Below are 54878 nucleotides of genomic sequence, written 5' to 3' on the forward strand. Positions count from 1 at the left end.
TCCTCTTTCACTTGGAGATAGATCATACATAGCATCAGAATGAAAATGATACTGAAGAAGCCGAATAGTAAAAGAAAGGTGAGCATATAAAGGAGAAACCACTATAAGTCAGTTACTTATAGCATAATTGTTTAATTTTAAATCATAAAAAAGCCCACCGAAGTGAGCTTTTAGATTCATAACTGAATAATAAATTAAAGTTTAGGATCGCGCATCTGAACCAGATTTGAATTGGCTTTGGTTAGCGTATCTACCACTTTATTCATCACCGCAGGGATAAAAGAATCTGCAATTTGTGCTGCTTGCAAACCTAGTTTTTCACCCAGCGTTGGTTTTTTACGGGTCTGGATTAAATACACATCATGTTGTGGTAATAGGCCTAGCAGATATTCATCGGAAGTTTGCAGTTTATCTACCAGATTCAGGTCTAGGGCATCCTGACCATACCAGTGTTCACCCGTTGCCACTTTTTCAACATTTAACTGTGGACGATATTTTTCCACGAAGTGTTTAAACAAGGCATGTGTCTGTTGCAATTCTTCTTCAAACTTGGCTTTGCCTTCTTCGGTATTTTCACCAAACATGGTCACCGTACGTTTGTATTGACCCGCAGTATAAAGTTCAAAATCGATCTTGTTTTCTTTCAGCAGACGGTTAAAGTTCGGCACCTGTGCCACTACCCCAATTGAACCCACAATCGCAAACGGCGCAGAAATCACTTCATTTGCAATACACGCCATCATATAACCGCCACTGGCTGCCACTTTATCGACACAGATGGTCACATGGAAACCCGCTTCACGTAAGCGCACCAGTTGCGCAGCTGCAAGACCATAACCATGTACCATACCACCCGGACTTTCTAAACGTACAATGATACGATCACGACCAGCTTTTGCTGTAGATAGAATCAGGGTAATTTCTTCACGCAGGCTTTCTACTGCAGACGCAGCCATATCACCTTTAAAATCGAGCACATAGATTTTCTGGTTAGTTTTCTTACGCGCACGCGCTTCTTTTGACAATTGCTGGCTCAATTGCAAAAGTTCCAGTTTAGATGAAGTTGTTTGCGCTATTTTTTTTCGTTGCTCATTAATGCGCGCATTCAAATGACTAATACGGATTTCAGCGGGTAATTTGGGGGTATGAAATAACATAAAAATCGGGTCTCAATTATTTATATAGGTTTTATTTTAAGATAAGGTCAAATGAATTTTTTTCAATAGAATATTGTTGTTTAATTGCTGAAACGGAGCAGTATCCATATGGTCTTAGTAAGGCAAAAATAATTCGCACTATAGAAAATTGATGCCATGCTGATAAGATGCCCAGACAATAACACCGAACAATACAGCAGAATTCGCATATAAGGCTTTTTCCTGCTTTTTGAGATAGAAATTCAAACTGAGTCCATACAGCAATCCGATCAGTGTGTAAAACATGCTGCCGCCTTGTAATTGATGCCACAAACCACCAATGCTTAAAATTAAGGCAATCAGCAGCATCAGAAAAACTGACATCTTTTTGAGTATTTCCATAGCGGGTGCAACCTTTTCTTAGCATCTATCTTTTGACAGCTCTGCCATGTCAAAGACGGCATATTCTATAAGAATTTAGGGTACAATAGGATTCAGTTTATTCTTCCACATTTCACTGATTCAATTGATATATCTCCTATTCTTTGATTATTTTTAGATATAAAAAAAGAGCTTTTTAGCCCTTCTTTCATTAGATCAAACTTCTTAACCAAAACGCCCGGTAATATAGGCTTCAGTAAGCTGATGGTCAGGCTGGGTAAAGACTTTCTCGGTTGAGTTGACTTCGATCAGATCACCTAAATGGAAATAAGCAGTCCGATCAGAGACTCGTGCCGCCTGCTGCATGGAGTGAGTCACAATAGCAATGGTGTATTGGGTAGAAAGCTCAGAGATCAGTTCTTCAACTTTGGCTGTTGCAATTGGATCGAGTGCTGAACAGGGTTCATCCATCAGAATCACTTCAGGCGATACAGCAATGGTACGTGCGATACACAGACGCTGTTGCTGACCACCAGACAGACCTGTACCCGGCTGATTCAGACGATCTTTCACTTCTTCCCAAAGTCCTGCTTTACGCAAACTATTCTCAACAATTTCTTCCAGATCATATTTGTCCCGGGCCAGTCCATGGAGTTTTGGACCATAGGCCACGTTATCAAAAATAGATTTCGGGAATGGATTTGGTTTCTGGAAGACCATGCCAACTTGGGCACGCAGTAAAACCACGTCCAGGTTAGGGTCATAAATATCCTGATGGTCCAGCATTACTTTACCCGTCACCCGGCAGCTATCAATAGTGTCATTCATGCGGTTTAAGGTCCGCAGGAAAGTTGATTTACCACAACCTGATGGCCCAATAAAAGCGATCACTTCATTTTCATAGATGTTCAGGTCAATGCCTTTAATCGCCTCTGATTCACCATAATACACATGGACATCGGAGGTGCTGAGTTTGACATTGCTAGACTTGGGTGCCTGTGCTGCTTCTGCCTGCTGACCCAATTGAGAGATAAATGAAGTCGCTGGTTTCTGTGCAGCATCATCGGCTGTAAATTGTATTTGCTGTGGATTCACTGATGGATCCTTTTCTAAGGAATTTAAAATTTCAGTTGTATTCATGATTTTGCCCCTCTTACCAACGGACTTCAAATTTCTTACGTAACCAGATAGCCAGACTGTTCAGGCTCAGCATCATCGCAAGAAGAACAATAATGGCTGCAGCAGTACGCCCTTCAAAGAAGTTACGCAGTTCATTGCCCTGCCACAGGAAGATTTGCACTGGCAATGCAGTTGATTGATCAAACGGCGTTGCAGGCACGCTGGCAACAAAGGCACTCATACCAATTAACAGCAGCGGTGCTGTTTCACCCAAGGCTTGGGCAACACCAATAATGGCACCGGTGAGAATCCCCGGTAATGCGAGTGGTAATACATGATGGAATACAGTCTGGATACGCGAAGCACCTAAGCCCAAAGCTGCCTGACGAATCGACGGCGGAACCGCTTTCAGCGAGGCTCGAGTGGTAATGATGACGGTAGGTAAAGTCATTAAGCTCAGTACCAGCCCCCCCACCAACGGTGCAGAAAGAGGTAAATGCATCCAGCCAATAAAGATCGCTGCACCTAGCAAACCAAACACAATCGAAGGAACTGCAGCCAGGTTATTGATGTTGACTTCTACAATATCGGTAATCCAGTTTTTTGGTGCAAACTCTTCCAGATAAATGGCTGAGGCTACGCCAATCGGGATCGAGATAAAGATCACAATTAGCATCATGAACAGCGAGCCCATAAATGCACCTGCCAGACCAGAGGTGGCTGGGGAGCTACGTGAGTCCGGACTGACAAATATGTTGGTATTAAAGCTATTTTCAATCACGCCAGAAGCTTTCATTTTATCTGCCAGTTGGCGGACTTCAGGACTGAGCTGCTGTTGTTCTGCGGGTAAATCACGGTCGATGTTTCCTGCCAGCCAGACATCGACATTGGCATCAGCCAGAATTTTAACTTGCTTTGTCTGTCCAACCAAAGCCGGATCATTCAGGACCATATCACGAAGGCGATAAGCTTCTGAACTGGTGTATAACGTACTAAGCTCATCACGCTGTGCTGCCAGTTTTGCATCACGGGCTATCATGCCATTCACGATCAGCGCTTCCCAGTCCACCATGCCGACATCCATTTGCCAGCTGATCATACGCTCTTCAAACTGCGCCGGAGATTCGCTTTCTCTTTGTACCGGTTTTGCTCCGATATCAACAATGGCCGGATCAAAATGAATCGGCAGGCTCATGCTGCTTTGCCAGAATGCCGGTAGACCTTTGGCCAGAATGCTGCCAAACAGCAAAACGACAAAGAATAAACCAGCCAGTACCGCTGAAAAACCAAACCACTTAAAAACCTTTTCCCGGCGATGGCGTTTTGCCAGCGAGTTCTGAATGGTCTGTTTGCGCTGCTCACGTTGTTCAGCTGCCACAGCAGGATCAATGGACTGATCTAGGGGTGTGGTGTTTGAAGTCGTCATTAGTCGTATTGCTCACGATATTTACGCACAATTATCAGTGCAATAATGTTCAGTCCCAGCGTAATTACAAACAGGGTTAAACCTAAGGCAAATGCCACCAGAGCTTGCGGGCTGGCAAAGTCAGTATCACCCGTTAGCTGATTGACAATGGTAATGGTAACGGTAGACACAGCTTCGAGTGGATTACCATGTAGCTGCGGGCTGTTTCCTGCCGCAAGTACCACAATCATGGTTTCGCCAATAGCTCGGGAGGCTGCTAGCAGGAAGGCGCCAATGATGCCCGGTAAAGCTGCAGGAATAACGACCTGGCGAATGGTTTCTGATTTGGTTGCGCCCAGACCGAGTGATCCGTCACGCAGGGCACGCGGCACCTGGGTAATAATGTCATCAGACAATGAAGACACAAAAGGAATGATCATGATGCCCATCACAAAGCCCGCAGTCAGTGCACTGGTGGCATTAATATGAATACCGACCATTGCGCCCAGTGACTTGATAAATGGGCCAATGATCATCAGGGCAAAAACCCCATAAACAATGGTCGGAATACCGGCCAGAACCTCAATGGTCGGTTTGGCCCAGGAACGGAATTTTGGCGAGGCATATTCAGCCAGATAAATTGCAATCATCAGGCCGACCGGAACTGCAACCAGCAAGGCAATACCACTGACCATCAGTGTGCCCCAGAGCAGTGGCAGCAAACCATAACTGCCCTCCGCATTACCCGAAGTACTAAAACCCGGGTCCCATACTGTGCCAAAGAAAAAGTCGATTGGACTGACAAAGCTAAAGAAACGCATGGCTTCGCCAAACATTGACATCACGATGCCGAGCGTAGTCAGAATCGCGACACCCGAGCAAAGTGCCAGGCCAATATTAATGGTTTTCTCAACCTGATTACGTGCTCTTAACTGGGAACTGATGCGCTGCTTGGCCCAGACCAGTCCTGCCAATGCAGCTGAAATGACCACGGCCAATTTGGCATAGGTGCCAATAACAGCAACTCGCGCCAACTGCTCTGCCGCTGCCAGTTCATACGGCTGTGGGGTATCACTGACACCAAAACCTGATGCAATAGCCTGCACCCGATCTACCACTACACCCAGGCTGGCCGGATCAAGTCCTGCAGAGATTTGCTCAGGTAAATGATTGAGTACCACCTGTTCCAAAATACTGGGTTCCACCAGATTCCAAACCATCAAAATTAAAAATGCAGGGATGCCACACCAGAGTGCTACCATCGCCCCGTAGTAGCCTGGACGTGAATGCAGTGCTGCGGAATTATTGCCCTTACCTGCTAGATGACGACTTTTAGTCAGTCCGATTTGATAGGCGATGGCAATAATCGCCAGAAGTACGCCTATGAGTAGCAGATTCATGTATTCTCCACTGGTTTCTCAATTTTCATGGTTCGAAAAAACCTGTTTATCACGAAACGCCGATGACAGGTCACCCCATCATCAGCGATTGAAGCAAGGTGAATTACTTCACCACTACCGCTTTACCTGCTTTAAAGTTAGCCAGTACTGCTGCGCGCTCTTTGTCTGACATTGAAATCAGGCCAGCTCTCTCAAGCTTGGAACCTTTACCAGAAACTTTCTTGTTCAGGAAATATTCAGTAAATTGTTGCAGGCCTTTGATTGATTTCAGGTGCTCGCCTTTCACATAGAAGAACAATGGACGAGATACCGGATAAGAACCATTCAGAATCGTATTTTCAGAAGGAGCAACGTTGTTGACGGTTGCTACACGTAGCTTATCGCGGTTTTGATCGTAAAAGCCCAAGCCGAATACGCCAACAGCGCTCGGTGAGGTTTTTAAGCGTGCCAAGGTTTCAGTATAGTCACCTGAAATTTCAACAACACGGCCATCTTTACGGAAGCTGGTACATGCTTTTTTCTGTGCATCTTTCGCTAGAGCCTTAATAGCAGCATACGATTTACAACCTGCATCCACCATCTTCTCCTGGAAGACTTCGCGCGTTCCATGATTCGAAGCCGGAATTACCAGCGTGATCGGCTCATTCGGTAATGATGAATCGATTTGGTTCCAGCGAGTATATGGGTTAGGTACCATTTTACCCTTAGCCGGCAACTCTGCCGCTAATGCAGCATAAACATGCTGTGGACGTAATTTGTATGCCGCTTTTTTGGCATTTGAAGCAAAGACGATGCCGTCATAACCAATCTTGATTTCGAGAACCTGGTTCACACCATTTTTCTTACATTCTGCCAATTCAGAGCTTTTGATCTGACGTGAAGCATTGGCGATATCAATGGTGTTATCCCCTACACCATTACAAAACTGTTTTAAACCACCTGAAGAACCGCCAGAACCGACAACCGGAGTTTTGAACTGCGGAAAGGTATTGCCAAACTCTTCAGCCACAATACTGGCATAAGGCAGAACGGTTGAAGACCCTGCAATCTGAATTGTATCTCGTGCAGCATTTGCTGTAGTTGCTGCAGCCCCGGTTAAAGCTAAAGCTAAGGCAATATTGGTAAAGCGCATTCTGTATCTCTCTCATTTATACAACTTGGGAGTACGCCACTTTTTATTCAGTTTTGTACTTGTTTCGATACATGCATTGTGGTTTTAGAATATGACAGACAGGTTACAGCTTTATGACGTTTTAATGATAATTAAATAGACAGTTTGCACCTTATGGACATAAAAAAAGACCCTGTTCAGGGTCTTTAAGTTTAGTGACTTGATTCGGGCAATAATACTGGTTTTCGACGATATTTCATCACATAGAGCACACTGAGAAACAGCAACCAGACCGGCACCAGCGCAACAGCAATCTGCATTTCTTTGGTAAAGCTCATGATCATTAAAATCATGATGATAAATGAAATCGTCAGGTAATTACTCCAGCGGCCAAACAGACTTGGGAATGCGGTCGTCTGCTGCTGTTCCTGCATGGCTTTTCTGAATTTCAGATGGGTCAGTGAAATCATCAGCCAGTTAATCACCAGAGCTGAAACCACCAGTAGCATCAGAATACCGAAAGCTTCACCCGGCATGAGGTAATTCATTAATACACAGATACCGGAGACTGCTGCCGAGAATAGAACAGCATTTACCGGGATACCACGGCGGTTAATTTTCTTTAAAAATGCGGGTGCATTACCTTGCTGGGCCAGACCCAATAACATACGGGTATTACAGTAGATACAACTGTTATAGACCGAAAGTGCAGCGACCAGAACTACAAAATTAAGAACATTCGCCACACCATGGCTGTTCAATGACTGGAAAATCATTACGAACGGGCTACCGCCCTGCGCCACCAGATTCCATGGATAGAGACATAGCAACACTCCAATGGCACCAATATAGAAAATCAGTACACGGTAGACAATCTGATTGACTGCTTTTGGAATGGTCTTTTCTGGATTTTTGGTTTCACTGGCGGCAATACCAATCAGCTCCAGCCCGCCAAATGCAAACATAATCACGGCAAGTGCCATCATAAAGCCCGACCAGCCCTCAGGGAAAAATCCGCCATGCTGCCACAAGTTGGTCACACTGGCCTGACTGCCAGCAGAACCGCTAAACAGCAGATAGATCCCGAATCCGATCATGCTTAAAATGGCAATGATCTTGACCATAGAAAATATAAATTCGCTCTCACCGAAGAATTTGACATTGACCAGATTGATGCCGTTCATGAGCAGGAAGAATGCCAGTGCCGTGAGCCAGGTCGGAATCTCCGGCCACCAGAACTGAACAAAAGTACCAATTGCACTCAACTCAGCCATACTGACTAATACATAGAGAACCCAATAGTTCCAGCCTGAAATAAAGCCTGCTTTTTTCCCCAGTATTTATTGGCAAAATAACTGAATGAACCACTGACCGGTTCATGCACTACCATTTCACCCAATTGGCGCATGATCAGAAATGCAATGATGCCAGCGATGGCATAGCCCAAAAGCACTGATGGGCCTGCCAGCTGAATCGTATGTGATAAACCTAAAAATAATCCTGTACCGATCGCTCCGCCTAAGGCGATTAACTGGATATGCCGGTTGGAAAGCTGTTTTTTTAATTGATGATCTTCAACATCCATATTGTCACTCCTTGTGAACAATTTTTTTTAATTTCTACATTTTGCTAGATTGCCTTTTTGTAGGGAGGTGTATTCTGCTCGACTAGCTGCTTATAACCATATTCACCATAGTCATAGCGTGCCACGACTTCAGCAAACTGTTTTAAGCGTTGTGGAGCATCCATACGTGGAAGTTGCAGTTCAATCAGACATAATTCCTCAACCTGATGAACTTGTGCGAGTGTACGCTTTAATTCTGCCGGGGTTTTCACTATATGAGCCTGATGCGGAGTATCAGCAGAAAAGACTTGAGCAAACTGGCTGTATTTCCAGTTCTGAATATCGTTGTACTTGGCATTTTCACCCATGATCAAACGTTCAATGGTATAGCCGCCATTATTCAAAATAAAAATTACAGGTTTTAAGCCTTCTCTTAATAAGGTAGAAAGCTCCTGAATGGTCAGCTGAATCGAACCATCTCCAATAAAGAGCAGATGACGGCGCTGAGGTGCAGCAAGCATACTGCCAAGCAAGGCAGGCAAGGTATAGCCGATTGAACCCCAGATCGGTTGAACCAGATACTTGGCGGTCACCGGCAAGGTCAATCCTGATAAACCTGCATTTGCAGTGCCCACTTCTGCCACAATCACATCATCTTCCTGCAAGAATTCAGAAATCTGCTGCCAGAGTGCAGTTTGGCTCAGCGCAGTATTTTCTTCGAGCTGTTGAGTTTGTAACAATGGTTTCGGTGCAGGATTAAAAGTACGTGGTTGATCATCTAAAGTCTGTTTTGAGATGGCTTGGATCAACTGAGCTAAATCCAGTCCACTGATCATCTGTCCATCTAGACAAAGACAGGAATCCGCCAGATACAGCATATTTTGTGCGGATACACGATGTGAGAAAAATGCGGTGGCCACATCGGTAAAACGTGGTCCAATAGCGATCAGGCAGTCCGACTGTTCCACCAACTGACAAGTCGATGCTGCGCTTGCTGCACCTGCATAAACGCCCGCATATAAGGGGTGACTTTCATTCATGATATTTTTGGCAGTAGACAGGCAGGTATAGGGAATCTGCATGCGCTCAGCCCAATTTTGCAGCATATCGGTGAGCTGGAAAATTTCTGCTTCATTGTCAATGAGCAGGACTGGCTGACGTGCCTGTTTGATGCGTTTGGCTATTCGTGCCGCAGTGTCTTGCAGAAGTTTTGGATCACTCTGTGGACGGCTCAGATCCAGAGGCTGCTTGGGCACTTTAATCTGAAGATGGGTAATATCCGATGGAAGCTGAATATGAACCGGTCGACGCATCAATATACATTGCTTCAATACCCGGTCAATTTCACTCACTGCATTGGCTGGAGTCAAACGTGTCTGTGCCACGGTAAATTCGCGCATGCAGTTCATGATATTGTCATAATCGCCATCAATCAGGGTATGGTGTAACAAAGCACCCTGTTCTACGGCATGCAAAGGCGGAATACCGGAAATATGCACCATGGCAACCTGCTCGGCATATGCACCTGCAATGCCGTTAATCGCGCTCAGGTCACCCACACCATAAGTGGTGAGTAAAGCACCGACACCATGCAGACGTGCATAGCCATCTGCTGCATACGCCGCATTGAGCTCATTACAGTTACCGATAAATTCCAGTTTTGGATCAATTTCGATCTGTTCTAAATAGGAGAGATTAAAGTCACCTGGTACACCAAAAATATGCTGAATTCCTAGCTCTTGCAGGCGCTGATTAAGGTACTGACCAATTTCCATAAACATTATTATTTTCCCTATCACTTATCATGCTTCAATTACAGAATATTGCATTTCATTTTCTGATTTCGTGCATAATGCAAGTCACAATGATTCAAAAACACATAAAACGTGTATCGGATAAGGATTCAATGCAATGGATGCAATGGATAAATTTGACTGGAAAATCATCCAGGCTTTGCAAAAAAATGGGCGCCTGACGAATCAGGAAATCGGAGATTTAATCGGTTTGTCAGCCTCTCAATGTTCTAGACGGCGTCAGCTGCTAGAGCAAAAAGGAATTATTTTGGGTTATAGCGCCTGCATTCATCCTGAAGCTTTGGGAATTGCAGTTTTGGCTATGGTTCAGGTCAATCTCAAAACACATGACGCAGCAGCGAAGATCGCTTTTCAACAATTGATTGAAGAAGAAGAAGCTATTCAGGAAGCTTTTTCTTTAAGTGGTGATGCAGATTTCATGTTAAAAGTAGGCGCTAAAAATCTGGAAATGCTGGCAAATTTTGTGACTGAAAAATTACTAAGCTGTAATTTTATCGGCCATATCAAATCTTATATTGTCTTAAATAAATTCAAGCAATTACATTTTGATTTTCAGGCTGCCCGCCCTTTATTACGTTAATATGTCTTAAGGTAAAAGAAAAAAGCTCAAGTACAACTTGAGCTTTTTTTTGATTTAATTTTTATTGATATGAACAACCTGCTGAATCGTATTTTCGAGCAGACCACTCAGTCCGAACTGGGCACCAATGCCTGAATGCTTCCATCCCCCAAAAGGTACATGCGGGAAAATCTCACCATGCGTATTGATCCACGCCGTACCACAACTCAGTCGCTGTGCAAACTGCTGCGCCTGCTCTAGATTGGATGACCAGATCGAACCACCTAAACCAAAATCCGTATTGTTGGCTTCAGTCAGTACTTCTTCAATATCATGATAACGGATCAAAGGTAATACCGGACCAAACTGCTCTTCCTGAACCAGACGGCTATCTGGGCTCACATTGGTCACGATCGTCGGCGCAATAAAATAACCTGCATCCGGTAGATTTTGCTCAGATGTCATGACTATTGCCCCTTCATCCTGAGCTTCCTGAATCATGGCCTGAACTTTTTGGTATTGTTTAATATTTTGTACCGGACCAAAAGTAGTCGTTTCAGCTAAACCATAGCCCAGAGACTGTTGCTGTGCGACTTTCACTAATTCCTGTGCCAGTGCATCATACTGGCTGTCATGCACATAAAGACGCTTCAACGCTGCACAGGTCTGGCCCATGTTGATAAAAGCTCCATCAAAGATTCGGACTGCCATTGCCTGAATGTCGGTATCTGGCAAAACAATACCTGCATCATTGCCACCAAGTTCCAGTGTCAGATGTTTGAAAGTCGCGGCTGCATTTTGCATGATTCTTTGCCCAGTCGCAGTTGAACCGGTAAATACCACTTTGGCAATTGCAGGGTGACTGGTCAGCTTGGCACCAACTTCGCCGCCACCTGTAAGTATAGATACGACTCCAGGTGCAACTTCTTGCTGAATCAGCTCACCGAGTCGAAGGGTCGACAATGGGGTAAATTCTGAAGGCTTATTGATCACCACGTTGCCAGCGCGAATTGCCGGCATGATATGCCAGACAGCAATCATCAAAGGCCAGTTCCATGGAGTGACCGATGCCACAATCCCTAAAGGCCGATGATGCAGTTCGATCCGTTTATTGGCATCATCCTGTAAGATTTCAGTTTCAATCTTGAGTTCTGCCTGATAGCGGGTCCAGGCAATGGCCCCACCGACTTCAAATTCAGCCAGCGCATAAGGTTTGCCCTGCTCCTGCACCACTAAACGCGCTAATTCTTCCCGGTGTTCTTCAATACGATCCGCAATACGATGCAGAATTGACTGTCGCGTTGCATCATCCGTATTTTTCCATTGGTGAAAAGCCTGCTCGGCACTACGGATGATGTCTTCAACTTGTGCTTCTGAGGGAGAGGAACACAGTGCCAATACCTGCTCATCAGCAGGATTGATCACCACAAAACTTTCGCCACCGCCTTGTACCATTTTTCCTTGAATAATACAGCCAACGGGTTGGGATACATGCAAATTAGTCATCTCTTCATCCTGAATCAGATATTTTTGTTGTTCCCTGACATTAGCTGATTTTATCTGAACGGAGCTTGCATATCACATTAGGCATAAAGCCCTAAATACACATTTTGTGCATGAAAAATAAAAGAAGCATTTTTCGGAACTTTAAATATTGCTTCCTTTAATTTTTTTGCCTATAGCTCATTCCTCCTTACATCCTGTTCGAATTTATGCAACAGGATGTCCTGATCTTTGAAATTTCGTAGAACATCACATTGGCCTATATTGAAATAAAGAATCACAGTGATAGCGCCATGAACAGCACAACCATTCCAGTTTTCAATCCCGATTTACCCATTCACATGACATTTGAAGAACATGACTGGCATCTCCTAGCTCAATATTGGTATCCAGTGGCCTTAGCCCGTGATATTTCCGAACAGCCGTTAGGGACAATGTTGCTAGATATGCCACTGGTCATTTACAAGATGCAGGATGAACTAGTTGTGGCCAAAGATGCCTGTCCGCATCGTGGTGTGCCTTTAAGTCTGGGGAAAAATGATGGTCAAGGCATCGTCTGTCCTTATCATGGCTTACGTTTTGGTACACAAGGTAAATGCAACCGTATCCCTGCCCATCCACAGCATAAAATTTCAGATCGGTTTCATTTACGGACCTATGCGGCTGTAGAACGCTATGGTCTGATCTGGTGTTCACTGACAGCTGACAAAGATGCTGAACCGAATATTCCAGTGATGCCTTATTGGAATGATGCAGATTATCAGCAACTGATTTGCCCACAAGTCGACATCAAATGTTTTGCTGGCAGACAGCTAGAAGGCTTTATTGATGTCGCCCATTTTGCCTGGGTACATCCGGATACCTTTGGTGATCCAGATGATGTCGAAGTCCCGAATTACATCACAACAGAAACTGAATATGGTTTCAGTGCCGACTATATCAGCAGTGTCGGCCGTTATCCGATTGGGTTAGATCAGCGTGGTCAGGAAGATTTTAAATGGTTGAGACATTTTGAAATTAGCCTACCCTTTACCGCGACCCTGACCATCCATTTCCCTAATGATGCTAAACAGGTGATTATGAATGCTGCTTCACCGATGACCGCCCGTCAGACCCGACTGTTTGCTCCTATCTGTCGTAACTATGATAAAGACTTACCCGTCGAAGAAGCCTATGATTTTAATCTGAAGATTTTTGAAGAAGATCGCCTGATTGTCGAAAACCAGAAGCCCGAATTTCTACCGCTTGACCTATCTCTGGAAGCACATTTCCCGGCAGATCGCAGCTCCAGCATGTACCGTAAACTATTAAGAAAAAAAGGCTTTAGTCCTTTATTTGCAGCTTAATTTTATTTGAAGCTGATAATGATCTATTTACATATCGAAACCCAATAAAAAAGGAGATCTTAACGATCTCCTTTTTTCCACCTGCAACCGCTTATGCGATTGGCGGCGTATAAGTACCATCAGCAATTGAATCCTTGATACGGTCCGCTTCTGCAAGCACAAGTGCCAACAGGTTCTTCACATTTTCAAGCGTTGCAACCGGGCTTAAAGTCGTCATTTTCAGAGATTGCACCTGACCAACTTTAGTGACGCCAATATTCGCTTCACCACGTGCAAACAGTTCATCTGCCACGTTCTGGTTCAACGTATCGATAAACTCAGCCGGATAGCCTTCTGGTACCACACGGAACAGTACGGATGCAAACTGAGGTTCAACCAGCAGCTCCAGCCCTGACGTTGCCTTGATGTAATCTGCCACCTCACGGGTCAGATCCACACCGTGGTCGATCATCGAACCATACAGTTCTTCACCGAGTGCTTCTACGGTCATCCACAATTTCAACGCGTCAAAACGACGGGTCGTTTGCAGAGATTTCGATACCAGGTTCGGTACGCCATGTTCTTCGTCATACGCAGAGTTTAGGTATTCCGCTTCGTAGTGCATGAAACGATAGTTCGCTTCATCTTTCAGCAAGAACGCACCACATGAAATGGTTTGGAAGTAATGTTTATGGAAGTCCAAAGTCACTGAATCAGACAGTTCGATACCATCCAGCATAGAACGGTATTTATTCGACAGAATCAGTGCACCACCCCATGCAGCGTCGATGTGCATCCACGCGCCATATTTATTGGTGATTTTACGAATCTGTTTGAGTGGATCAATCGCACCCGCATCTGTAGTACCTGCAGTCGCAACTACACATGCTACAATTTTACCTTCAACTTGAAGATGCGCCATGGTTTTTTCCAGCGCATCCACATCCATCTGTGCATTTTCATTGACAGGAACAGTCACCACAGACTGGAAACCCATGCCCATCATGGCCATGTTCTTTTGCACAGAGAAGTGTGCATTTTCAGAACAGATCACTTTGACATTACGCATTGCATCCGCAGGGATACCATCGCGCTGAACCGACCATGGATTGCCGTTTTCATCTTTCCAGTTTTTCGCAATGCAGGCATCACGAGCCAGCAGTACGCCCATCAAGTTTGATTGCGTGCCACCTGAAGTGAACACACCCGCCTGACCTGAGCCATAGCCGACTTTTTGGCGTAACCAGTCAATCAGCTGCACTTCCATCAAAGAACCTGCCGGGCTTTGATCCCAAGAGTCCATTGACTGGTTAGTTGCATTGATTAACACTTCCGCGATCTGGCTAGTGACCATTGTCGGGCAATGCAAATGCGCAAGCGAATGCGGGTGATGTACTTTCAAGCTCTTGTTGAGGAATAACTCAACCATACGCTCTAAAGATTTCTGTACGCCCAAGCCTTCTTTAGAAGGATTGAACGCAATTGCGCTACGCAATTCCTTGATGCTACCGCCGGTATACATCTTGTCGTTTTGCAACCATGCTGCAACCGCTTTGGTCGCCTGATCCATCGCTGACTCATAGTCAGCGATAGATGCAGCATCATTGCAGAGTAACGCTTTACGGTGTTCTGCAAAATCTACCATGAATTATGCGCCTCGAACTGCGATTAGAGCTTCAGCAACCGCTTTCTTGAAGCGAACCAGAACTTCTTCACACTCAGCCTGAGTGATGATCAATGGGCAAAGTAAACGGATCACTGTACCGTTACGACCACCTTTTTCCAGCAACAGTTTGTTGTTGAAACAAGCGGTTTGAATTGCTGCAGCCAATTGGCCATCAGCAGGGAAAGAACCCATATGATCCGCTGGTTTACGCTCGTCGACGATTTCAACACCGATCATCAGACCGCGACCACGTACGTTACCGATACATGGGAATTCAGCCGCCAGCTTTTTCAGTTCAGCTTGCAGGAAATCACCACGTTCTTGTGCATTTTGCGCAAGATTTTGTTCTTTAATGGTTTGTAGAGTCGCAAGACCTGTACCCATTGCCAACTGGTTACCACGGAAAGTACCGGTGTGGCCAGCAGGCTGCCATGCATCGAACTTACGTTTGATACCCAGTACTGCAAGTGGCAAGCTACCGCCAACAGCTTTAGACATGACAACCACATCAGGTTCGATCCCTGCGTGTTCGAATGCAAACATTTTGCCTGAACGCGCAAAGCCCGCTTGAACTTCGTCAAGAATCAACACAATATTGTGTTTTTCAGTCACTTCACGGATTTTCTGCAACCATTTTACAGGTGCTGTTACCACACCGCCTTCACCTTGGATTGCTTCAAGAATCACAGCTGCTGGCTTGGTTACACCGCTTTCGACATCTTCAATGAAGTTTTCGAAATAATAAGTCAAAGCATCAACGCCCGCTTCACCACCCAGACCTAGTGGACAACGGTATTCATGCGGATATGGCATGAATTGAACGCCTGGCATTAAACCATTCACCGAGTTCTTCGCAGACAGGTTACCTGTCATTGCCAAAGAACCGTGAGTCATACCGTGATAGCCACCAGAGAAGCTGATCACTGAACTACGGCCAGTAAAGGTTTTGGCTAGTTTAATCGCTGCTTCTGTTGCATCTGCACCAGATGGACCACAGAACTGTAAGCAATATTCTTCTTTGCCACCTGGCAGGTAAGCAAGAAGTGCTTCAGTAAAAGCATCTTTTAAAGGAGTTGTGAGATCCAGCGTATGCAATGGAAGACCGCTTGCAAGTGTGTCCTGGATACTTTGAATGACCGCAGGGTGATTATGGCCTAATGCCAATGTCCCTGCCCCAGCTAAACAATCAAGGTACTCCGTACCTTCAACATCGGTAACCCAGCAACCTTGTGCTTTCGCTATCGCTAACGGTAATTTACGTGGATAACTACGCACATTCGATTCCATCTGACTTTGGCGAGTCAAGTAGTATTCGTTTGTGGAATTGGTGGCAGGATTTACAGAAGAAACGCTCATATCGAATTACCATCTCTGATATGGGTTGAAAGAAATAAGTCTGGTGACTTGCGGTCGTTTGACTCGGTGCTTTATATAATCTAGTTAGACAATTTTCTATTCAGTAACTAGGAGAGGCGGATAATACAGTTTTTTTCAGGAAAATAAACAACTTTTAGTATCAATTTGCCTCGGCTGTTATTGAAAAAATATATCAAAAAATGTTGCTGTCTAAATTATCAACTTTATGCATAGTAATGACAAGGAAGCCTAAACATTTTATGCAATTTTGTTGTCATGAATACAACAGTGTAATTATCAAACAATTATCTCAATAAGTATATAATTTTCATCACATTTGGTTCCGATATATCTACAATAAATAAAATATATTTTTAACAATCCAACGACAATAATTTCGGAATATCAACACATTTCCACCTTAGTATTTTATGATCAGCACAAGGCCAACAATTCCACTAAAACAGGACAACAAAATGCGTCTTTCTTCTTTTTCAGCGCTTGCTTTGCTCGGCGCATTATCTTCTGCCGCTTTCGCAGCTCCTGAAGAAACCTTGAATTATAATGTGGTGAATATCTCGGCAGAAGCCAGTCGCGATATTTCCAATGACCTGATGAATGCCAATTTATTTGTTGAAAAATCCAATAAACAGCCCGCTGAGCTTGCAGCACAAATCAATCAGTTGATGACGCAGGCCATTAATACTGCTAAAAAATATCCTACGGTAAAAATTGAAACCGGTTCACAGCATACCTATCCAGTCTATGACAACGACAACCGCAAGTTAAGAGAATGGCGTGCTCGTGCGCAGGTACGGATTGAATCGACTGACTTTAAAGCCGCCTCGCAACTGATTGCTGAGCTACAACAGAACTTCCAGACTGAATCGATTAACTTCACAGTATCTGAAGCAAAACGTAAAAAAGTCGAAAACGAGCTGATGCTTGAAGCTTCGAAAAACTTCCAGCAACGTGCGCAAAGTCTGGCGCAAGTCTGGAACAAACCAGGCTATCAACTGGTGAATCTGAATATCAATACCAATAATTCGGGTTATCCACCTATACCACGCATGGCGATGGCCAAATCTGCTTATGCCGAAGCAGTTCCAGAACAGGAAATGGCAGCGGGTGAATCCAAAATGACCGTGAGCACCAATGGTTCTATTCAGTTTAAATAAGTCTTAATGAAATTATTTAGATGTTTAAAAACCACCCTTTTGGGTGGTTTTTTATCACTTGAAAATTCTTTGAAAAATCAATGCTACAAATTCATACAAACTCAGATATGAATTGAGCTTTGATCGGTTTAGAGTAACGGACATTTGTGTCAGCCCTCTCTCCTCATGTCACTCGATCAACTGAACCTATATCTGTTTCATCTTCTCAATGTACCTGACCAAGCCTCGATCTGGATGATTAACTATGCCAGTCTGATAGCGCATGATCTAGTGTATTTATTTCTGCTGATTTTTGCTGTTGCCTGGCTGCGTGGCAGTCGTGAAATCAAAACAGGGATTATTAAAGCTGCGATCTTCACAGCAATCACCTTGTCGATTAGCGAGGTATTATCTGCCGTTCTAAACACACCCCGCCCTTTTGTCATGGAGGTTGGTCAAACCCTGATTGAGCACGCACCTACAGGCTCATTCCCAAGCAATCACATGAGTATTTTTAGCGGGATTGCCTTTGCCTATTATTTCTCAGCACAACGTGATTTGGGTCGAATCCTACTCTGGACTGCTTGGCTTGTCGCTTGGTCGCGGGTTTATGTGGGTGTACATTTTCCGATTGATATGATGGGAGCATTCGTGATTGCTTTAGCAGTCAATCTTGCTGGCTTACCGCTCTGGTGGAAATATGAGAATAAAATCATGAGCTTTATTTTCAGCATTCATCAATTCCTGTTTAAGCCTTTTATTCGGATGGGCTGGGTGAAGTAAATTTCCAGACATAAAAAATCCCGCTCGAAAGCGGGATTTTTTTAATCTTAATAATTTAGTAAATTGCCATATGATTACGGTGAATCATCTCTAAAGAACGCGCTTCACCTAAGACCTGATGGACTTTATCCGATGCTAGACCTTTGACGATTTCTGCTGAACGTGAACTGAAGTTGACACGTCCTACAGCAATACGGTGACCTTGTCGATCGACACATTCCACTACATCACCACGATCAAAATGTCCTTCTACGGCTTTGACACCGACCGGCAACAGGCTACGGTGATTCTCTTTGATAGCCTTAACCGCACCATCATCAATCACCAGACGACCTGCAGTTTGCAGATGCGCTGCTAACCATTGCTGATGTGCTGTCATACGGTCATCATCAGTGATAAATAATGTACCCAACATTTCACCCGCCATCAGGCGCGATAAAACATTGTCACTATCACCACTAGCGATTAGTGTTGGACAACCAGACTTGGCAGCCAGACGTGCAGCACGGACTTTGGTCAACATACCGCCCCGACCAAATTTTCCGCCGCCGCCTGCCATATCAAACAGGCTCTCATCCATGGCACGTACGGTATGAAACAGTTTGGCATCCGGATTAGAACGAGGATCCGAGTCAAACATGCCTTCCTGATCAGTCAGGATAATCAGCAGATCAGCATGCACCTGACCTGCCACCATCGCAGCGAGCGTATCGTTATCACCGAAACGGATTTCATCAGTAGAAACCGTGTCATTTTCATTAATAACCGGAATTACATGCCAGTCAATCAGGTGCTGCAAGGCATCACAAGAATTCAGATAACGACGACGGTCTGCCAGGTCATCATGAGTCAATAATACCTGAGCGGTTTGAATACTGTGTTTTTCCAACACACTTGACCAGGTCTGGATTAAACCCATTTGACCAATGGCAGCACAAGCCTGAAGACTGGGTAGATCGGTGGGTCGATTCTCAAGTTTCATTCGAACCATACCTTCAGCCACAGCTCCGGAAGAAACGAGAATAATCTCGTGTCCGGCATTGTGTAGATCCGCGATTTGTCCCGCCCAATGCGAGATGGCATCTAAATCTAAACCTTGCCCGTTTGCTGTGAGTAAAGATGATCCGATTTTAACAACGATTCGTTTACAACCCTTGAGCTGACGTTGCCCATCTACCACTTCTATCATCTTGTCCTCAGACTTATCTTTAAAAGATTAACGTACGTAATATACTTCTACGTCGCTGTCGTCATCATCTTCATCATCAAAGTCATCGCCGCCCAGACGTTGAGCGCGACGCATTTCACGATAAGCTTCTTTCGCAGCAATCGTTTGTTCACGTGTTTCAGCTTCAAGCTGATCACGGAATTCTTTCATTTCTGCTGCGTATTCAGGATCTTCAACTTCGCGTTCGCGTTGCTGCTCGATTTGATCCATCAAGTAATACACCACATCTTTAGTGCCTTCAGCCGTTAAGCCTGAAGTTTTAAAGACAGGACCTTCCCACTGTAATTCTTCAAGAATGTGATTACACCATTCGTCACGAGTATCTACAGCAAGCTGATCAACCTTATTCAGAACCAATACCACCGGTAATTTTGAAAGTGTTGGGGAGAATTTTTGCAACTCATTCAAAATCGCTTTGGCATTGTAAGCAGGATCTGAACCGTCAATCGGTTGAACATCTACAATATGAAGCAGAATACGGGTACGTGCCAAATGTTTCAGGAAGCGAATCCCGAGACCTGCACCTTCTGCCGCACCTTCGATCAGACCTGGAATATCCGCCATTACAAATGAACGATGACGATCCGCATCCACTACGCCCAGGTTAGGTACCATGGTCGTAAACGGATAATCTGCAACTTTTGGTTTTGCTGCAGAGACTGCACGGATAAAGGTTGATTTACCTGCATTTGGCATGCCGAGCAAGCCAACATCAGCCAGTACTTTCAGCTCAAGGCGGATTTCACGGAATTCACCTTTGGTACCATGTGTACATTTACGCGGAGAACGGTTGGTTGATGATTTGAAGTGGGTATTACCCAAACCACCTTGGCCGCCATGTGCCACTAATACTTTCTGGCCGTCTTCAACCAGATCTCCAATAATGTCGCCAGATTCACTATCTACAATGGTTGTTCCCACAGGAACTTTTAAAATAACTGATTCGCCACCACGACCAGCACAGTTTGCGCCAGCACCGTTTTTACCACGTTCAGCGCGAAATTTACGGGTATAACGATAATCTACAAGGGTACTCGTGTCGTCGTCAGCCTGAATATAAATGCTGCCGCCACGACCACCATCACCACCATCTGGACCACCAAATGGTACGAACTTTTCACGGCGAAAACTGGCTACGCCATTGCCACCGTCGCCAGCCTCTACGGTAATGACTGCTTCATCAACAAAGCGCATAATGCCAATCCTCTAAAAAACTTTAAAAACCGCCTATTCTGCCATATTTTAAAGCATTTCTCGACTATATTTATTGGGCTTTCCATGAAGAAGACCCAATTTAAGATTATTTTATATTATTCAAGCAAAAAGCTGATACAGATTGACGATTTATCAAGAAATTATTGTGAGGAACTTATACAAAATAAGAATTATAAAAATGTTTTCACTTATTTCAGAATTGCGGTAATTCTTCTTATAGTTTAAGCATCTTTATTTTTATAGTTTTACTTTTTTCAATTGAATTGCTTTAACTGATCAACAGATATTCAGAAAACCATGAGTAAACTAAGAGGTTTCTTTATATTATTTTCATAAAGCGCATATTTCATTAGCTCTTCGCGTAAATCAACAAAAATATCTCCTAACTCCCTTTTCAGCATGGGTATATGGGAATAAATATTTGTAATATTCTCCGACTTAACAAGACCTGAATAGTGTGAATATAACCCTAAAGTTTTCTGTTCAAACAGCTGGATCTTTTTTTCTAATGCCTGATCTTTAGTTGCTTCTTTTAAAAACTTGAATGAACTTAGTATATTTATTCTTAAGCTATAGAACTCATCTACAAGATTTTTAGCTTTCTTAAAATCTATATTTTTGACCCAAAATCCTGTTAAAATTTTATTATTTATTCCTTCTATTTCAATCGTTAAAATTGCAAGCTATTTAGCTTGTTCTGCTATAACCTCACTACCTTTTTGTTTTCTCCAACTCGTATAAGTCATCAATACTGCTATTGGAGCAAGGATTGAAGCTGACCAAAGCAAAAGATTAGTCGCTAAAGTGAGATCAACTTCTAAAAGCTGAAAGATCGCATAAATAGCGATGCATAAAGTTAGGATAATTGCGTACACTGCCAATAATCGAGCAACTAGATTTTCTGACTTATCCATTTATTGCTTCCCCAAAAGCAATTTAATTTTTATTTAGTAACACGCTCTTTATTTTCCAAAATCTCTGGCAAACTCCGCTCTACCCAGCCAATCAAATAGTTTATTTTTTCTGCTGCTTGCGAACCGGTAATGGTCAATTGATATTCAACTTTGGGCGGCACAACGGGATAAACCGTTCTTAAAATAAAACCATCTTGCTCCAGCATTTTTAAGGTTTGCGCCAGCATTTTTTCACTGACCCCTTCAATTCGCTTCTTCAGCTCACTAAAGCGATGTACACCCTCACTTAAACAGCGCAATACCAGCACTGACCATTTATTGGTGAGATGTTCCAGTATTTCACGGGATAGACATTCATTCGATAGCACCTGTCCCAGTAATGGACTGATTGCATATTTGGTCATTGAAGAGTTCCTTTCTTGATCACAATTTTTAGTTCTTACTTACTATTTTTAATGTACTTACCATTTGTAAGCTAACAGATTCAAATAGGCACATCAAGGTGAATTTTCCATCAATTAATGCAATAGTTTTATAAAGCTGATTTGCCACCTTTATCTTCCACAATAAAAAAGAGCCTCAAAAGAGGCTCTTTTTTAGATCACTTCTACAAATTATGCATTTGTTTCAGCAGGAACTTTTGGATAGCTTACGCCGCCCATTTGTTCAGCAATGCGAAGTACCTGGCAGCTATAACCCACTTCGTTATCATACCAAACGTAGCAAGTTAAACGATTGCCTGAAGTGATTGTCGCTTGAGCGTCGAATACACCTGCAGTACGAGAACCGATAAAGTCAGAAGATACAACTTCAGTAGAGTTTGTATAACCGATTTGACCTTGAAGGTTAGAATTGATTGAGATTTGGCGAATGTATTCATTCACTTCATCACGATCAACTTCTTTATCTAAAGTCAGGTTCAGGATCGCAAGAGATACGTTTGGTGTAGGAACACGTACAGAGTTACCAGTCAACTTGCCTTTCAGCGCAGGAAGTGCTTTCGCAACTGCTTTAGCAGCACCAGTCTCAGTGATAACCATGTTTAATGTTGCAGCACGGCCACGACGGTCAGCTTTATGGTAGTTGTCGATCAGGTTCTGGTCGTTTGTGAACGAGTGAACTGTTTCAACGTGACCATTGATCACTGTGTATTTGTCGTTTAACACTTTCAATGTTGGAGTGATCGCATTGGTTGTACAGCTTGCAGCAGAGATGATTTGATCTTCATCAAGGATGTCAGCCTGGTTCACACCAAATACAACGTTCTTCATGTCACCTTTACCAGGTGCAGTCAGAATTACGCGAGCAGCGCCTGGGCATTTCAGGTGTTGAGCAAGACCTTCAGCATCACGCCATTTACCAGTGTTGTCGATCACTAATGCATTTTCGATACCGTATGCAGTGTAATCCACTTCAGATGGATTAGATGCATAGATCACTTTGATGAACTGACCGTTTGCAATAATTGCTTCGTTTTCTTCATCTACAGAAATCGTACCCGCGAATGGACCGTGGATTGAGTCACGACGCAATAAAGACGCACGTTTTTCAAGGTCACCGTCAGATGATTTACGAACTACGATTGCTTTCAGGTTCAAGCCACGGCCTAGACCTGACTGGCTGATCATCAAACGGGCAAGGATACGACCGATACGACCGAAACCGTAAAGTACAACGTCTTTACCTTCAACAGAAGTTGCATTGCCTTCAAGTGATTTCACAGCATCAGCAACGAATGCGTTAACATCACCACCTTTTGCTTTGAATTCAACAGCAAGTTTGCCTAGATCAATTTCAGCAGTACCGATGTTTTCTACTTTTGCCAATGCTTCAAGAATTGGGAAAGTGTCTACAACAGAAAGCTCAACGTCCAGTACACGAGTACGACGATGCGCTTTAAGGATCTGGATTACAGAACGGTTAATTAAAGAGCGACCGTAAACTGTAGCTACGATATTTTTTTCACGATATAACTGACCTACTAGGGCAATCATACGTTCCGCAAGTTCTTCACGGTTTTTCCAACGACCTTGGTGCTCTGCATGGAGGGCAACGATAGTGTCTTTGCTCACAGATACGTCCTCTAATTAATTGTAAATCTAAGCATAAATTTCAAAACCCGATAATTGTAATGGAATTGGCCGCAAGTTTGAATCAAAAGCTGATTAACTCTGGCCGAAAATCCGATATATTCACTATAAATTTTGAAAATAATTGTAATTAGTCAGATGATTTTGCATTTAAAATTTGAAAAATCATCTATTAACTATAAAAACCAGATTTTTGTTAAATGTTGTTTATTCAGCCAAAACTAGAGTTCATAGCTGATGGCATTTTCCTGATTAAGCTGCACTTTGGTTCCTGCTGAAAAATTCATGTCCAGACTCATGGATGCATTGAAGTTTTCTACATCAAAATCGTCATAGGTTTCTGGCAAATGAATCAGGATTGGTAAGCGGGTCAAACCGTTATCTCCACATGGGAAAGCATAGTGGCGTTCGACCTGCTGTAGATTCTGTAAACTTTCAAATTCCAGAAAAACACTGCTGTTTTCATAGGTACGTGGAACCTGAATAATTTCCAGGAACATGCTGCGCTTTAACTGCTGCAATCTGTTCAGTGCGATTTCAATATCCTGATCTGAAGTGTCCTTAGTCCATAGTTTCTTGAAAATTGACTTCTTCTCATGCTCTCTCTTTTGACGATGCAGCGTATTGATATATTTTTTCAAATCCCGATATTGCTGCACATTATCTGCAATTGTAGACTGAATATCCTTGACCGGCTGCCCGGAACGCTGGTGCATCACCTGCCACTCATGCGAGTTGGTCGGAATAAAGGTTTCACCTTTGCGTTTTTCCAGCAGGCGAATAAATCCCAGTAATTTATATTCAAAATTCTGGATATATTGGTTAAACATAAACGCTGGCTGCGATTTGAAATCACGGTAATAGGCCAGTATTTCAGAAAAGATTTTATGGACGTGCAAATATAGATAAGAAAATTCTTCAATATGAGAAAGATGATCACGAATCGCATCACGCATGGGTAATAACAATTCCCGAGTCAGAATTTCCTCAAAGTTTTTCAAATGTCGCTGTGCCACCACATCGGCATTTTTTTCTACCACCTGAATGGGTTCAACTAGTAAAGGCAGTAGCTTCTGTTCTGAGAAGCTGTTCCAGATCATGCACAATATCAATCACGTCCAGATGAATCTGGCTTTGCAAGGTCACCATACGCTGCATCTGTGATTTCAGCGTTTCGACCACTTCCTCATCCATATCCTCTTTCAAATCCAGGACAAGAACATTCAGGTAAACCTGATCTTCAAGTGCACCCTTTTCTTCAATCAGGAAACGGCGAATAGAATATGGATTCTGTTGTACATCCATCACTGGCGCAACAATGAATAAAAATTGCGAAGTACGGACAATATCAAAATGACGGATTTCTTGTTCTTTGATCAGGAAATAGCGAAACAGCGGATGTTTCATTTCCACGGTTTGTTTTTTTAATAGAGGTTTGTACCAATAACCAAGGAGTTGCTGCTTAATAAACACTTCAGTAATAAAGCATTTCACATGCTCTTCAGTCAGCTGGCGCACCCCTTCTAAAGGTTGCAACTTCAGTTCACGGATAATTTCAGCAGCATTTAGCAAAAAGGTTCGGCGCAGTTCCAGTTTTTCACGCTGCATCTGAAAGTTTTCATCGACTTCGATTTTATCAATTTGCTCAAGTGCATTTTCCAGATAATCCGCAATCTGCAAACTGTCATTTAAACCTTTCAGGCTTTGCAAGGATAAGGCAAAGGTGCTGGCATAATAACGCATCCGGTCATTTAAAAACTTTTGACTGAGCAACTCGACCGAATGTTGAGCCTGGTATCGATATTGATTGGCATCACGATCCCAGAGAATTTTTTTTGGTTTTAAAATCTGAAAATCGATACTTTCTTTAAGCTCGGCAGATACATCAGCCAGAACTGTTCTGATTTCACGTTGCCATTCTAGATCCAGACTTGGCTCTAGCTGTGACAGGCGTGCACGTAACTGATATGGAATAGCGATTTCCGACATACAATTCCCCAAATAAATCGTGATATCTTGTTATTTTGTGATGAATGTCTCGGATTTTACATTATCTAGACTGACAATCTACAAATATTGTCTAATTAAAGCTGCACGATCTGGAATTTAATATTTTATAAAATCATTTTTCTTTATATTGTTCTAGCTTCTCGACTTTTTGCATAAGTTCGCGTTGTTTCAGCTTTTGCTGACGTAAATGCAAAATACCTTCAATTACCAACAATACGACGGCCAGCCAGATCGGGAGATAAGTCAGCCATTCGCCGGCTTCAACCCGCTCCCCTAATGCCATAGACGCAAAGGCCAAAAGTACTGGTTCCAGATAACTTAATAGCCCAAAAATAACAAATGGCAAATAACGGCTCGCCAGAATATAACTTCCCAATCCTAACGCACTTAGAAAGCCTAGACCCAATACCGCAAAAATCAGATGCTGTGCATTAAGAATTAATTGCATGGAATCGCTATGAATAAAGCCCAGATAAATCGCGACAGGCAGAATGATGAAGATGTCCCACCAGAAACCGCCTAAATGATCCGTCTGAAATTTACGGCGCATAAAGAAATACAGCGGATATGCCAGTGCCACATACACCGTTTCCCAGGCAATGAAACCGATCCGCCAGATTTCATGTCCTACACCTAATATGGCCAGTGCGACTGCTGCCATCTGCCAGCGTGACAATTTTTCCTTATAAAGTACACATCCGACTAGGACCATAACTAGCGGCAACAGAAAATATCCCAGGGATACCTGTAAACCGCGACCATTAATTGGTCCCCATAAAAAGAGCCACAACTGTGTCGTACATAACAGGGAACTGATGATCAACCAGATCAGAAAAGCAGGTTGTTTGAGAATGCGTTTTAAAATTTGAGTGATATGGCTGAGGTCACCTGACCACCACATGAACGCAGTCAAAAATGGAATGGTCGCCAGCATTCGCCAGGCAAAGGTTTGTTCACTGTCTAAAGGCTGCAACAATGGCGTGAATATATAAAGAACACCAAATACCACTGATGCCAATACCGATAATGCAATGCCTTTATACATGCTTCAAACCCAAGATCATTCCAGCGTATTATAACGATTAGTCTAAAATAAAGCTTGAAGATTCATCTGACCAAAGGTGATAGCAAGGCAAAATATATAATTCAAAAAAGAGAAGCATTAAAAAACCATGCCGAAGCATGGTTTTTATACATAACCCGATTGGCCTTTTATTTTCTTGCCTGTTGGGTCTGTTTGGTATGAATCACATCACTCAAATCATAACCCACAGATTGCGCATATTGTAGGTATTCATTCACCACATTCTGATCCAGTTGAGGATCACGTGACAATACCCACATATATTTACGTTTAGGCTCACCGACCAGTACGGTTTGATAATTATCATCCAGTTTTAATACCCAATAATCGCCACGCCCCACTGGCAACCAGCGAATAAACTCTGGCAAGAAACTTACTTTGAGCTTGGTATTATAAGGTGCATTCTGAATGTATGCCTCACCCACTGATTGAGTCACCTGACCATTTTTCTGGATACAGCGGTTATCTACATTAACGTTACCATTTTCATTTAATGTATACGTCGCCGTAACGTCACGATCACACTTGTTCTGGAATGTAAGTGGTTTACGAGCCACTTCATACCAGGTGCCCAAATAGCGGTCCAGTTCAACTTTCTCTACAGTGGGTAAAGAATCGTTCTTGGCATAAGCCATGGTTGCAGCCCCGAGTCCAAGTAGAACTGCACCACCCACTGCAATTTTTGCAAGTTTCAACCCCGCATGAGGGAGATTATTTTTAGTTGTCATACGATACCTATTTGCTCAGGACAAAATTTTCAACATGAATATTTCGTACTTACAATAGCGGCATCAGCAGACATACTTTGTAGCATTATGTTAGGTTTGTGATTGATTTTACGTAATTTAAGTCTGTAATTTACACACAGACCTAACTTAACATCTGCGCTTTTAAACGTAAAATTTCATCCCGTATACGTGCAGCCTGCTCAAACTGTAGTTCTTTTGAAGCCTTGAGCATTTCTTTTTCCAGTTTATTGATATGCTTCGCGAACATCTTTGGATCGGCCATGATATGGCGTTCATCTGCACTGATCGCACGGGCCTGATCGGAAGCTTTCAGCTCAATAGTTTCATCATCCAGCACTTCGCCTGTATCAATTTCCTTAATCACCTGACGTACTGCACTACGTGGTGTAATACCATGCTCTTCATTGAACTGAATCTGCTTGGCACGACGGCGTTCAGTCTCATCAATGGCTTTTTGCATAGAATCGGTGATGCGATCCGCATATAAAATCGCTTTACCTTTCAAGTTACGCGCAGCACGACCAATAGTCTGAATCAGTGAACGCTCTGAACGCAGAAAACCTTCTTTATCCGCATCCAGAATTGCAACCAGTGAAACTTCTGGCATATCCAGACCTTCACGCAGCAGGTTAATGCCGACCAGAACATCATGCACACCGGTACGCAGCTCATGAATGATTTTCACACGCTCTACGGTATCAATATCGGAGTGTAAATAGGCAACCTTGATTCCGTATTCTTTTAAATAAGACGTCAGGTCTTCTGCCATGCGCTTGGTCAATGTCGTTACCAGCACACGTTCATTCATTTCCTTACGGATATTGATTTCAGACAATACATCATCGACCTGCGTCAAGACTGGACGGATTTCAATTTCCGGATCAATCAGACCGGTTGGACGAACCACCTGCTCGACCACCTGTTCAGATTTTTCCAGTTCATATCTTGCAGGTGTGGCACTGACGTACACGGTCGTCGGTACAATACGTTCCCATTCCTCAAATTTCATTGGACGGTTATCCAGTGCACTTGGCAAGCGGAAACCGTAATTCACCAGATTTTCTTTACGGGAACGGTCACCTTTGTACATGGCTCCAATTTGTGGAACAGTCACGTGCGATTCATCGATAATCAGCAAGGCATCATCGGGTACATAATCAAAAAGCGTCGGCGGTGCTTCGCCTGCCGGACGACCCGATAAATGACGTGAATAGTTTTCGATACCGTTGGTATAACCGAGCTGCTGCATCATTTCCAGATCATAACGGGTACGCTGCTCGATCCGCTGAGCTTCCAGCAACTTGTCATTTTCACGGAAAAAGACTAGACGTTCTTTTAACTCATCTCGAATGGTTTCAATCGCGCGAGCCAAATTGTCTTTCGGTGTTACATAGTGACTTTTAGGATAGATCGTGACACGCGGCACTTTACGGATCATTTTCCCGGTTAAAGGATCAAACCAGCGAATGGAGTCGACTTCATCATCAAACAGCTCAATCCGGATGGCATCCTGATCCGATTCGGCAGGGAAAATATCAATAATCTCACCACGAATACGATACGTACCGCGCAGGAATTCCAGTTCATTACGGGAATACTGCATTTCGAGCAAACGACGGATAATATCATCACGGCCAATCCGGTCACCTTCCACCACATGCAGCAACATGCTCATATAGGCATTCGGATCACCCAGACCGTAAATCGCAGAAACAGAAGCGACAATAATCGCGTCGCGACGTTCTAAAAGTGCACGGGTTGCCGAAAGACGCATCTGGTCAATGTGATCATTAATTGCCGCATCTTTCTCGATAAAGGTATCTGAAGATGGCACATAGGCTTCTGGCTGATAGTAATCATAATAACTGACGAAATATTCAACCGCATTATTCGGGAAAAATGCTTTAAATTCGCCGTAGAGCTGTGCAGCCAGCGTTTTGTTATGAGCCATGACAATAGTCGGACGCTGGGTACGGGCGATGACATTGGCCATAGTATAGGTTTTACCTGAACCGGTAACCCCCAGCAAAAGCTGATCGTGATAGCCTTTTTCTATACCCTTGACCAGCTTTTCAATGGCCTGTGGCTGATCGCCAGCAGGTTGATAATTGGTCACCAGTTCAAAGGGTTGTTTATCACTCATAGCTTTAATCATTTCACTGCGGATATCGACTCAATTTATTATGGGGGTAAAACTGAATTACTCAATCCCTATCCAGGTTTCTGTTTAGTAAAATAAATCCAGTGAAATATTATGCTTTCGTAGTCTTAAGTCGTTATAGATCTAAACTTTTCTATCAAAATTGAATCAGTATAAGTTTTGATTCGGTTCCTTACCTCATTCTGGCTTATTCAATATTTAGCCAAAATTTTTGTATAAAGTTCTGCCTTATCTGATGATGTAATAAAGATCAATTTCACCTTGACCCTTATAGCGTTCAAAGGCAACATGAAGCTAATCAGGACATCGAATAAAAAAGCCATGACTTACCATTATCACGATGAAAGTATTGTTAAATCTCTGCCAGAAAATACGGTATTTGTTTTCGGAAGCAACTTGGCTGGACAACATGCCGGAGGCGCAGCTCGAACAGCTTATGAGCATTTTGGGGCGGTCATGGGGGTTGGTCGTGGCTGGGCAGGTCAAAGTTATGCCATTCCGACTATGAATGAGCATTTGCAACAGATGCCTCTCTCACAGATCCAGCACTATATTGATGACTTCAAGATTTACACCAAGAACCATCCTAAAATTAAATATTTTATTACTTCGGTTGGTTGTGGCATTGCAGGCTATAAAGTTGAAGAAATTGCTCCTATGTTCAAAGGCATTTCCCACAATGTCATTTTTCCGCAATCTTTCCGGCCTTTTGTAGAAAAAGCGCTTCCGAAAATTACGTCGCAATTCCTGCATACCATCTTCCGGGATTCAGTGATTTTTACTCCGGCGACAGATGAGCTGATTGATGTTCTGGCACTGACCGATAATGAAAAGAGTCTGGCCAAGATTCTGCTCAATACTCAGATTTATCCGGTTGACAGCAATGGTCGTGATCGTGTATTCGAGATTGAAGATATTCTGCATAACCTGAATGGCAAGATTTTTGATTTCCAGAACAATTCTGAAGGTTCCATGCTGTTTGGTGCTGTGATTCTGGCGCTACTGGAACTTTATAATATCAATGAAAAAGACTTTATTGATGTCTGGAAAGGCGATCGTGAGATTGCCCCGCCAAAACCTGAAAATAAGGCGCGTAAAACAGTTCGCTAAGAAAATCTCAAATTTTACTCATAAAAAAGCCATGAACTTCATGGCTTTTTTATTTATTAACGTTTGCCCATTGAACGGCGTGTACCACGAGGTGGCATCCAGGTCCGATCAGCATAACGCTGCGGTTTAGGTCGCAGATCTTCCAGAACTTCATCTGAAGCAGATTGTTCTGCCTGTTTTAATGGAAACGGTAAATTAACCAGTGGCTTTTTCTTGGGAGAATTTTGGGAGCTCATGCGCAATACTCAATAATTTATGCGGCTATTGTACAAAAAAACTCTATCTGCTGTGTACCATCGGTTAGCTAAATTTATTCAAGCTTTTTCTAGTGAGTTTAAAGCAGAAAATTTCCTGATTTCTTGTACAAATCACGTCCAGGATAGAAAGCTTAAATCATTATTTAAAACTTAGATTAATGAGAAAAATGTTACCCACTTATTATTCTATTACTTCGATAAAACTGAAAATTTTATAAAAATTAATATCCTATTTATCTTCACTATTCATAATAATTTTTACATAAATATATATTTTATTAATACAATTTATACAAACTTTGGCATTTTTTACTTTCTGTTAACTTTTCACTACTCATTCTGTAACTGTGTAAATTGGTGAGATTTAACTAAATTGTTCAATAGAAAAACAAATAACTAGCACGGACAAGGAGTCCTCTGAACAATGAAGACAATCATGGTATGCATGGCAGGTCTAGCCACATTACCCCTGCTTGCACATGCAGAATCCCCATATTTCAGCCTACAGGATGGCGATGGCTTTAAACGATTTTCCGTTTCAGTCGGTGCACTGCATGTCATGCCACAAGGAAAAGCTCAGCCCTTTCAAGTTAATACTGCTGTAAAAAATGGTGAAGTTGCCAGAAATGGTGCTATTCAAGTCGATACCGTATTGAATAACTTGAATTCTAATGTTGACCAAGAGGGTCTTGCAGCAGCATTAGAATTTCTGGGTTTTTTTACCGGTGGTGAATTAGGTAGTGGACTCAGCGGTAGTTCACGAATTCAAGGGTTGGAGGAGTGGAATAATCCAGGCACAGGTCTGGAAGCAGATGATGTCACTACCCTTGGGATTTTAAGTAATTACTTTTTTACCGATCACGTATCACTTGAAATGAAAGCCGGCATTCCACCCAAAGTGGACTTACAGGGCAAAGGAAAAATTTATGCTCCTTTCGCTGCGATCGCTACACCTCAAATCGGTAGTTTGCCTTTAGAATTCCTGAATATCGATCTGCAAAATGATATTTTTATTACTGATTTAGAAGCTCATGGTCCTGCAGCGTCAGCACGTGCTTGGACGCCTGCCTTTGAATTACAATATCATTTTGGAAAAACCGGAGTTAATAAGTTTCGCCCTTATGTCGGCTTAGGGGTAATGTACGCTTACTTTAATGAATTGGAGATTAACCCGCGTACTGAACAGGATTTGATTGCAGCCGGTCATATGATTGCCAATATCAAAGAAGGCAATGCCGGAGCTTCACTGGAAGGTAAACCGAGCAATGCCAATCCTACAGTAGATCTGGAAGCGTCTGATGCCTTTGCTCCTGTCGCGACTGTCGGCTTCACTTATGACTTTAATGATACCTGGTTCGCGGTAGGTTCTGTATCTTATGCTCATCTGAAAAATGACACCACGATTACGGTAACAGATGCAAATCTAGGTGAACTGATTCGCTCCAAAGCCGATATTGAAGTTAATCCAATTCTGGCCTATGCCGGATTCGGGATGCGTTTCTAATCAATTAATTCTTTCATTAAAAAAACTGAATACTTCAGAACAACGGCTACGGCCGTTGTTCTGTTTTCTGACGTTATATACAGCTATAAAAAAAATTTATCGTTTGATTAATTTTTATTTTATCGCCTCTCTAGGTTGAATCGAATACTATACCTATCAACTTTATATGCATGAATGACTTATGGCTGACAGTCAATTTTCCAGAACCCTGATTTTTATGCTGATTGGCGCTGCCATTATTCTGGCTTTATCTTTGGGGATTCGTCATGCATTTGGCCTGTATCTGGTGCCAATGAGTGAAGAATTTGGCTGGGGTCATAATGTCTTTAGTTTAGCCATTGCCATGCAAAACCTGATCTGGGGTGCTGTTCAGCCCATTACTGGTGCCTTCGCTGATAAATATGGCAGCAAGATTGTCGTTGCCATTGGCGGTGCTTTATATGCGCTTGGCCTGTTATTGATGGCTGTCAGTTCAACCGGATTATTATTGAATCTCAGCGTCGGACTGATTTTAGGTCTGGCCTTGTCTGCCACCTCTTTCCCGGTTTTATTGTCTGCGGTTGGACGAGCTGCACCACCTGAAAAACGCAGTCTGGCAATGGGGATTGCCAGTGCAGCAGGCTCCTTCGGCCAGTTTATTATGCTGCCTTCAACGCTATTACTTTTACAGAATGTCGGCTGGTCAGCAGCACTTGTCGTCAGCGCAATTTTAATCGCTTTGATTGTACCTTTGGCCTGGATGCTAAAAGCCCCGATGTATGTCGATCCAAATACTGTATCTACGCCGAATAAGGTATCTCTCAGCTTTAAACAGATTTTAGTGATAGTCAAAAACCATAAGCCGTTCTGGTTTCTGGCGATGGGCTTTTTTGTCTGTGGCTTTCAGGTGGTCTTTATCGGGATTCACCTGCCGGGTTATCTGATTGATCATGGATTCAATGCTACAACTGGCACCATTTTCCTGGCGCTGGTGGGCCTGTTTAATGTTGTCGGTACCTATACGGCTGGCTGGCTCGGTGGAAAGTATTCCAAACCACGTCTGCTAATGGGCTTATACGGTCTGCGCGGGATTGCGATTATCGCCTTTTTGATGCTGCCTTTAAGCACCTGGACGGTCTATGCGTTTGGTGTCATCATGGGATTATTATGGCTTTCCACCGTACCACTGACCAACGGTATTGTTGCCAATATGTTTGGCGTGAAATATCTAACTATGCTCAGCGGGATTGTATTCTTTACCCATCAGGTCGGTTCATTCTTTGGCGGCTGGCTCGGTGGTGTAAACCATGACATGAGTGGTAACTATAATGCGGTATGGATGTTGTCGATTGCCTTAAGTATTTTTGGCGTACTGGTGCACTTATGGGTAAATGAGGAGCAAATCGTACATGACTGATTCGACCTTTCTGCTCAAGCTTTCCATTGCGGTAGCGATGGTACTTCTCCTCTCTATTTCTTTATGGCTCTGGAGCCAGACTCCAGAACTGTTTGAGTACTTTAATCAGGCGTTTTGTGCACATTAATTGTCAATTATTTGACATTTTTCAGCAGCTTTAGGACTTTGTTTTGCCATTTTAATTAAAAGATAACAAATCAATCATTTAGATATTTTTATTAAGTTTTTCATAAGTTTAGAAATTCTTTTGATTTTATTTTTGCTCTGGATTTTTTTAGATTTTCTGCAACAAGAAAATTCAGAGACTTTCCAATGACAAGTTTGACCCAACTTTCACAAGCCATTCACGATGCACCACGCTGGCATCAGCAAGATCAGTTCCAGAATACTGATGAAATCAAAATTGTCCCGCAGGCAGATCAAGCCCTAGGCGCAGTGGTTTATGGCCTCGATGCCCGCAAAGCCCAATCTGGCGAAACCATCCTGCGTCTGAAGCAGGCTCTGGCTGAACATTTGATCCTGATCTTTAAAAATCAAAGTCTGGATGATCTACAGTATCTGGCATTTGCCACCTATTTCGGTTCAATCTTCCGTCCAGATGCTGACACGCCAGTACTGGCTTCTAAAACAGATACCGGCACTCCACCTGATGTCGTACCAGTTTCCAATGCAGTCGGTCAAGGGGATTACACCGGCCATGGTGAACTTGCCCCGCATGCCGATCACCAGTGGACACCGCTACCATCTTTTGGCTCTTTACTTTATGCCATTGAACTGCCAAAAGACGGTGGCCAGACGTCCTGGATTAATACCATCAAGGCTTATGAAGCATTAGATGAAGAAACCAAAGCACAAATCGATCAGTTACAACTCATTACCTATAATCCATTTGTACGCTTCCAGAGCAATAAAGGTGGTAATACGTATGCGGGAAATATACCAAAATATCGCTTTAAAGATCAGCCAATTTTAGGTCATGCCTATCCGCACCCACTGGTACGCACCCATCCTGAATCTGGCCGTAAAGCACTTTGGTTAAATACCCATACTGAAGTTGAATTAGTGAATTATGACGATCAGGCAGGTAGTGAACTGATTGCAAAATTACGTGAGCATGTCTTAAAACCTGAATTCGCTTATGAGCACAATTGGGAAGCAGGCGATATCGTATTCTGGGACAATCAGGTTACTCTACATTCACGCCGTCCTTTCCCTGCTGATCAGCGCCGTTTATTAAAACGTATCAGCCTGGCAGGTAGTCGTCCATTTTAATCACCATAAAAATATAATAAAGAGAAAGGTCATTTAAGCCTTCAACAATAACGACTCATCATGTAGATTTTCCGCCATTGAGGAATGACCGCCTCAATGGTTTTATTTTTAAATTTTTAGTCATCCTATTTTGGGAATATCAGGATAGAGGTTTTAAATTAAATTTTTTAAAAATACAGCTTTTAACAAAATCGGCAATCGGATTACTTTTTCTCACTCAAACTGCCTAGTGTATTTTTCCTTTTCTGCTTAGCGTATTAAAAAAACAAGCCATTGCTATAGCTGCAAAAAGGAGAAGAAAATGAACGAGATTCAGTTTTCAGATTGTGTTCGCGCATGTATGACCTGCTCTCTGGCCTGTACTAACTGTGCCAGTGCCTGCCTGAAAGAAGAACATTTAGAAATGATGCGGGAATGTATCCAGCGCTGTCTGGACTGTGCTGATCTGTGTCAGCTCTGCGCCCGCATGCAACAAAAGCAATCTCCATTTATCAAAGAGATTTGCGAGCTATGTGCTAAAGCTTGCGATTATTGTGTAGAAGAATGTGGCCATCATGAGGATGATCATTGCCAGCAATGTGCCGAAGCTTGCCGTCGCTGTGCTGAAGAATGCCGCAAAATGGCAGCTTAATCACTAGACTTACTGACCAGATTGAACTTTTTCAATCTATAAAATAAAAAACCCGCAAATCGAACTTGCGGGTTTTTGATCTAACCTGAATAAATCAAATTAGAATAAACGGTTCATACCATTCAATGTTGCCACACGATAAGCTTCTGCCATCGTTGGATAGTTGAATGTAGTTTCCACAAAATACTTGATCGTATTGTTCGGGCTGTTCATGACTGCCTGACCAATATGGATAATCTCTGATGCATTATTACCAAAGCAATGCACACCCAGAACTTCCAGCGTATCGCGGTGGAACAGGATTTTTAATTCACCAACCGTATCACCAGTAATCTGTGCACGCGCCAGATGACGGAAAGAAGCCTGACCCACTTCATACGGGATTTTTTCTTCAGTCAACTGCTGCTCAGTTTTACCGATCGAAGAAATTTCCGGAATGGTATAAATACCAGTCGGAATATCAGTCACCGGTGCAACGTCTTGTTCACCGCTCATGTTGGCACCTGCGCAACGACCTTGGTCATAGGCAGCAGAAGCCAATGATGGCCAGCCAATCACGTCACCTGCAGCATAGATATTTTCGACTTCAGTCTGATACTGCTCATTCACGGTTAATTGACCGCGGCTGTTTGGTTTCAATCCAATATTTTCAAGGCCTAAACCGTCAGTATTCCCCGAACGGCCATTACACCACAGAATCGCATCTGCCTTAATTTTCTTGCCGCTTTGTGTATGCAGAACCACATAATCATCAGAAGTTTCAAGGAAGTCGATCTGTTCATTATGACGGATCAATACACCCTGTTCACGTAAGTGATAAGACAGCGCATCAGAGATTTCATCATCCAAATAGCTCAGCAGTTTTGGTTGGGTATTAATCAGGTCAACCTTATGTCCCAGACCAATAAAGATCGATGCATATTCACAGCCAATCACACCTGCACCATAAATAATGATTTTTTGGATCGAGAAATCCAGATCCAGAATTTTGTCTGAATCAAATACACGTGGATGATTGAAATCCAGAATCTCTGGACGATATGGACGCGAACCAGTCGCAATCACCAGTTGCTGGAACATAATGGTTTCTTTTATGCCATCTGGTGTGAATACAAAGATCGTATTTTCGTCTTGAATATAAGCACGACCATGATAGATATCAATCTTGTTACGGTCATAAAAACGTGAGTGAGTATCCACTTGCTGCTGAATCACTTTATGTGCATTGCGCAGTACTTGTTTCATGGTGAATTGTTTCCATTCACCTACTTTTTGAAACATTGGATCACGTTGATAACGGATAATGCTGGATACCGTTTGACGCAATGCCTTACTTGGAATCGTACCTACGTGAGTACAGTTACCACCCAGCTGTTCACGCATATCCACAATTGCAACACGCTTACCAGATTTGGCAAGTTTCATTGCCGCGCCTTCGCCCGCAGGGCCTGAACCTAGAACTACCGCATCGTACTTAACGAAAGTCCCACTAACGACCTCTTTTTTACGTGGCATTCAACGCTCCTTAAAATTAAAAAATTTTGCTTTAATCTACGCTATATTATGACGTAATTGCTGCCAATTTGGTGTATTTAACTTACATATATTGTGTGATAAGAACATTTTTTAAATGAATAATCCATTTCGCCCTATTTCACCCGAGTTTCGTTATAATTAAAAAAGTGTTAACTTTGATTTATCTCCCTCCTTCAAAACAGTGGAAAAGTTATATATGTCTGAAAACCGTAAACCTGAACAGGGTATCAAACTTCGCGGCGCAGAAAAGGTCGCCCGTATTCCTGTAAAAGTTGTTCCTACGGTTGAAACGCCACGTAAGCCGGACTGGATCCGCGTGAAAATGGCCGCTCCCGAGGAAGTTCAGCGTATTAAAACTACACTTCGTCAGCAAAAACTGCATACCGTATGTGAAGAAGCCGCCTGTCCGAACCTGCCTGAATGTTTTGGTGGGGGTACAGCAACCTTTATGATTATGGGTGATATTTGTACGCGTCGCTGTCCGTTCTGTGATGTAGCACATGGTCGCCCAAATGCACTCGATCCAGACGAGCCGCGTCATATGGCAGAAACGATTGCCAACCTGGGTCTGAAATATGCAGTCATCACTTCAGTTGACCGTGATGACCTGCTGGATGGTGGTGCACAGCATTTTGTAGATTGTATTAAAGAAGCCCGTGCTTTGAGCCCAAAGACTTTGCTGGAAATTCTGGTACCTGATTTCCGTGGTCGTATGGACATCGCTTTACGCATCATGACTGAATGTCCACCAGACGTGTTTAACCACAACATCGAAACTGTGCCACGTCTGTATAAAGCCATGCGTCCAGGTTCTGATTATCAGCACTCTTTAAATCTGTTGAAAATGTTTAAAGATTATTGCCCAGAAATTCCAACCAAATGTGGTTTGATGGTGGGTATTGGTGAAACTGAAGAAGAAGTTCTCGCTCTGTTAGACGACCTGAAAGCGCATGACGTGGATTATGTAACGATTGGCCAGTATCTACAGCCATCTAAACAGCATGCCCCAATCGACCGTTTTGTAACGCCAGAAGAATTCGAACGTTATGCAGAACATGGCCGTAAGCTTGGCTTTAAGAATATCTGGTCAGCACCGATGGTACGTTCAAGTTACTTTGCAGATCGTCAATACTATGGTGAACCGGTTCCGGAAGTACGCCGTAAAGTTGATCCTGCAAAAAAAATCGCTGTACAGGCGATTGAAGCTTAAAATGACTTAGATCAAAGCCCTCTCAAGTAGAGGGCTTTTTTATGCCTAACTAAATTTATATTTGTTCACTTTTTAATTATTTCACCTACCCTCTCTTAGAGATTAAGTTATTACTTATCTTCACATTTCTTTGCGTGTTCTCACTTGAAGACTGCGCATTTTTCAAACAATCTCAAAAACAGATAAAACACTTCAATATATCGTTGAAATATTTAATAACGATCGTTCTCACAAGAACAATTGTGAATTTGCCAGTTGCTTAAGCGATGTAAAAAAAATTGATCAAGTCTTAAGAAGACACCTTAGGGAGATCAGCAGCATCACAATTGTATGACCCTGGAGAAATATAACAATGCTATTTATTTTCGCCGTACTTCTTCTCATTGCCAGTTTATGGGCGATTTTCTTTTTTCAACTCTCCCGTACCCCTGGTGCAATTACCCTGATTGTCATGTCAGTGGTTTGTGCCTTTATCAGTCCTTGGTCACTGATTCTGGGTATTCCCCTGATCCTGATCAGTCTGGTCGTCATGATCGAACCTTTGCGTATATCTTTCATTTCCAGGCCAGCCTATAAGGCTTTAGCGGATGCCATGCCAAGCATTAGCCCGACAGAACGTGAAGCTTTGGATTCTGGTACCAGCTGGTGGGAAAAAGAACTCTTTATGGGTGCACCGAACTGGGAAACCTTTAATAGCTATCCTTATCCAAAACTTTCCATTGAGGAACAGGCATTCTTGGATAACGAAGTCGAAACGCTGTGTAGCATGCTGGATGAATGGGAAATTCATGAGAAGAAAATGCTGCCTGAACATATCTGGCAATATATTAAGGATAATGGTTTCTTGGGACTAATTATTCCCAAAGAATACGGCGGTCGTGCCTTTAGTTCCTTTGCTCAAAGCCGGGTGATGAGCAAAATTTCTTCACGCTCTCTCACTGCTGCTGTGAGCTGTATGGTGCCTAACTCTCTCGGGCCGGGTGAGCTACTGCTGCATTACGGTACTGATGAACAGAAAGATCGTTATTTACCCGGTCTGGCCAAAGGTGAAGAAATCCCATGTTTTGGTCTGACCAGTCCTGAGGCCGGTTCAGATGCCGGTGCGATTCCAGATACTGGTGTCGTGTGTTATGGACAGTTTGAAGGTCAGGAAGTCTTGGGATTGAGAATGAATTTCTCCAAACGCTGGATTACTTTGGCACCGATAGCCACTGTAGTTGGACTGGCTTTTAAAATGTATGATCCCGATCATCTACTCGGTGATAAAACGGATTATGGGATTACTTGTGCCTTGCTACCGGCCAATCATGAAGGAGTAAAAGTCGGTCCACGTCATAATCCTGGCTCACCTTTTATGAATGGTACTGTTGAAGGTAAGGATGTATTTATTCCTTTAGACTGGATCATTGGTGGCGTGAAAAATGCCGGTAAAGGCTGGCGTATGCTGATGGAATGTCTAGCGGTTGGTCGTGGTATCTCCCTACCGGCTTTGTCTACCTCCAGTGCTGAAATGACTTATCTGAATGTCAGCGCATTCTCGCGAATCCGTCAGCAATTCAAGATTTCGGTGGGTAAATTTGAAGGGGTTCAGGAAGCCAATAGTGAAATTGCCAGTGATGCCTATATGCTGGAAGCATTCCGCTATTTAGTGACTTGTGGTCTGAATCAAGGTGGTAAACCGGCAGTCATGACCGCGATTGCCAAATACTACGCCACGGAGACCATGCGTAAAATTGTTAACCATGGTATGGATGTCGTGGGTGGTCGTGCGATTCAGATGGGGCCTCGTAACTTCCTGGCTCTCAACTATCAGGCCATTCCAGTATCGATTACAGTTGAAGGCGCCAATATTCTGAGCCGTTCATTAATGATCTTTGGTCAAGGTTCGATGCGTTGCCATCCTTATCTGTATGAAGAATTACAGCTTCTGCAAGCTGAAGACCCGAAAGCCGCTCTGAATCCATTCGATACTATGTTGTTTAAACATCTGGGTTATACCTTTAACCGGACTGCCCGCTCTTTTGCCTATGCTTTTAGCGGGGGTTCAAGTGCTGCGCCACAAAGTGCGGTTGATTTTACCCGTCCTTATTACAAGATTATTAACCGGCTCAGTGCTAACTTTGCCCTGACTGCAGATATGTGTCTGGGTTTACTTGCCGGTGATATTAAACGCAAGGAAATGCTTTCTGGCCGTCTGGCTGATATCCATGCCCATCTGTTCATTGCGACGGCAATCCTGAAATTCTTTGAACATAGCAAAAAAACCGAAGCTGAACGTCTGCATGCACAATTGGCAATTGAGAAATCTTTATATACAGCTCAGGAAGCATTTTATGACCTGTTTGCCAATTTCCCGGTCGGGGTTGCTGCTGGCATGGTCAAACTCATCTGTTTCCCATTTGGCCGCCCTGTCGCGAAACCATCTGACCGACTTAAACAGGAAGTCGCAAATGTCATGATGGAAGATAACACTTTCCGGAAGGTACTGAAAAAGCATGTTTTCTATAGCACAGCGGAAGATGATGTGAATGGTCGTATGGAATCAACCTTCACCATGTTACTGGAAATTGAGCAGCTTTGGGATCGCTTTAAGAAAGCCGAAAACAAAGGTCAATTTAAAGGACTCAGTTTTGCTGATCATGTGGCTGATGCGCATGAACAAGGCTTTATTAATGAAGAAGAAGCGAATAAGTTACTGCACTATAATGCGCGTCGTTATGACAGTATGTTGACCGATGTCTTCGATCTGCATTTACAGGAAGTATTGGAGCTGGAAAATCCTCATATTTCAAAAGCAGATGCAACAGGTACCGATACTTCAGTTCAAAGTGCACCTTCACATTCAACCAGTCCTTGATAGATCTCTTATCTAAATCGGATCTTGCTTTCCAAAGTGAGGTTATTTCTTGACTTCACTTTGGATATCTCAAGTGGCTATTCAGCCACTTTTTTACGACTATTGCACGATGGTATTTACGGCATAAAACGTTAAGCTAGGACCCATAATAAAATTGAGGGTCAATGATGTCACAACAAGATTATGAAAATGGCTTGAAAGTCCGTACTGAAGTGATGGGTGCAAGCTTTGTAAAGCGCGCTCAAGACAATACAGTTCCTTTTACCCAACCTTTACAGGACTGGATTAATGAACATGCTTGGGGTTCGACCTGGCAACGTGAAGGGGTTTTACCACGTAAATACCGTTCTTTAATTACCATTGCTTTTCTGACTGCGCAAAAAAGCCCGACTGAATTGAAAGGCCATGTTCGTGGCGCTTTGAATAATGGGGCAACAGTAGAAGAAATTCAGGAAGTGCTACTCCATAGCCTGCCTTACTGCGGTGCCCCTGCTACTCAGGAAGCCTTCCGTGCAGCGCTTGAAGTGATTCAGGAATATCAGACAAATCAGCAGAATTAAGAACTGCCTAGGCTATTTAACTGGCTTATCAATAATAAAGCCGGGAATTAAAATTCCCGGCTTTTTAAATTTTAAACTGATATATCTATAGCTATAACGTCTTTAACACTGTCTTTAATATTGTTTGAAAAGATTATCCTCTTAATTCAATTTGAGTACGTTGCTCCAAGCCTTGCACCGCCGCGGAGAAATCCAGCTGGCTGGCCTGTGGCTTGGAAATCTGCTGAAACTCCTGCTGAACCAAAGACATCACCGTTAAATCCAGTTGCTGTTGCTGCACCAGTTCCAAGGCAATACCAATATCTTTCTGCAATAAATCCAGCGCAAAGGTCTTGTGAAACTCACGGCTCAGTACACGCTGCGCCATGATATTTTCCGACATGCTGCTTTTACCGCTAGAATGATTAATACAGTTTAGTGCACTGCTTAAATCAACTCCCTGTCCTTTCAGTACAGTCAGCCCTTCAGCCAGGGCCCACAAGTGAGTCGCCATTAGGGTATTATTCACGGCTTTTACCGCAAAACCAGAACCACTTTCTCCCACATATTCAATCAGACCAGCAAAGGCTTCAATAATCGGTTTGGCTTGTTCAAAGGCTTGTTCATTGCCTCCGACCATAACAGTTAAAGTACCGCGTTCCGCTCCAATGGTTTGGCCAGAAACCGGTGCATCCAGATAAAAACACCCTTGTTGTTCCAATAACTTCGCCAGTTTCTCTGCAGATTCTGGCACCCCACTGGTACAGTCAATCCAGATTGCACCTTGTTTGGGTGGATAGGCTGCAATTAATGCTTCCACATCCTGACTGGTCGGCAAACAGGAAAAGATAAAATCTGCCTGAACTGCCTGCTCAATACTCACCGCCTGTGTTGCAAAAGTTTCAGCATGCGCTATAGCTTTCTGTTCAGTTCGATTCCAGACCCAAACCTGATGTCCAAGTTTTGGCAGATGGGAGGCCATATGCCAGCCCATTGCCCCGAGTCCTAAAAATGCAATTGTATGACTCAAAAAATGCTCCTCATTTTAAGCGACTGGCTTAGCCTCAACTTCAGTTACGGTTTTAGTTGGTTCAGATGCTGGCAATTCTTTATCTTCACCACGGTTCAGGAATAGATTCAATAGAATTGCAGCTAAAGTTGCGGTACCAATACCACCCAGATCAAAACCACCAATCTGCAAGCTATAGTTGCCTGTGCCCATGATCAGACAGACTGCACCAATAATCAGCGTACTGTTCTTGGTGAAATCAACACGGTTATCTACCCAGATTTTCGCACCAGCCACAGTAATCAGACCAAATACGACAATCGATGCACCACCCAACAAGGCCACTGGAATGGTACTGATCACTGCACCGAATTTAGGTGAAAGTCCGAGCAAAATAGCGAAGATACCAGCAAAGACAAATACAGTCGTTGCATAAACTTTGGTGACTGCCATTACACCGATATTTTCGGCATAAGTGGTCATGCCTGTACCACCGACAGAAGCTGACAATGAAGTACAAACACCATCAGCAAAGAAACCACGACCCATGTATGGAGACAGGTTTTTATCGGTCATAGCAGAGACTGCCTTAAAGTGCCCCAGATTTTCTGCCACTAAAATAATCGCCACTGGTGCAATCATCAGCATGGCATTCATTTCAAAGACCGGACTCTGGAAATTTGGCAAACCAAACCATGCTGCTTCACTGACCTTGGTAAAATCAATCGCAGGTCCGAAGCCCATCACATTCGTGAAAAGGAAATAAATCAGGTAGGAAGATAATAAGCCTAATAACAGCAGCAGACGGCGTACCATTCCTCGGGTAAACACAGCAATCACACTGATACAGATAATCGTGATTAATGCCATCCAGGAATCAAACTGGTTCGCTGAAACGCTTTTAATCGCGACTGGAGCCAGGTTCAAACCGATGATCATCACGATCACGCCTGTCACTACAGGTGGCATCAGTTTTTCAATCCAGTTGGTACCGGTTTTCATCACCAGCAGCCCAATCAAGGCATAGACAATACCGCAAGCAATGGTGCCGCCAAGGGCCAGTCCGATATTAGGATTCGCTCCAACCCCAGAATAACCCGTCACTGCGACTACCGCACCAATAAAGGCAAAGCTGGATCCCAGATAACTTGGCAATCGGCCGCCCGTGATCAGGAAAAATAAAATGGTGCCAATCCCGGTAATGAAAATCGTGAGATTGGGATCAAACCCCATTAGTAAGGGTGCCAGCACGGTTGCACCAAACATGGCAAACACATGCTGTAACCCGAGAATAATACTTTTTCCAGCAGGCAGATATTCATCTGTTTGCACGGGTGTGGTATCGAGATTGCCTTGGTAAGACTTAAATTTTGGAAACCACGTTTCTTTTTCTTGCATCGGCTTCCCCTCCTTGATTAGGATTGAATTGAATTAGCACATTTTGTGTGGCTCACAGTAAGAACGGTTGAAGTACATCAGCGCATTGCCTTGACTCTGGCACATGGCTTTCACCTCACAGAACAGCACGTCATGACTGCCTACGGATAAACATTGGACCACCTCGCAGTCAAAACTGACTAAGGCATCCTCAAGTACAGGTGACTGGGTCACCAAAGTTTTCCAGTTCCCCTGACTGAAACGCTCTGCCATTGGTGTTTTTCCACCAAACAGATTGGAAAGATGTTGTTGATGTGATGCCAGAGTATTCACACACAACACCTGATTCTTTTTAAAGGTTTCATAGACTGACGCAGAACGGTTCAGGCACACCAGCAACGTTGGTGGTGTATCCGTCACGCTACATACGGCCGAAGCCGTAAATCCAGCCATTCCTGCATCGCCTTGCGTGGTAATCACATTCACCGCAGCACCCAGATTGGACATGCCCTGACGGAAAATCTGCTGATCGACCTGGGTAAAGATGTCACCTGGTGCGTTAGTCGCCAAAACCTTATTTAATGCATTATTTTCTGCAACTGTCTCTATGATGATTTTAGATAGTTTGGCATTCATGCTGTTCTCCCGACCCCAAGTCAATATTCACTGGGGCATCTAGTAATGAGATTGAATCAGGTGGATCGGCTTATATATGGGCAATCGAAGCAATTTCGACCAGCGCATCAGGTTTGACCAAACCTGTCTGTACGCAATACCGTGCCGGCTTATCTCCCGGGAAATACTCTGCATAAACTGCATTAATCGCAGCATAATCTGCCCAGTCTTTGACAAAGACATGGTTAAACGTTACGTCATCCATGCTGCCACCGGCTTCCTCAATCACACGCTTGATGGTTTCCAGAATATGACGGGTCTGTGCTGCGGCATCACCGACATGCACCACATTATTATTTTCGTCAAAAGCCAATGTACCGGATACATACACAATATTGTCTGCCTTGGTTGCCGGTACATACGGTGCTAATAGTTTCGATGTTCCTGCTGGAATAATAATTTCTTTAGGCATACTATTTTTTCCTTAATCCTGATCTTTAATTCTTTATGCACTTACAGCTAATTTAGTTTCTTTTAGTGACTCACTTTCTTTTTGAAAGGTCTCGACAAAATTTGCAGTATCTGACACCCAGCCAAAGAAGGTTTTGATGTTATACAGACTGGCTTCATGCGCTTCGACTGGACCTGCCTGATGGCAGGCATCAGCAAGTGCGACACCGAAATACTCTAGGAAGAAGCCATCACGTAGCGTCGATTCCACACAAACGTTGGTGGCAATCCCGACAAAGACCAGATTACGAATACCACGCACACGTAACATGCTGTCCAGCGCGGTATTAAAGAAACCGCTATAACGTGGCTTTTCGATCACCAGGTCTTGTGGCAGTGGCTTTAACTCATCAATCAGCTCAAAATCCCAACCGCCTTTAGCCAGCAATTTCCCCTGTAATTCAGGACGTTTACGCATGGTTTTTAAGGCATTGGATTTATGGAAATTCGGAGAATCCGTACCGCCCGCTTCCTTATATTCCGCATCCCAGCCATTTTTGAAATAAATCACCTGAATACCAGCTGCATGTGCAGCATCAACAGCCTTTTTAATATTTTCCACTACTGGCTTGGTCTTTGAGACATCAAAGCCCGCCAGATCCAGATAGCCGCCTTGCGAGGTATAAGCATTCTGCATATCAATCACAATCAAGGCTGTTTGCTCTGGTGCAAGACAGATCGCTTCGGGTTCAGCTTTAAGGGTTTTTCCTGTGCCGAGTTTTTCAGTAAAACCGGCTGTTACGACTGATTTACTCATGCGCTTTTCTCCAGAACTGATGCTGCATCTTCAATGACAATATGGTCACGGCATTTCATTAATGGCTGGATTTTCTGACCGAAATCTTCAACCCCTTGAATAAAATCATCAAAAGTCAGTAGCACACCTTCGGTACCCTTGATCTCGCCAATTTCATCCAACATTCGTGCCACATTTTCATAAGAACCCACCAGCGTACCCATATTGATATTCACTGGAGATACACTCGAAGCCATTTGACGGATATTGGTATCTGCACCGGAAGTAGTATCTTTACCGCCCTGATTCATCAACCAGTTAATCGCTTCCATATCTGCGCCATCGTTATAGTGCTGCCATTTTGCTTGAGCCTCCTCATCGGTCTCAGCTGCGATCACCATAAACAGCACATAAGTCTGTACATCACGACCCGTCACATCCGTTTTTTCTTTTAAGCGATCATTAATTTCTGCATAAGCCTTTGGTGTATTTAGCCCTTTACCAAATACAAAGTTGTAATCGGCATATTGCGCAGAAAATTCCAGACCTGCATCGGATTGACCGGCACAGATAATTTTCATATCCGCTTGTGGACGTGGGCTGACATGGCAGTCTTCCATCTGGAAATGTTCGCCTTTAAAGTCTGATTTACCAGTCGCCCAAAGTTCACGCAGAATCTGTACATACTCAGACAGATATTCATAGCGTTTGCCAAAATAGTCATTACCTGGCCACATGCCCATTTGGGTATATTCAGGTGGCTGCCAGCCGGTCACCACATTCAGACCGAAACGGCCATTCGAAATCGAATCAATCGTCGATGCCATACGCGCAACAATTGCTGGTGGCATTACTAGTGTTGCAGCAGTTGCGAAAATTTTAATTTTGCTGGTGACGGCTGCAAGACCTGCCATCAGGGTGAAAGTTTCCAGGTTATGTTCCCAGAATTCAGTCTTGCCGCCAAAGCCACGCAGCTTGATCATGGAGAGTGCGAAATCGAAACCATAGTGCTCAGCGCGCTGTACGATTTGTTTGTTTAACTCAAAAGTCGGCATGTACTGCGGTGCATTTTCAGAGAGTAACCAGCCATTATTTCCGATTGGACAGAAGACACCTATTTTCATTTTTACACCTCATTATTTTTAACACTTATTCAAAATTCTGATTCCACTTCGGGAATTTTATTTACAAGATAAACATTGCAAAGCGTGTGCCAACTATATTTAATTTATAATTATTAATTACTTAATATTTTATTTTTTGAATTTTTAGTAAAATATTCATTTTTACCTATGAGTCAATTTTGCACATACTGTTTCATTCAAGTGCACTCGTAGCAATTTGTGCATTTGCAGTTCATGCATCAATTCGAAGTAAAAACCATACTAACGCTACAAAATGATTGATTAGAAAAAATAAAAAACCAGACACGAGGTCTGGCTTTTTAAAAACTGCAGACTAAGGGGAAATCAGGAATGAAAGGATCAGTTGATTCACCTGATCTGTCTCGGTCACGGTGGAAGCATGTGCACCTGTATCAAGCAAACTGAGATGACTATGCGGCAAGCATTGTTGTAATTGCTGTGACCGTTGATAAGGCACCAGAAAATCATCCTGATTGGCAATCAGATGTATAGGAACATCTTTTAATGCTTGCTGATGCTCTTCGTTTAGTTTAAAAGCCTGCACGGCTTGTAGGCGTGCCAGAACATTTTGGATCGGTGAAAAGTCTAATAACTGCTTATTTTCTGCTTCGGTTAACTGATCAATATGGGTTGAGATCCAGTACGGCGGATAAAGAAATAAAGCCTGTGCTTTCACATAAGCCTCTGCCCCGCTATTCACCAATAAGGAAGTTCGTGCCTCGAAACATTTCTGAGTATGAGCATCCAGCTCTCCCCAAGCATTTAACATGGTCAGACTGAGCAGCTTAAACTTTCTTTCAGCCTGATAGGTCGCTAGTTGCATGCCGATATGTCCGCCCAATGCATGCCCGATAAAATGAAACTCTCGAATACCATCATTGATCAATAAATCCAGAATCTGGCAGGCCATATGGTCGATCGAATAAGGCATGGGCAAGAGTTCAGAATCTGAATGACAGCCTTCCTGATCATAAGTGACTACATGAAAATGCTGCTGTAAAACTCTAATTTGAGGATTCCAGAAACTGGCATGCCCGCCCAGTCCGGGTGAAAGCACCACATAAGGTGCATCTGCCTGTGCTGCAAGATGAATAGATAAAGACATATCACTCTCATATTTTAACTATGAGTTGAATGCAGCAAGATATATGCCTGAATAGAAGTATTCTTGAACAATTAATAAAATTATAGCCAGTAGACATTAAAGCTATAATAAAATTCCTGTACCTCAAAACGCACGTTATAACCGAGCTCAGTCAGCTCTGCCGAAAGACCCCGAATTTCTTCCAAGGGTAAATGTTTGGGAAATACCGTTAGCACAGCGGTATTGCCTAGTCGGGCATTGTCTTCAATCAGTTGAGCCAAACGTGACTTGTACATTTCAATATTTAAATTAGCCACGTTCGATAAAATTTTGGCCTGATCTGCAGTCATAAAACTCATTTTTCTTTACTCTTTTTGATTTTTATTCAATGAAGTTAAATGATTTAATTCACATAAAATATTTTCGTTTTGTATCTAATTAAATAAATCGTGCATAAAAAATCCCTCACATGGAGGGATTTTTCTTAAGAAAAAAATTACTGGCCTGGTAAAGGAATATATTGTGAAGAACTACTTTGCGTTTTACGTTCACTAATCACCACATCCAGTGTCATGGTTTTTCCAGCGCGCTCTACTTCAATCTGAACGGTACTGTTTGGTGCCTGTAAAGCCACAAAATTAATCAGATGTGAGGCAGAAGTAATCACTTCATTATTCACCTTGATGATTTTATCACCACGCTGGATGCCAGCTTTTGCTGCAGGTCCATTTTCCAGCACTTCAGCGACCACTACACCTGATTCCTTAGGTTGCAGCACATCATTACGTTCTGTCGGCAACAGACTGATACCCAGCCAGCCACGAACGACACGGCCATCTTTCAGGATTGCATTCATGACCTGTTGACAGATTTTAGCTGGAATCGCAAAACCAATCCCCAGTGAGCCACCTGTTTGGGAGAAGATTGCTGTATTGACCCCAATCAGGTTACCGGCGACATCAATCAATGCACCACCCGAGTTGCCCGGGTTAATCGCAGCATCTGTCTGAATAAAGTCTTCATAGGTATTGATGCCCAGATCAGAACGGCCTGTTGCAGAAATAATCCCCTGAGTCACGGTTTGACCGACACCAAACGGGTTACCAATTGCCAGAACAACATCACCGACTTCATTGCCACTCAGCTTGAATGGCAGAACTGGTAATTGTTCAAGTTCGATTTTGATTACAGCCAAATCCGTATCCGGGTCTGTACCCACGACCTTGGCTTCAGCACGGCGTCCATCATGTAAAGCCACTACAATCTGGTCTGCCTGTGCAATCACGTGGTTATTGGTCAGGATATAACCATCAGGACGTACAATTACCCCTGAACCCAAACTGTTTTCATTTGGACTTTGACCAAACTGGTCTGGTAACTGATCACCGAAAAATTCACGGAAGACTGGATCTGTCAATAAAGGGTGCGCCTGCTGTTTTACTTTTTGTGTGGTAAAGATATTCACCACCGCAGGTGCTGCGACTTTCACGGCAGCACTATAGGAGACAACGCCTCCAGAACGCGAAGTATCAATCAACGGTTCTACTTTTTCAGCAGGCATTTTTACGCCATCCGGCGCAATCGGTGATTTAGGTTTCTGCAGCTGCTGCCACCCCAAAAAACCGATAATGACTAAAATCAGTAACACCCAAGGTAACCATGTAAAGGTGCGGCGCACTTTGCTATCCTCTAAAATATTTTAATTCGTTGATGACTAAGTAATTTGTATCCTATTGTAATGCCAAATACATAACTAAACACAAAAAAATCCACAGAGATTTGTGCTGCTTTAGTTACAATTGGACATATAGATAAGAATTGGCAAGTTCATCAACTGACAGGAATTTTATGGCGAATTTAAACGATATTATCCGCTGGTGCGATCAGACTTTGGCATCTTCCGAATTTAAGGACTATGCACCGAATGGCTTACAGATCGAAGGCCGCGCTGAAGTCAATAAAATTTTATGTGCGGTTACTGCCTCCCAAACTGCGATCGAAGCTGCGATTGAACAAGGTGCTGATTTGTTACTGGTACATCATGGTTATTTCTGGAAAGGTGAAGCCTACCCGATTACCGGGATGCGTGGTAAACGGATTAAAAGCCTGATCCAAAATGATATTTCGCTTGTTGGCTATCACCTGCCTTTAGACAGCCATCCAACTCTGGGAAATAATATTGCGATTGCAGACCTGCTGGAACTGGAAAACCTAGAACAGCTTGATCCGAGTGAGCGCCGTCCAATTGGGAATATTGGTTATTTAAAACAGGCCATGACGCCAGAAGGATTCAAGGCCTATGTATCAGAAAGACTTGGCTATGATGCGTTGCATTTACCTGCCGAAAAAAGCCTGATTCAAAAAGTCGGTTTCTGTACTGGGGGTGCGCAGGATTATATTCATAAAGCGGCGGCACAAGACTGTGATGCTTATATTTCTGGCGAAGTCAGTGAACGTACTTTTTATGATGCTCAGGAACTGGATGTGCATTATTATGCCTGCGGCCACCACGCCACTGAAAAATATGGTGTACAACGTCTGGCTAAAGCTATTTCAGAACAATTTAATATTGAGTATAGTTATTTCGAATTAAACAATCCGATTTAATTTCGATTGGCAAGTACATTGGTGGCTTTATCTTTAAATTTTCAGGCTTTATTCTGTATTGTTATTTATACACAGTGCCCATTTTTGCCTAAGAATCTATTACAATAACGCCACTTATTGTCAAAACCCAGCAAAATGCAAGGAATTGAAAACATGACAACCATTACTTTACCACCATTACCATACGACTACGACGCTCTTGCTCCACACATCAGCAAAGAAACTTTAGAATACCATCACGACAAACACCACAATACTTATGTGGTTAACCTGAACAACCTGATCGCTGGTACTGAGCTTGAAGGCAAAACTCTAGAAGAAATCATCAAAGCAACTGCTGGTGATTCATCTAAAGCAGGTGTATTTAACAACGCTGCGCAAGTATGGAACCACACATTCTACTGGAACTGCTTGACTAAAAACGGTGGCGGTAAAGCAACTGACGCTTTGGCTGCAAAAATTGACGAAGCTTTCGGTTCTTATGAAAAATTCGCTGAAGAGTTCGCAACTGCTGCTGCAACTCAGTTCGGTTCAGGTTGGGCTTGGTTAGTTGCTGACGAAGTAAACGGTAACCTGTCTATCCTTAAAACTTCAAATGCTGACACTCCAATGGCGCACGGTAAAATTGCTGTGTTGACAATCGACGTTTGGGAACATGCTTACTACATCGACTACCGTAACGCTCGTCCTAAATACATCTCTACTTTCCTAGAAAGCCTGGTGAACTGGGACTACGCAAATGCGAAATATGCAGGTCAACCTGCTGGTGTTGAGAAATAATTTTTTATTTCCAGCTTAAAAAAATCACCCTTTATGGGTGATTTTTTTATTTTTGGGCCTGAGGTGCATATTAAAAAAGCAAATGATTCATTTCTTTACAGGAATTGATTGACGGTCTTTGTTTTCCTGCCTAAAATGCGCATCAGATTCTCCAATAGCTCAGTCGGTAGAGCGACGGACTGTTAATCCGCAGGTCCCTGGTTCGAGCCCAGGTTGGAGAGCCAATCTATTCTCCCATAGCTCAGTCGGTAGAGCGACGGACTGTTAATCCGCAGGTCCCTGGTTCGAGCCCAGGTGGGAGAGCCAAGATTCTGAAAAAACCCACTCATTATGAAGTGGGTTTTTTTATATCTGTCTTTTTGGGATTAAATATCTATATGTGTCTTGTTTGTAGTGTTAGCGATTCGCAACCATGGCAGAGAATAATCACGCTTCCCCTCTACCTTTAATCTAGGTTACATAAACATAACATTTTGAACTACAATCATTTTTGATTATTTTTAAAACACTTGATTCAGTTTTTTCAGCTTTTTTATAAAAGTGCCTTGACCCCTTTTTAAATCTCTCTATAATCGCTTTCAGATTCTCCAATAGCTCAGTCGGTAGAGCGACGGACTGTTAATCCGCAGGTCCCTGGTTCGAGCCCAGGTTGGAGAGCCAATCTATTCTCCCATAGCTCAGTCGGTAGAGCGACGGACTGTTAATCCGCAGGTCCCTGGTTCGAGCCCAGGTGGGAGAGCCAAGATTCTGAAAAACCCACTCATTGCGAAGTGGGTTTTTTTATTCTTTTCTCTTTTATGATCCGTATTTGATTTGAGTCAGTTTATATTCTTTGTGATTGGCTGTCTGGCAAGCTTTGCCTTAATTTGCCTGCTCTTCCCCCATCTGTTTACCCGCCAGACGAAATTCTATCCCAAGCGTGTCATTACAGCTTTCGAAAGCAAGATGTTTACTCGCCTGAAAGATGCTTTTCCGCATCATCACATTCTGGCACAGGTCGCATTTAGTGCTTTGATCACACATGACAATATGAAAATGCGCAGCAAGTTCAACCGTAAAGTGACCGATTTTGTGGTGATGGACCGGGAATATAATGTAGTGGCGATTATAGAATTGGATGACCCCACCCATATTGGCAAGGAACAGGAAGATGCAGAACGCGATGCGATGCTGATTGCTGCCGGCTACACAGTCATCCGCTACACTGAAATTCCAACGATCCGACAGCTTCAAAGAGATTTGAGATAAATAGTTTAATGAGAGGAATTTGTTTCAGCTTCGGAAGCAGCTTGAGTTGCTTGAGTCTCCTGCTCTACCTTTGATTTTTCAGCCGCTTCGCGTGCTTCAATCCGGGCAATCATGTCAGCTTGTTGCTGTTTATATTTTTCCTGATTTTTTGCATCACTATTAACAGCTAAAAATGCCATGGTCACCAAAAAAATTGGAACACACAAAGCCAAGGTTCCAAAGATAAGCAGTTTTTTGATACTGCGGGGTTTGGTCTGTTCCGACATAACGAGCCTATACTGATAACCTATAATCTTAAGCCACTATAACAAACTTAAATGATTGCTCAAGGCCTAGCATCACAAGGAATAAAAAGGAGCCGAAGCTCCTTTTAGGATTAAGGATTGACAGAAATACCTGAAGGCATATAGGTATTAATAAAGGTCAGCAGCTGGGTTCTGCTTTGTACAATGGCCTCGGTATGTGAAGCATTCTCTACCTCTACAAAATTCACTGTGGTTCCCATATCTTTCAAGCCCTGTTGTAAAGTATTTGTTACTGGATACGGAACAGCCATATCTGCAGTACCTTGAATGATCATCACAGGAACATTAATTTTTTCAGTTGCAGGCTGATTATTCTCAAGGAACTTTTCAACCGACGAATTATTCTGGAAGTTTTCTACTAATCCCGGATAGTCCACGACTGTTTTTTCCGGATTATTCACCAGATAATCATCAATATCTTGCATATATTCAGTAATCAGTGGCCCTAAACAAAGTCCATTTTCTCCAGTCGTACCTTCTGCCTTTTCAGCCACAATCGCTGCACGGCTTGAAAATATATTGCGATAGTTAAAGCCTGGTTCATAAGCTTTAATCCCTACAGCCACATAAGCCGCATATGCCAATAATTCTGCATAGACCGCTTTCGCAGCATTATCTTGTCCAGCCTCAACCAAAGCACTAAGCGCTTGCGGTGCTACTTCACTGATAATATAGCCCAGACTTGAGGCCGGAGCTGCTGCAACTGCCGCCTTATAATTTGGATCTTCATCGGCAAACTGGGCTGTTGCAAGTGATGCGTGTCCTCCCTGGGATTGTCCCACTGAAACCCAAGCACCATTAAATCGATTTCCTTGTTGTTCTTTAAAGGCTCTTACTGCATAGATAGCCGATTGTGCCGCACTTTTTAAATTTAAATAAGGATGGATCCCCCGAGTACCTAATCCTTCATAATCGGGTGCAACAATCACATATCCCTGTGCAAGCAAGCTGCTGGCCAATCCTCTAAAATTATTATTCAGCTGGTTATTACTTGGTGCACAAGAATCACCGCTACCCACCGTGCCATGTTCCCAAACCACCACCCTCCATCCGTCTTGAGGTTGAGGCGTATTTGGATAAAATACCATGGCTGTCGCTTCAGCCCGTTCACCATTTACGTTTGGCATATTATAGCGTATGACTTGAATATCCGATGCTTCAGGCAAGGTATCCTCATCATAAGACTGTTGACTTAAAAATACCCTTTCTTATGGTCGGAACGAATCATTGTCATCGTCATTACACGCAGTCATGAATAATGACATGGAACATACCAGTGCCAGACAGGTTTTTTTGAAACCGTTTTTCACTACATTATTCATATTCTAATCCCTTATTGTTGTTTATGATTTTCATGAAGAATCTTGAATTAAGCATAAAAAAAAGCACCCTTATAGGCTAATGCCAGTCAGTTAAGAAA

Annotated in this window: 48 protein-coding genes, 4 tRNA genes and 2 pseudogenes; 20 read left to right on the forward strand and 34 right to left on the reverse strand. The window is 43.1% G+C overall.

Annotation, left to right across the window (positions count from 1 at the left end; genetic code table 11):
• Positions 1 to 194: 194 nt before the first annotated feature.
• From sohB to G5T77_RS07780, 8 genes and pseudogenes are all read right to left on the reverse strand, one after another.
• Positions 195 to 1157, reverse strand: coding sequence for a protease SohB (gene sohB / locus G5T77_RS07745; RefSeq protein WP_159123126.1), 963 nt, complete (start codon positions 1155 to 1157; stop codon positions 195 to 197).
• 138 nt (positions 1158 to 1295) lie between these two features.
• The gene (locus G5T77_RS07750) at positions 1296 to 1538 is read right to left on the reverse strand and encodes a hypothetical protein (protein WP_004782654.1); all 243 of its coding nucleotides are present in this window, start codon (positions 1536 to 1538) and stop codon (positions 1296 to 1298) included.
• A 204-nt stretch (positions 1539 to 1742) separates the two neighbouring features.
• Complete coding sequence (gene pstB, locus G5T77_RS07755) at positions 1743 to 2657, reverse strand: phosphate ABC transporter ATP-binding protein PstB (protein ID WP_166137188.1); 915 nt, start codon at positions 2655 to 2657, stop codon at positions 1743 to 1745.
• A 13-nt stretch (positions 2658 to 2670) separates the two neighbouring features.
• Complete coding sequence (gene pstA / locus G5T77_RS07760) at positions 2671 to 4062, reverse strand: phosphate ABC transporter permease PstA (RefSeq protein ID WP_166137185.1); 1392 nt, start codon at positions 4060 to 4062, stop codon at positions 2671 to 2673.
• Positions 4062 to 5441 (reverse strand): phosphate ABC transporter permease subunit PstC, encoded by a 1380-nt coding sequence (gene pstC, locus G5T77_RS07765; RefSeq protein ID WP_166137181.1) that lies wholly within the window; start codon positions 5439 to 5441, stop codon positions 4062 to 4064. Before pstC ends, pstA begins: the two co-directional genes overlap by 1 nt.
• 103 nt (positions 5442 to 5544) lie before the next feature.
• Positions 5545 to 6573, reverse strand: coding sequence for a substrate-binding domain-containing protein (locus G5T77_RS07770; protein ID WP_166137178.1), 1029 nt, complete (start codon positions 6571 to 6573; stop codon positions 5545 to 5547).
• Positions 6574 to 6764: 191 nt separating this feature from the next.
• Positions 6765 to 8137, reverse strand: a pseudogene (locus G5T77_RS07775) (amino acid permease).
• 44 nt (positions 8138 to 8181) lie between these two features.
• Positions 8182 to 9897: a thiamine pyrophosphate-binding protein gene (locus G5T77_RS07780; protein ID WP_166137175.1), complete on the reverse strand. Its 1716-nt coding sequence runs from the start codon at positions 9895 to 9897 to the stop codon at positions 8182 to 8184.
• A gap of 139 nt (positions 9898 to 10036) precedes the next feature.
• On the opposite strand from G5T77_RS07780, the gene G5T77_RS07785 reads away from it, so the two are divergent.
• Positions 10037 to 10510 carry an Lrp/AsnC family transcriptional regulator gene (locus G5T77_RS07785; RefSeq protein WP_034703664.1) on the forward strand — a complete coding sequence of 158 codons (474 nt, stop codon included), beginning with the start codon at positions 10037 to 10039 and terminating at the stop codon, positions 10508 to 10510.
• A 54-nt stretch (positions 10511 to 10564) separates the two neighbouring features.
• On the opposite strand, the gene G5T77_RS07790 is transcribed toward G5T77_RS07785, so the two are convergent.
• The gene (locus G5T77_RS07790; RefSeq protein WP_240904214.1) at positions 10565 to 11944 is read right to left on the reverse strand and encodes an aldehyde dehydrogenase family protein; all 1380 of its coding nucleotides are present in this window, start codon (positions 11942 to 11944) and stop codon (positions 10565 to 10567) included.
• A 341-nt stretch (positions 11945 to 12285) separates the two neighbouring features.
• Between G5T77_RS07790 and G5T77_RS07795 the strand changes: the two genes are divergently transcribed.
• Positions 12286 to 13338 (forward strand): aromatic ring-hydroxylating dioxygenase subunit alpha, encoded by a 1053-nt coding sequence (locus tag G5T77_RS07795; RefSeq protein WP_166137169.1) that lies wholly within the window; start codon positions 12286 to 12288, stop codon positions 13336 to 13338.
• Between the two features lie 91 nt (positions 13339 to 13429).
• Here G5T77_RS07795 and G5T77_RS07800 read toward each other — a convergent pair whose 3' ends face one another.
• Together G5T77_RS07800 and G5T77_RS07805 are read right to left on the reverse strand one after the other, a co-directional pair.
• The gene (locus G5T77_RS07800; RefSeq protein ID WP_166137166.1) at positions 13430 to 14962 is read right to left on the reverse strand and encodes an aspartate aminotransferase family protein; all 1533 of its coding nucleotides are present in this window, start codon (positions 14960 to 14962) and stop codon (positions 13430 to 13432) included.
• Between the two features lie 3 nt (positions 14963 to 14965).
• Positions 14966 to 16339 (reverse strand): diaminobutyrate--2-oxoglutarate transaminase, encoded by a 1374-nt coding sequence (locus G5T77_RS07805; protein WP_034703655.1) that lies wholly within the window; start codon positions 16337 to 16339, stop codon positions 14966 to 14968.
• Positions 16340 to 16815: 476 nt separating this feature from the next.
• Here G5T77_RS07805 and G5T77_RS07810 point away from each other — a divergent pair, with 476 nt between their 5' ends.
• Together G5T77_RS07810 and G5T77_RS07815 are read left to right on the forward strand one after the other, a co-directional pair.
• Positions 16816 to 17517, forward strand: coding sequence for an SIMPL domain-containing protein (locus G5T77_RS07810; protein ID WP_166137163.1), 702 nt, complete (start codon positions 16816 to 16818; stop codon positions 17515 to 17517).
• Between the two features lie 165 nt (positions 17518 to 17682).
• Positions 17683 to 18279, forward strand: a complete 597-nt coding sequence (locus tag G5T77_RS07815) for a phosphatase PAP2 family protein (RefSeq protein ID WP_166137160.1) — start codon at positions 17683 to 17685, stop codon at positions 18277 to 18279.
• Positions 18280 to 18334: 55 nt separating this feature from the next.
• Here G5T77_RS07815 and proB read toward each other — a convergent pair whose 3' ends face one another.
• From proB to uvrB, 10 genes are all read right to left on the reverse strand, one after another.
• On the reverse strand, positions 18335 to 19468 hold the full coding sequence (proB, locus tag G5T77_RS07820) for a glutamate 5-kinase (RefSeq protein ID WP_005234922.1): 1134 nt from the start codon (positions 19466 to 19468) through the stop codon (positions 18335 to 18337).
• Between the two features lie 27 nt (positions 19469 to 19495).
• Positions 19496 to 20701, reverse strand: a complete 1206-nt coding sequence (cgtA, locus tag G5T77_RS07825) for an Obg family GTPase CgtA (protein ID WP_004782712.1) — start codon at positions 20699 to 20701, stop codon at positions 19496 to 19498.
• Between the two features lie 704 nt (positions 20702 to 21405).
• Positions 21406 to 21636 carry a hypothetical protein gene (locus tag G5T77_RS17070; RefSeq protein WP_205683241.1) on the reverse strand — a complete coding sequence of 77 codons (231 nt, stop codon included), beginning with the start codon at positions 21634 to 21636 and terminating at the stop codon, positions 21406 to 21408.
• A gap of 29 nt (positions 21637 to 21665) precedes the next feature.
• On the reverse strand, positions 21666 to 22040 hold the full coding sequence (locus G5T77_RS07835) for a helix-turn-helix domain-containing protein (protein ID WP_166137157.1): 375 nt from the start codon (positions 22038 to 22040) through the stop codon (positions 21666 to 21668).
• Between the two features lie 210 nt (positions 22041 to 22250).
• Positions 22251 to 23708 carry a glyceraldehyde-3-phosphate dehydrogenase gene (locus G5T77_RS07840; RefSeq protein WP_004782721.1) on the reverse strand — a complete coding sequence of 486 codons (1458 nt, stop codon included), beginning with the start codon at positions 23706 to 23708 and terminating at the stop codon, positions 22251 to 22253.
• Between the two features lie 239 nt (positions 23709 to 23947).
• On the reverse strand, positions 23948 to 24826 hold the full coding sequence (locus G5T77_RS17165; protein WP_240904212.1) for a hypothetical protein: 879 nt from the start codon (positions 24824 to 24826) through the stop codon (positions 23948 to 23950).
• Positions 24777 to 25715 carry a hypothetical protein gene (locus G5T77_RS17170; RefSeq protein WP_240904211.1) on the reverse strand — a complete coding sequence of 313 codons (939 nt, stop codon included), beginning with the start codon at positions 25713 to 25715 and terminating at the stop codon, positions 24777 to 24779. The genes G5T77_RS17165 and G5T77_RS17170 overlap by 50 nt, the downstream gene beginning before the upstream one ends.
• Positions 25716 to 25848: 133 nt before the next feature.
• On the reverse strand, positions 25849 to 26781 hold the full coding sequence (gene rarD, locus G5T77_RS07850; RefSeq protein WP_166137154.1) for an EamA family transporter RarD: 933 nt from the start codon (positions 26779 to 26781) through the stop codon (positions 25849 to 25851).
• A gap of 167 nt (positions 26782 to 26948) precedes the next feature.
• Positions 26949 to 27548, reverse strand: a complete 600-nt coding sequence (locus G5T77_RS07855) for a lipocalin family protein (protein WP_004782725.1) — start codon at positions 27546 to 27548, stop codon at positions 26949 to 26951.
• Between the two features lie 142 nt (positions 27549 to 27690).
• Complete coding sequence (uvrB, locus tag G5T77_RS07860) at positions 27691 to 29712, reverse strand: excinuclease ABC subunit UvrB (protein WP_166137151.1); 2022 nt, start codon at positions 29710 to 29712, stop codon at positions 27691 to 27693.
• Positions 29713 to 30051: 339 nt separating this feature from the next.
• On the opposite strand from uvrB, the gene G5T77_RS07865 reads away from it, so the two are divergent.
• Positions 30052 to 30840 carry a hypothetical protein gene (locus G5T77_RS07865; protein ID WP_034580895.1) on the forward strand — a complete coding sequence of 263 codons (789 nt, stop codon included), beginning with the start codon at positions 30052 to 30054 and terminating at the stop codon, positions 30838 to 30840.
• Positions 30841 to 30896: 56 nt separating this feature from the next.
• On the opposite strand, the gene G5T77_RS07870 is transcribed toward G5T77_RS07865, so the two are convergent.
• Positions 30897 to 31076: a hypothetical protein gene (locus G5T77_RS07870; protein WP_004782731.1), complete on the reverse strand. Its 180-nt coding sequence runs from the start codon at positions 31074 to 31076 to the stop codon at positions 30897 to 30899.
• A gap of 445 nt (positions 31077 to 31521) precedes the next feature.
• Here G5T77_RS07870 and G5T77_RS07875 point away from each other — a divergent pair, with 445 nt between their 5' ends.
• The 5 genes from G5T77_RS07875 (at position 31522) to G5T77_RS07890 (ending at position 35900) form a co-directional block, all read left to right on the forward strand.
• Positions 31522 to 32601 carry an OmpW family protein gene (locus tag G5T77_RS07875; protein ID WP_166137148.1) on the forward strand — a complete coding sequence of 360 codons (1080 nt, stop codon included), beginning with the start codon at positions 31522 to 31524 and terminating at the stop codon, positions 32599 to 32601.
• A gap of 181 nt (positions 32602 to 32782) precedes the next feature.
• Positions 32783 to 33997, forward strand: coding sequence for an MFS transporter (locus G5T77_RS07880; protein WP_166137145.1), 1215 nt, complete (start codon positions 32783 to 32785; stop codon positions 33995 to 33997).
• Positions 33990 to 34124, forward strand: a complete 135-nt coding sequence (locus G5T77_RS17375) for a hypothetical protein (protein WP_277343749.1) — start codon at positions 33990 to 33992, stop codon at positions 34122 to 34124. The genes G5T77_RS07880 and G5T77_RS17375 overlap by 8 nt, the downstream gene beginning before the upstream one ends.
• A gap of 185 nt (positions 34125 to 34309) precedes the next feature.
• A complete protein-coding gene (locus G5T77_RS07885; protein WP_166137142.1) occupies positions 34310 to 35269 on the forward strand; it encodes a TauD/TfdA family dioxygenase in 960 nt (319 codons plus the stop codon).
• A 301-nt stretch (positions 35270 to 35570) separates the two neighbouring features.
• The gene (locus tag G5T77_RS07890; RefSeq protein ID WP_004782738.1) at positions 35571 to 35900 is read left to right on the forward strand and encodes a four-helix bundle copper-binding protein; all 330 of its coding nucleotides are present in this window, start codon (positions 35571 to 35573) and stop codon (positions 35898 to 35900) included.
• 99 nt (positions 35901 to 35999) lie between these two features.
• Here G5T77_RS07890 and sthA read toward each other — a convergent pair whose 3' ends face one another.
• Positions 36000 to 37415, reverse strand: a complete 1416-nt coding sequence (gene sthA, locus G5T77_RS07895) for a Si-specific NAD(P)(+) transhydrogenase (protein WP_005234884.1) — start codon at positions 37413 to 37415, stop codon at positions 36000 to 36002.
• A gap of 217 nt (positions 37416 to 37632) precedes the next feature.
• Here sthA and lipA point away from each other — a divergent pair, with 217 nt between their 5' ends.
• From lipA to G5T77_RS07910, 3 genes are all read left to right on the forward strand, one after another.
• On the forward strand, positions 37633 to 38646 hold the full coding sequence (gene lipA / locus G5T77_RS07900) for a lipoyl synthase (protein ID WP_004782741.1): 1014 nt from the start codon (positions 37633 to 37635) through the stop codon (positions 38644 to 38646).
• A 352-nt stretch (positions 38647 to 38998) separates the two neighbouring features.
• Complete coding sequence (locus G5T77_RS07905) at positions 38999 to 41503, forward strand: acyl-CoA dehydrogenase (protein WP_166137139.1); 2505 nt, start codon at positions 38999 to 39001, stop codon at positions 41501 to 41503.
• 167 nt (positions 41504 to 41670) lie between these two features.
• Positions 41671 to 42063 carry a carboxymuconolactone decarboxylase family protein gene (locus G5T77_RS07910; RefSeq protein WP_166137136.1) on the forward strand — a complete coding sequence of 131 codons (393 nt, stop codon included), beginning with the start codon at positions 41671 to 41673 and terminating at the stop codon, positions 42061 to 42063.
• A 133-nt stretch (positions 42064 to 42196) separates the two neighbouring features.
• Here G5T77_RS07910 and G5T77_RS07915 read toward each other — a convergent pair whose 3' ends face one another.
• From G5T77_RS07915 to G5T77_RS07955, 9 genes are all read right to left on the reverse strand, one after another.
• Positions 42197 to 43072, reverse strand: coding sequence for an NAD(P)-dependent oxidoreductase (locus G5T77_RS07915; protein WP_166137133.1), 876 nt, complete (start codon positions 43070 to 43072; stop codon positions 42197 to 42199).
• Positions 43073 to 43087: 15 nt separating this feature from the next.
• Positions 43088 to 44449, reverse strand: a complete 1362-nt coding sequence (gene rutG, locus G5T77_RS07920) for a pyrimidine utilization transport protein G (protein WP_166137130.1) — start codon at positions 44447 to 44449, stop codon at positions 43088 to 43090.
• A gap of 33 nt (positions 44450 to 44482) precedes the next feature.
• Positions 44483 to 45064: an NADH-dependent FMN reductase RutF gene (gene rutF, locus G5T77_RS07925; protein ID WP_166137127.1), complete on the reverse strand. Its 582-nt coding sequence runs from the start codon at positions 45062 to 45064 to the stop codon at positions 44483 to 44485.
• A gap of 70 nt (positions 45065 to 45134) precedes the next feature.
• Entirely contained in the window at positions 45135 to 45515 is a 381-nt protein-coding gene (rutC, locus tag G5T77_RS07930; RefSeq protein WP_166137124.1) for a pyrimidine utilization protein C, read from the reverse strand.
• 33 nt (positions 45516 to 45548) lie between these two features.
• Positions 45549 to 46310 (reverse strand): pyrimidine utilization protein B, encoded by a 762-nt coding sequence (rutB, locus tag G5T77_RS07935; RefSeq protein WP_166137121.1) that lies wholly within the window; start codon positions 46308 to 46310, stop codon positions 45549 to 45551.
• Positions 46307 to 47413: a pyrimidine utilization protein A gene (rutA, locus tag G5T77_RS07940; RefSeq protein WP_166137118.1), complete on the reverse strand. Its 1107-nt coding sequence runs from the start codon at positions 47411 to 47413 to the stop codon at positions 46307 to 46309. The genes rutB and rutA overlap by 4 nt, the downstream gene beginning before the upstream one ends.
• A 334-nt stretch (positions 47414 to 47747) precedes the next feature.
• Positions 47748 to 48539, reverse strand: a complete 792-nt coding sequence (gene rutD / locus G5T77_RS07945) for a pyrimidine utilization protein D (RefSeq protein WP_166137116.1) — start codon at positions 48537 to 48539, stop codon at positions 47748 to 47750.
• Positions 48540 to 48619: 80 nt separating this feature from the next.
• Positions 48620 to 48877 (reverse strand): hypothetical protein, encoded by a 258-nt coding sequence (locus G5T77_RS07950; protein ID WP_166137113.1) that lies wholly within the window; start codon positions 48875 to 48877, stop codon positions 48620 to 48622.
• A 137-nt stretch (positions 48878 to 49014) separates the two neighbouring features.
• The gene (locus G5T77_RS07955) at positions 49015 to 50196 is read right to left on the reverse strand and encodes a trypsin-like peptidase domain-containing protein (RefSeq protein WP_004782756.1); all 1182 of its coding nucleotides are present in this window, start codon (positions 50194 to 50196) and stop codon (positions 49015 to 49017) included.
• Positions 50197 to 50366: 170 nt separating this feature from the next.
• On the opposite strand from G5T77_RS07955, the gene G5T77_RS07960 reads away from it, so the two are divergent.
• The 7 genes from G5T77_RS07960 to G5T77_RS07990 all read left to right on the forward strand — a co-directional run bounded on the left by G5T77_RS07960 (position 50367) and on the right by G5T77_RS07990 (position 53153).
• Positions 50367 to 51125 carry a Nif3-like dinuclear metal center hexameric protein gene (locus G5T77_RS07960; RefSeq protein ID WP_034170060.1) on the forward strand — a complete coding sequence of 253 codons (759 nt, stop codon included), beginning with the start codon at positions 50367 to 50369 and terminating at the stop codon, positions 51123 to 51125.
• 153 nt (positions 51126 to 51278) lie between these two features.
• Positions 51279 to 51905, forward strand: a complete 627-nt coding sequence (locus G5T77_RS07965; protein WP_166137110.1) for a superoxide dismutase — start codon at positions 51279 to 51281, stop codon at positions 51903 to 51905.
• Between the two features lie 148 nt (positions 51906 to 52053).
• A tRNA-Asn gene (locus tag G5T77_RS07970) sits at positions 52054 to 52129 on the forward strand.
• 6 nt (positions 52130 to 52135) lie between these two features.
• Positions 52136 to 52211 (forward strand) — tRNA-Asn (locus G5T77_RS07975).
• 278 nt (positions 52212 to 52489) lie between these two features.
• Positions 52490 to 52565: transfer RNA gene (locus tag G5T77_RS07980), tRNA-Asn, on the forward strand.
• Positions 52566 to 52571: 6 nt separating this feature from the next.
• Positions 52572 to 52647 (forward strand) — tRNA-Asn (locus tag G5T77_RS07985).
• A gap of 71 nt (positions 52648 to 52718) precedes the next feature.
• Positions 52719 to 53153 (forward strand): DUF2726 domain-containing protein, encoded by a 435-nt coding sequence (locus G5T77_RS07990; protein ID WP_166137107.1) that lies wholly within the window; start codon positions 52719 to 52721, stop codon positions 53151 to 53153.
• 5 nt (positions 53154 to 53158) lie between these two features.
• Here the strand turns inward: G5T77_RS07990 and G5T77_RS07995 are convergent, their stop codons facing one another.
• Both G5T77_RS07995 and G5T77_RS08000 read right to left on the reverse strand, forming a co-directional pair.
• Positions 53159 to 53419: a hypothetical protein gene (locus G5T77_RS07995; RefSeq protein WP_166137104.1), complete on the reverse strand. Its 261-nt coding sequence runs from the start codon at positions 53417 to 53419 to the stop codon at positions 53159 to 53161.
• 110 nt (positions 53420 to 53529) lie between these two features.
• Positions 53530 to 54780 (reverse strand): annotated as a pseudogene (locus G5T77_RS08000) (prolyl oligopeptidase family serine peptidase).
• Positions 54781 to 54878 lie beyond the last annotated feature (98 nt).

This window comes from Acinetobacter sp. GFQ9D191M (assembly GCF_011174875.1).
Lineage (GTDB): Bacteria > Pseudomonadota > Gammaproteobacteria > Pseudomonadales > Moraxellaceae > Acinetobacter.

Excerpts from the sequence above, each read along its gene's own strand:
- sohB (WP_159123126.1), bottom strand. The coding sequence starts at position 1,157 with ATGTTATTTCATACCCCCAAATTACCCGCTGAAATCCGTATTAGTCAT.
- G5T77_RS07750 (WP_004782654.1), bottom strand. The coding sequence starts at position 1,538 with ATGGAAATACTCAAAAAGATGTCAGTTTTTCTGATGCTGCTGATTGCC.
- pstB (WP_166137188.1), bottom strand. The coding sequence starts at position 2,657 with ATGAATACAACTGAAATTTTAAATTCCTTAGAAAAGGATCCATCAGTG.
- pstA (WP_166137185.1), bottom strand. The coding sequence starts at position 4,062 with ATGACGACTTCAAACACCACACCCCTAGATCAGTCCATTGATCCTGCT.
- pstC (WP_166137181.1), bottom strand. The coding sequence starts at position 5,441 with ATGAATCTGCTACTCATAGGCGTACTTCTGGCGATTATTGCCATCGCC.
- G5T77_RS07770 (WP_166137178.1), bottom strand. The coding sequence starts at position 6,573 with ATGCGCTTTACCAATATTGCCTTAGCTTTAGCTTTAACCGGGGCTGCA.
- G5T77_RS07780 (WP_166137175.1), bottom strand. The coding sequence starts at position 9,897 with ATGTTTATGGAAATTGGTCAGTACCTTAATCAGCGCCTGCAAGAGCTA.
- G5T77_RS07785 (WP_034703664.1), top strand. The coding sequence starts at position 10,037 with ATGGATAAATTTGACTGGAAAATCATCCAGGCTTTGCAAAAAAATGGG.
- G5T77_RS07790 (WP_240904214.1), bottom strand. The coding sequence starts at position 11,944 with ATGGTACAAGGCGGTGGCGAAAGTTTTGTGGTGATCAATCCTGCTGAT.
- G5T77_RS07795 (WP_166137169.1), top strand. The coding sequence starts at position 12,286 with ATGAACAGCACAACCATTCCAGTTTTCAATCCCGATTTACCCATTCAC.
- G5T77_RS07800 (WP_166137166.1), bottom strand. The coding sequence starts at position 14,962 with ATGGTAGATTTTGCAGAACACCGTAAAGCGTTACTCTGCAATGATGCT.
- G5T77_RS07805 (WP_034703655.1), bottom strand. The coding sequence starts at position 16,339 with ATGAGCGTTTCTTCTGTAAATCCTGCCACCAATTCCACAAACGAATAC.
- G5T77_RS07810 (WP_166137163.1), top strand. The coding sequence starts at position 16,816 with ATGCGTCTTTCTTCTTTTTCAGCGCTTGCTTTGCTCGGCGCATTATCT.
- G5T77_RS07815 (WP_166137160.1), top strand. The coding sequence starts at position 17,683 with ATGTCACTCGATCAACTGAACCTATATCTGTTTCATCTTCTCAATGTA.
- proB (WP_005234922.1), bottom strand. The coding sequence starts at position 19,468 with ATGATAGAAGTGGTAGATGGGCAACGTCAGCTCAAGGGTTGTAAACGA.
- cgtA (WP_004782712.1), bottom strand. The coding sequence starts at position 20,701 with ATGCGCTTTGTTGATGAAGCAGTCATTACCGTAGAGGCTGGCGACGGT.
- G5T77_RS17070 (WP_205683241.1), bottom strand. The coding sequence starts at position 21,636 with ATGGATAAGTCAGAAAATCTAGTTGCTCGATTATTGGCAGTGTACGCA.
- G5T77_RS07835 (WP_166137157.1), bottom strand. The coding sequence starts at position 22,040 with ATGACCAAATATGCAATCAGTCCATTACTGGGACAGGTGCTATCGAAT.
- G5T77_RS17165 (WP_240904212.1), bottom strand. The coding sequence starts at position 24,826 with ATGATCTGGAACAGCTTCTCAGAACAGAAGCTACTGCCTTTACTAGTT.
- G5T77_RS17170 (WP_240904211.1), bottom strand. The coding sequence starts at position 25,715 with ATGTCGGAAATCGCTATTCCATATCAGTTACGTGCACGCCTGTCACAG.
- rarD (WP_166137154.1), bottom strand. The coding sequence starts at position 26,781 with ATGTATAAAGGCATTGCATTATCGGTATTGGCATCAGTGGTATTTGGT.
- G5T77_RS07855 (WP_004782725.1), bottom strand. The coding sequence starts at position 27,548 with ATGACAACTAAAAATAATCTCCCTCATGCGGGGTTGAAACTTGCAAAA.
- uvrB (WP_166137151.1), bottom strand. The coding sequence starts at position 29,712 with ATGAGTGATAAACAACCCTTTGAACTGGTGACCAATTATCAACCTGCT.
- G5T77_RS07865 (WP_034580895.1), top strand. The coding sequence starts at position 30,052 with ATGACTTACCATTATCACGATGAAAGTATTGTTAAATCTCTGCCAGAA.
- G5T77_RS07870 (WP_004782731.1), bottom strand. The coding sequence starts at position 31,076 with ATGAGCTCCCAAAATTCTCCCAAGAAAAAGCCACTGGTTAATTTACCG.
- G5T77_RS07875 (WP_166137148.1), top strand. The coding sequence starts at position 31,522 with ATGAAGACAATCATGGTATGCATGGCAGGTCTAGCCACATTACCCCTG.
- G5T77_RS07880 (WP_166137145.1), top strand. The coding sequence starts at position 32,783 with ATGGCTGACAGTCAATTTTCCAGAACCCTGATTTTTATGCTGATTGGC.
- G5T77_RS17375 (WP_277343749.1), top strand. The coding sequence starts at position 33,990 with ATGACTGATTCGACCTTTCTGCTCAAGCTTTCCATTGCGGTAGCGATG.
- G5T77_RS07885 (WP_166137142.1), top strand. The coding sequence starts at position 34,310 with ATGACAAGTTTGACCCAACTTTCACAAGCCATTCACGATGCACCACGC.
- G5T77_RS07890 (WP_004782738.1), top strand. The coding sequence starts at position 35,571 with ATGAACGAGATTCAGTTTTCAGATTGTGTTCGCGCATGTATGACCTGC.
- sthA (WP_005234884.1), bottom strand. The coding sequence starts at position 37,415 with ATGCCACGTAAAAAAGAGGTCGTTAGTGGGACTTTCGTTAAGTACGAT.
- lipA (WP_004782741.1), top strand. The coding sequence starts at position 37,633 with ATGTCTGAAAACCGTAAACCTGAACAGGGTATCAAACTTCGCGGCGCA.
- G5T77_RS07905 (WP_166137139.1), top strand. The coding sequence starts at position 38,999 with ATGCTATTTATTTTCGCCGTACTTCTTCTCATTGCCAGTTTATGGGCG.
- G5T77_RS07910 (WP_166137136.1), top strand. The coding sequence starts at position 41,671 with ATGTCACAACAAGATTATGAAAATGGCTTGAAAGTCCGTACTGAAGTG.
- rutG (WP_166137130.1), bottom strand. The coding sequence starts at position 44,449 with ATGCAAGAAAAAGAAACGTGGTTTCCAAAATTTAAGTCTTACCAAGGC.
- rutF (WP_166137127.1), bottom strand. The coding sequence starts at position 45,064 with ATGAATGCCAAACTATCTAAAATCATCATAGAGACAGTTGCAGAAAAT.
- rutC (WP_166137124.1), bottom strand. The coding sequence starts at position 45,515 with ATGCCTAAAGAAATTATTATTCCAGCAGGAACATCGAAACTATTAGCA.
- rutB (WP_166137121.1), bottom strand. The coding sequence starts at position 46,310 with ATGAGTAAATCAGTCGTAACAGCCGGTTTTACTGAAAAACTCGGCACA.
- rutA (WP_166137118.1), bottom strand. The coding sequence starts at position 47,413 with ATGAAAATAGGTGTCTTCTGTCCAATCGGAAATAATGGCTGGTTACTC.
- rutD (WP_166137116.1), bottom strand. The coding sequence starts at position 48,539 with ATGTCTTTATCTATTCATCTTGCAGCACAGGCAGATGCACCTTATGTG.
- G5T77_RS07950 (WP_166137113.1), bottom strand. The coding sequence starts at position 48,877 with ATGAGTTTTATGACTGCAGATCAGGCCAAAATTTTATCGAACGTGGCT.
- G5T77_RS07960 (WP_034170060.1), top strand. The coding sequence starts at position 50,367 with ATGGCGAATTTAAACGATATTATCCGCTGGTGCGATCAGACTTTGGCA.
- G5T77_RS07965 (WP_166137110.1), top strand. The coding sequence starts at position 51,279 with ATGACAACCATTACTTTACCACCATTACCATACGACTACGACGCTCTT.
- G5T77_RS07995 (WP_166137104.1), bottom strand. The coding sequence starts at position 53,419 with ATGTCGGAACAGACCAAACCCCGCAGTATCAAAAAACTGCTTATCTTT.